Below are 57,671 nucleotides of genomic sequence, written 5' to 3'. Positions count from 1 at the left end.
GTCTTTCCCGTATAGATTAATTCCATCTGTTTCTACCTCTTTCTCATTACTCTTCTTTGCTTTAACTTTTGCATGCTTAAGTATGACATTTATATTATAGTATACCATTTTTTACCCGTCTGAGGCTGAAAAATCGTCTTATAGCTTTGGAAGTTTAGGCAAATTCAGGGTTGGAGGGAGCTGTCTTTTATGGTTACTCTGCCGGTGCATTTTCTCAACCTTCTCTTGTATTTCTTCGGGTATCTCTTCCCCAAGAAGATAGCGGTCAATCAGGTCATAGGTAATGCCCATTTCCTGCTCATCGGTTTGCCCTTCCCATAATCCGGCTGTGGGAACCCGATTCACTATCTTTTCCGGAAGGCCCAGTTGAGCAGCCCAGGCTCGCACTTCGGTCTTAGTCAGGGACGCAATCGGGAGAATATCCACTCCCCCATCACCGTATTTGGTGAAATAACCTGTATAAGCTTCGGGAGCATTGTCCGTCCCTACCACAAGATAATTAAGGGAGTTGGCTACAGCGTATAAGGCGGACATACGCAGGCGTGCCTTAAGGTTTCCTTGACTTAATCGTTCTTCGAAGGTATACCCTTGAGCAGTAAGAACTTCTTTGACCGAAGTCAGGATGCCTTGGTGGGCTTGGGTCAGATCAATTTCAACAGTCTTGAGTGATAGGGCCTCTGTCGTAAGCCATGCATCTTCTCTGTCCGCAGGATTGGACCCAGCCGGTAGTATGACTCCGATGGAGTTATAGGGGAAAGCCCGCTTACATAACCCCGCTACCACTGCTGAATCAACCCCGCCTGAGACACCGATCACTAACCCCTGGGCATGAGCCTCATGGACACACTCCCGAAGCCACTCCACAGCCCGGTTAATTCGTGTTTCTAATTCCTCAGCACTCCACATAGTTTTATCCTCCTTATGTAAGTTACTCAGATAATCCTCTTGACTGACCTTCCTCTACCTTAGTGCTGATTTCAAGAAGTAGAGACTGCCTAAGTTCGAAGAGCTTTGGTGATAAGTCCACGATGTAGCGATGAGGGTTAACCAAACGTTTCACTTCATCCCACAAGGTCTCACATTCATGTTGGGCGTAGGTCTGAATATCTTTGAGATAGGGCAACTCATAGACTCGCTTACCCCCTCGGAAAACCGGCACCAGGAGCTCCCGGGTCTTAAAATCAGTGAGAGTCTTGCGCTTCCAGGTCTCAATAGGGTCGAAGATAGTCAAAGGCTCCTCGAAATGCTCCTCCTCTAAGGCAATCAGATCCGCCATCGCCTTTCCCCCCCGATCATAAAAACGCACAATCTTCTTAACGCCGGGGTTGGTTATCTTGGAGATATTCTCTGAGACTTTGAGACGGGGCTCAAAGTCTCCATTCTGACCTTCGGCGGAGAGTTTATAGACTCCGCCTAAAGCTGGGGTGTCCTTGGAGGTAATTAAGTGAGTCCCTACCCCCCAGGAATCAATAGCCGCTCCTTGGGCGCGAATAGCTGAGATGGTATGCTCATCCAGATCATTAGAGGCCACGATGTGGGCATTTTTAAGACCTGCTTCATCCAACATTTTACGAGCCTCCCGGGAGAGATAGGTTAAGTCACCGCTGTCAATGCGGATGCCTAAGAAACGATGTCCCTCCGCCTCCAGCTCCAGCCCCACCTTGATGGCGTTGGGGACTCCGGATTTAAGTACATTATAGGTATCCACTAAAAGCAAGCATTGATCCGGGAAGGTTCTGGCATAAGCCCGGAAGGCTTCCAGTTCGCTGGGAAAGCACTGAATCCAACTATGAGCTTGAGTCCCGGATAGGGGTATACCATAGCGTTTTCCAGCCAGCACATTGGAGGTAAATTGACACCCACCGATAAAAGCTGCCCGTGAACCTAATATCCCGGCATCAGGTCCTTGAGCTCGTCTTAAACCAAATTCCATGACACTGTCTCCACCGGCAGCGGCTACCACTCGGGAGGCTTTCGTAGCAATGAGGGTCTCGAAATTCACTATATTTAGAAGTGCCGTCTCGATGAGCTGGGCTTCAAAAATCCGGGCTTTTACCCGTACCAGAGGTTCATAGGGAAAAACCACGGTCCCCTCAGGCACGGCATCTATATCGCCATTGAATCGGAAATCCTTCAATACCTTGAGAAACCCCTCATCGAACATGCCCAATCCCTTGAGATAAGCTATATCCCCAGGAGAAAACCGCAAACTTTCAATATACTCCACAACTTGCTCTAAACCCGCAGCTATGGCGTAGCCGCCGCCACTGGGGATTTTGCGAAAATAGAGATCAAAGACCGCTTCCTTATCCTCATAGCCATTTTGGTAATAGCCTTGCATCATGGTGAGTTGATATAAATCAGTTAATAATGCAATGTCCTGCACTTAAATAGCCCCCTCTTTAGTACCGAATCCCTTTTCTTCCCTCTTTCTATGTGGCCTTCCCTTAACTTTCTCTTTCCTGGTAAGATGTGTTTACACACATTTGTCCTCATTTTATCCCCACAAAAGAGGAATCTATCCCAAATTATCCCCGTGAACCTGGGACTTATTCTGCAGTTATCCACAAAGTTATCCACACTATGCACAGGCCTTCTAAGGTATTTCTATGCATACGGGCTTGTACCTGTTGATTTTCAGGATATCTTGCTTTTTATTTATACCCCGTATAGGTATCACCCCAAGTTATCCACAGGTTTTCCCACTTATCCACATTATCCACTAATAAATTGTTCCAAAATATCCTCCGTCCGGAGAATAGCTTGAACCACACTTTCGGGAGAAGGTCCGCCAGGAATATGGCGTTGACGGACGCAGTACTCTATGCCGATGCTTTCAAAAAGATCCTCTGCAAATACATGTGAATGCTCTTGAAACTCCTCTAAGGTGAGATCTTCCAAACCACAGCTTTGTTTGGAGCAGTAAAGAACCAGCTTACCGACGATTTCATGGGCTTCTCTAAAAGGTACATTTTTCTTGGCCAGATAATCCGCTAAATCCGTAGCATTGGTAAAGCCCCCCTTGGCACCTTCAGCCATAGCCTTTTTATTGACCTTCATGGTGCGGAGCATGGGTTCTACCACGAGGAGGGATTTCTGGATGGTATCCACTGCATCAAAGACCTGCTCCTTATCTTCCTGCATATCCTTATTATAAGCTAAAGGGAGTCCTTTCATTACGGTAAGCAAAGCGATAAGATCACCATAGACACGGCCTGTTTTTCCCCGGACTAATTCAGCCACGTCGGGGTTCTTCTTCTGAGGCATAATGCTGGATCCGGTGGAGTAGCCATCATCCATAATCACAAATTGAAATTCTCCTGTGGACCAAAGAACCAATTCCTCGCAGAGACGACTCAGATGCATCATCAAGATGGAGGCTGCACTGAGGAATTCCAAAGCAAAATCCCGATCACTCACTCCATCGAGAGAATTCCAGGTGATGCCGTCAAAGCCCAGCTCCTGAGCCACCATCTCCCGCTTTAAGGGGAAAGTGGTCCCTGCTAAAGCCCCGGAGCCTAAGGGGGATACATTGAGCCGTTTGCGAGTATCTTTTAGTCGGCCTAAATCCCGGAGAAACATTTGGGCGTAGGCCATCATATGGTGGGCAAAGGAGATGGGCTGGGCTTTTTGCAGGTGAGTATAGCCCGGCATATAGGTCTCCTGATGTTCCTTGGCGAGATTTAAAACAGTGCGCAGAAGGGTGACCAGCAGCTCCTGAGTATGGTCGATTTCTTCCCGAAGAAACAGACGCAGATCCAGGGCTACCTGATCATTGCGGCTACGTCCCGTATGAACCTTCTTCCCTACGGTCCCTATCCGCTCCGTGAGGAGCTTCTCTACATTCATATGTATGTCTTCGGCCCCGATTTCGAATTGGATTTTTCCCTCTTGGATGTCTGTTAGAATGCCTTTAAGGCCTTCAATGATTTGCTGTGCCTCTTCAGAGGTCAGGACCCCGATCTCACCCAGCATCCGCGCATGGGCAACACTTCCTTGAATATCCTGCTTGTACAACCGTTGATCAAAGGAAATTGAGGAATGAAAATCCTCCACTAAGGCATCCGTTGATTTTTCAAAGCGACCACCCCAAAGTTTCATCTATGCTTCATCCTTTCATGCTAAGAAAAGCGCCCTGAGGGCGCTTTATCTCTCTTATCCAATTATACATACAGTGGATAAGTCAACTAAACTCCATATGGAGTATGTGCTCCATATGAAGTAAGTTTCCTTTATCTCAACCCTGATTTCTTTTCCATTAATGCTCTTACTTTAAGGGGAAGGCCGAAGAGATTAATGAAGCCTTCTGCATCCTTTTGGTTATAGACCCCATCCCGCCCGAAAGTGGCAAATTCTTCGCTATAGAGAGAGTAGGGGGATTTCACACCGGCTAAGCTGCAATTGCCTTTGTAGAGCTTCAAACGTACCGTTCCTGTGACGTTTTTCTGGGTAACATCCACGAAAGCATCTAAGGCTTCCCGTAAAGGAGAATGCCAAACGCCATCGTAAACCAACTCAGCATATTTCAGGGCGATTTGTTCCTTATAATGAAGGGTTAAACGATCCAAGGTCAGATGTTCAAGGGCTTGATGGGCTGTGTAGAGAATGGTTCCACCGGGAGTTTCATAAACCCCCCGGGATTTCATTCCCACCAAACGGTTTTCCACCATATCTACTATGCCAATGCCATGCTTACCGCCAGCCACGTTGAGGGCTTCCAAAAGCTGAACAGGGCCTAGCTTTTCTCCATTTAAAGAGACAGGAATACCTTGTTCAAAATCCAACTCCAGATACTCGGCTTCATCGGGGGCATCCTCCGGCGAAACCCCAAGGAGATAGAGATCCTTTTGGGGCTCATTCCAAGGGTCTTCTAAATCGCCCCCTTCATGGCTAAGATGCCAGACATTACGGTCCATACTATAAGGACGATCCTTCGTTACAGGGACAGGAATTCCCCTCTCAACCGCATAGTCGATAGCATCTTCCCGGGATTTGATATCCCAGATCCGCCAGGGAGCAATAATCTCCAGATCAGGGTTCAAGGCTTTGACGGCCAGCTCAAAACGAACTTGGTCATTTCCTTTTCCTGTGGCACCGTGAGCAATGGCCACAGCTCCCTCTTTTTCCGCAATCTCCACTAAACGTTGGGCAATCAGGGGACGGGCAAAGGAAGTTCCCAGAAGATATTTACCTTCATAGACAGCTCCGGCTTTTAAGGTGGGGTAGATGAAATCCGTAACGAATTCTTCTTGCAGATCTTCGATATATAGTTTACTGGCTCCGCTCTTAATAGCTTTTTCGTGGAGGGGCTCCAGCTCTTCTCCTTGTCCCAAGTCAGCAGCCATAGCAATGACTTCATAGCCATAATTCTCTTTCAGCCAAGGGATAATGATAGAGGTATCTAATCCTCCGGAATACGCGAGAACAACCTTCTTCATAGGGATAACTTCCTTTCTTAACATGTATAACTATAGTATAGTGCATGAACCAAAATAGATCCTTCACAAAGGACTGACTGAAGTCACTTTAAACTTTAACTCTATTAATTTCTTGATAAAACACGAAATTCCTCCTCTTACATCAATAAAGCCATGATTGCTTTATGAGCGTGGAGTCGATTTTCAGCCTCATCAAAGATTACGGATTGAGGTCCTTCAAGAACCTCTTCCGTAATTTCTTCTCCCCGGTGAGCCGGAAGACAATGCATGACAATGGCATCGGATTGAGCCATCTCCATAGTCCCCCTGTCGATTCGGTAGCCTTGGAAGGCCTTCATACGGATTGCGGCCTCTTCTTCCTGCCCCATGCTGGCCCAGACATCGGTGTAGAGGACATCGGCCCCCTTGGCTGCCGCGAGGGGATCCTCCACCCATTCCACCAGGCCGCCGTGTTTTTTAGCCTGTGCCTGTGCTTGAGCAAAAACTTGAGCATCAGGCTTATAGCCAACGGGAGTGGCAATGACCACATGCATTCCCATTTTACCGGCAAACATTAGAGAGTGGGCCATATTGTTCCCATCACCGATATAGGTCAGCTTTAATCCTTCCAGACGGTGTTTGTATTCCTGGATAGTTAGTAGATCCGCCAGGACTTGGGTAGGATGAAGAAAATCGCTTAAGCCGTTGATGACGGGAATATCAGCATACTTAGCCAACTCCGTCACATCTTGATGGCTGTGGGTTCTTATCATGATTCCATCCACCATCCGGGATAAGACACGAGCAGTATCTTTTATAGGTTCCCCACGTCCGATTTGAATATCCCGGTTACTCAAAAATAAAGCATGCCCTCCCAGCTGGAGGATACCGGCTTCAAAAGCAACCCGGGTCCGTGTGGAAGACTTTGTGAAAATCATGGCCAAGGTCTTACCTTGGAGGATGGGATGGGGAGTTCCCCCTTTCCGTTCCCCTTTCAACTCTTTGGCGACCTTGAGCATATGAAGAATCTCATCAGGTGTAAAATCTTGAAGACAGATAAAATCACGACCTGTAAATTGTGCTTTATCCAAATCCAGCATTCCTATCTCTCCCTCTTTTCAAGTGAATTCTTGATAGATTGTATAGCTTTATTAACAATCCAAGGTATTTGTTCCTTATTTAATATGAATCATTATACTAATGAATGCATAATAATTCAACTATCTTTTTTCTTTTATCTTCAATGCTGAAAGTTTTAAAACCTATTCAATTTTTATCCAAGTATAAGGTAACTCCGAATCACATAAGGTAATTTAAAGTTTGCGAAATGACTATTCAAAAGGTGAGCCCCCGTGTAATATTATTATAGAACTGAAAGGTGGGATATATCGTGACTTGGACCGACCGTATGAAGAAAACCATTGAGACCTTTAAGAGAATGGCTCTCCCTCTCTTTGGCTTTTTCCTTCTTTTTGCTTTGGTGGAGGGTATTATCGCCGTTATTTCTCTTGGTGCAGCTTTTTTACCCTTTTTCAATATGAATGGCTTAGGGCCCTCCTTTTCTCCGGCACCCTATATGAATCCCAATATCCCGGTTCCTCCGGGATATGGATACGGTCCGTCCCTGGGCTATGCTTTTGGCTTGGAAGAATTGGCACCCTTTATGCACATGCTGCCGAGATTATTAGGCGGAATAGCCATACTTATGATAGTGAGCATGGTTTTAGGCAGTGTTTTTATTACAGGAGTCTTCCAGCTTACCAAAAAAGCCTACACTGAAAAAGCCCAGTTTCGGGATATTAAACTAAAAGGGTTTCCACGACTCTTAGGCTGGTATGGAATAATAACCTTTATCAGTATCATTGCGATAGGTGTTGGAATTCTGGTTGCTATGGGCTTTAGATCCCCATATTCCATGGCTTTGTTTGCTTTGATTTATATGCTCGCACTTATGGCTGCAGGTCTCTTTGTGGCTCCGTGGGTCTCCTCGGCTCCGTTCCATATGCTGAACCATAGAGAATTTACTTTTGGGCAAGCCTTTAAAGAAAGCTGGCGTTTCTACCGCCGCCATATGGGACCTTTATGGGGAGCATTTCTTACCTTATTGGGTATCCAGCTATTCATTAATTTAATTAATCGCAACTCTCCTGACATCGGGCTTATTCTCACTTTTATTATTACTCCCTTCGTTACGATTCTGCCCATCGTTTGGGTATTGACTCTTGAAGAAGAGGAGCTGCCCACTTCGGGACAGGAAACTTACAATGTGGAAAGGGATGCTCAACCTACTTCAGAACCTTATAACCATGAGGAACCGAAACTTCATGAGTCTCCAAGTCCAAAGGATGACCCTTCTGAAAAGAACAGCAGGGCAACAAGTTCATCATCCGCTCCCCCCTATATTCCACCGAAAGATCCCTATTCCGCACACGAATCTCCTTACCAGGCTCCTTATACATCTTCCTACGGAAGCACCTCTTCCGGAGAGTTCGAGAAGGAACCTATAAATTTCTGCCCCACCTGTGGTGAAAAGGTACGGGAAGGAGCCAGCTATTGCTCTAAATGTGGGACGAAGCTTTAACTCTCCCGACGAATACTCTTAACATCAAAAAGGCACGACAATGGGACCAACCATTATCGTGCCTTTTCTATTTCTCTATAGAATTTTTTAATCTTATAAAAAGCATCTCTTCCAGCGGTTTAGCGGGCGGACACATTGCTTGGACTTGCTTTCCTCGTAACCATCGCTTCAACCAAAACAAAGGCAGCCATGAGCAAGCTGGCGACCATCCCCACCAAAAAAGAATCTCTGCCGATCTGAAGTCCGAAGAGCTTGCTGACTCCGTCATAAACATAGGGCTGGATAAAGCCGCCAATATTCATAGCGCTGACACCGATGGAGATGGCTAAAGCCACCAAAGGAGGGGGAACTGTGATAGAAAGCTTAACCCAATAAGAGGGTACAAGGACTCCCATGGACAGACCGATGATCGTCGTCGCTACAAAGAACTGTGCAAGGGTATAGGAGGTATAACCTATACCAAAGCCAATTCCGAAAAGAAGGAAAAGCAGGGTGAAGGTATAATCCTTTAACACTCTCATGACTTTTCCAGCCAGGAAACCTCCGATGAGACCACCGACGGTCATAAGAGTTAAGGCTACACCAATAGAAGATGCATCTGCAATCTTTTCCCCATCAAGCATCACCGCTGCATTGTTGGTGAGAATAAATAAAATCATTTGAAAAGCGAATAAGGCTACGAAACAGGGATAAACTCTACTGGGCATTTTTAATCTTTCACCCTTGGGAGCTACTTTTCGCTGAGGTTCCGGAAGGGCCAGATGGACGGCCAGGAAGATGAGAACCCCAAGCAGGTAGGCGTAAAAGGCATAATTCCAACCAAAGGAGCCAAGGAACCCTCCAGCCATCTGGTACATAATACCGCCGATGCTGGTAAAAGCCGACTGGAATCCCATCATAGTCTCTCTTTCGTGTCCGTCAAAAAAGTCGGAGATCAAATCTGCTGCCATAGGCATGAGAAAACCAAGACCAATCCCCAGTAGACACCGCATGGCCAAAATCAAGGAGAAATGGGTCATGAAGGCCGGCAAAAACCCTCCCAGGACAAAACAGAGAGATGCAAAAGCGAAAAGGGCCTTTTTGGGAAAGTATTGAGTTAATTTTCCATAAATCGGTGCAAAAAACACAATGAACAACGAGGGCAGACCGGAAATCAACATAACTGTAGTGGGATCAATATCAGGAAAAGCTTTCATGATATCGGCTAATACCGGATTGGTGACCATAGCACCCATCCCCATAGCACTCACAGCGAGCACCCCAAATTTTAACTTACCTTTACTCATAATTGACCTCCCGCATTAGTGCTTGGAAACTATATTCTTTAAGGCAAAGAAAACCCGGCTTCGCCGTGCCTTTGACCTATACCTCCAATGAGGAGAAGTCGCTGGTTGCCCTTGTGCACCCGCAGACTTATACTTTCTGATATGTTAAACTAAGGGTAACTCTGGTTTTCGAGAGCTGCCCCTTGCGCACAAATAGCCCTTCATTAATTCTCCTTTCTACTGTCTTTGACCTGTGGGAAGTTATCTGTTTTTTTACAGATTAGACTGTGCATATTGCATAGTCTAAAAGTTTCAAAAATAGGGAGGCATGGCTATGGAAACCTGTTCTGTTCATGGACAAACGTCATTATCACTGAAGTTATTGGAGACATTGTATTCCGAATCATCTCTTCAGTCTCTTGTCGCCATCGGTTATGAACTACTCCAGAACCCCTTTTCCATTATGGATCTGCGCTCGAATGTCCTGGCCATAACGGGGGAGTCCCCCGTAGAAGATGACCCTGTATGGAATGAGACCGTCCATACGGAAAGCCATTCTCTACAGACCTTTTCCTACTATGTTGATAATAAACTGATAGAAAAAATCGCTGAAAGCGAGCACCCATTTTTCTGGTCAGATGCCTATTCCAAATATCCTCGCATCATAGGAAAAATTAAGATTGACGGAAAACACATCGCTCACATCATTGTCTGTGCTCACCAGAGAGACTTTAACGTGAGGGACTTGGATGTGGTCTCTCTTCTATGTCAAGCAGTATCTATAGAGTTACAAAAAAACAAGTACACCACCTATTCCCAAGAGCTATCCCACGAGGCCTTCCTCTACGATTTGCTGGAAGGGATACCTAAGAACCCGAAGCGTATGGATGAACAGCTGAAGCGAGTTGGCTTGACGTTAAAAAGCATTTTCTGCGTTATAACTATTGACATTAGTAATTGGGATAAGACCATCTCTACCCTTCCCTATCTAAAGGATGAATTGGAGCTGCATTTGAATCATGCTAAGGGAGTCATTCATAACCGCAAAATTGTTCTCATCGCCAGCTTTGAGAGTGAGAAGCATTTTTTCGAAACAGAGCTCAAGGGGTTAAGGCAGTTCATCTCAGCCTATAACTTGGAAGCGGGCATCAGCCGTCCTTTTTACAATCTTAAAGAGCTGCGGTACTTTTATCTGGAGTCCATAGAGGCTCTTAAAATAGGCAAACTTATCCACACCGACCGCTCTATTTTCCAATACGAGGATTATGTTATCTTCCACCTGATCATTAACTTTACAAAGGATGATGAGGATCTCTATAGTCTCTATAAGCTCATCCATCCCGGCATCATAAAACTCATGGATTACGATAAACAAAATAACAGCGAGTACGCCTACAGCCTTTATACCTATATCTACAACTTCAAAAACACTACTTCTTCTGCGGCCTCACTTAATATTCATCGGAATTCTTTTTTCAATCGTATGGAAAAAGTCGAAAAGCTAACAAATATGGATTTAAGCCATAGTTACACCCTTCATTATCTCTACTTATCTTTTAAGATTTTGGAATTATTAAACATCTCAATGCCCCGCATTTAACTTTCAGAGAAAGCCCTTCACCTAAGAATGTTGCAGAGAAATGGGCTTTACACCTGTGCCTGAGTGTTTGTATACTAGATTCAGTGCAGCGTTACATTGCATTCGTTGCAAAGAGTTATGCTATAGTAAGCAGACCTGATAAGGAGGACCTGTGATGATTAGAAAAACTATTGACGAAACAGTCCATAATGCTCGGGGTGGTGAAGGAAGTGTGGTATTCTCCCACATCCTGACTAAGGAAGAATTAATGGGGCACGCTAATGTCTATGCCAAAGTCACGGTAAAACCCCATAGCAGCATTGGTTATCACCAGCATGTCGGCAACACTGAGCCCTATTATATCCTTTCCGGAAAAGGAATCTTCACCGATAACGACGGGACACGCAGCGAAGTGGGTCCTGGAGATGTATGCGTTATCAAAGTAGGGGAAAGCCACGGCTTGGAAAATAACACCGATGAAGATCTGGTCATGATAGCCCTCATCATCAATGAAGGCTAATGATCACAAAAGCTGGCATTGCTCAATGAAGCAATGCCAGCTTTCTTTATCTTAATAGATCTTTATGGTCAAGGTCCCCCCCTCTACCAATGTCCGAAGGATAATATCTTCTTTGGTAGTGTTCTTGAATTTAAAATCCAGGACTGAATAGAATACGGTGGCATCTTGTCCCGGAGGTACATAACCAACCGGCAGGGAATGATGATGCCTTTCCACGATTTCTAAATGAGCCAGATTGGTGGCATTAAAAAGTGTGGATGAAACCTGACATATTCCTCCGCCAATGCCCGGTATGAAACTATTCCCTTCGATAACCACAGCTTCCTTATACCCGGCTGCAATGGTCCTCTCGCCTACTGTCTCGTTGAAGGAGAAGATTTCTCCCGGTGCTATGCGTGTACCGTTGATAGCCTCTGTAGCCAAGCGAATATTTTCAGTACGGTTCACTTCATTGACATTAAAGCGGGTAGAAAATTCGGCCAGGGGCAGAGGTTCACTCACCGTAAGACTCAGTTTGACGAGCTTTTCATATCCCTCCACTCTTCCTTCCAGAACCTTTAATCCCATAGTCCGGGTGTCGATGACGGTCTCATTCCACCGGACAGGCAGATTCACCCCATCGCCATTATAAAGATATGCTCGAACCGTCGCCGGTAAGGAATACTCCTTCCCTTGTACCACTGTGGCTTCGATCTCAGGTATCAAATGGATATCTATGGCTCTCACCGACCCTGAGAGCAGATCTGCAGCGCTTTTCAGGATCGCATCGGGCACTGCACCCTTGCCCCCAAAAGAAATAAGGTCCGGCTTCATTTCGTTGCGGGAAAGGGCTTCCAGGTAATGGGCCGTAGCTTTCGGCAAGGTAGGAGCCGAGGGATCGATAAAAACGATAGGATCCCCCATCTGAGCGGCAACCACACTGCCTGCTAAAGCATCCGCAAAATTATGACCAGTGGTGAGATATAAAGTTGACGGATTGGGGGCAAAGGTCTTCGCTATCACCATGTTGGTATCAAAACGGGATTGCCCTATTAGCCTCTCCACACTGACCTGGGGCAGCAATTGACGGATCTCAGAGAGAACACGATCGGAAACAGCCCCTGTTCCCCCTGTAATATACACCTTTCCCGGTCTCTTTTCCTGAAGAAATTCCTTGATCTTTTGAGGCAGCTCAGCCGGAGGAGATAGCAAAATGGGCCAGCTTTGGTTGGCAGCGAAACTGGAGATACTTAAGGCATCAGCATACTGTTCCCCAGAGGATATGACCACGGTCGAATCATCACTTTCCTTGAGTGTGCCGGCGATTTTATAGGAGGTGTCGTATCTATCCCCGCCTGAGATTCGAACCATGTTAGAAAATCCAAGGTCGATGAATTTCCTCTCAAATTCCCTGCCGATGATACTCTCTCCGCCTATGATATATAGAGTTCCTTGAGGGTCTAAGTTTTGACCGACATAGCCGAAGGCATCCTCAGAGGTTTCAATTTTAGTATCCACTAAAATTATAGGGGCCTTCATTTCATGAGCCATCACACTTGCCGATAGAGCATCGGCATAACCATTCCCGGTGGCAATCACTACATTTTTCACTTTCTCCTGAGAATCTTCCGAAGGATGGCGGTTGTTTTCAAGGTTTATTTTACGACGATAATACTCAGAGATGATCTTAGCGGTCTCATATCTGGTCTCCCCGTAGAGCCTGTATTGGCTTATCTGACGATTTGTCGCCAATTCGGAAAAATTCCCCGGCATCGTGTCTGTCGAGGCTAAAACGGGGCTATTCACTGAGATACAATAGAAAAAGAAAACAATGGCAGCAAGTTTTTTTCTCTTCTTCATGGACTCCACTCCTTCAGCATGCATCCCGAATATTATCTCATAATGGAGAAGTGAAGCCTGTCGAAGGGAGTATTCCGTGCTCAGACTTATTTTTTGGCATTCTGTCTTAAATTCGCTAATGAACCTCTTTCACAGAGATTTATCTCCTAGCCGGGAGAGCGGTCGATCTTTAGCTGCCTTTTCGAATATCTGTACCCTATATTGGATAAACTGTACTATATCATCAGACAATCTGTACTACTTATTGGGATGATTTTAATGTGTTTTTATATTTTTACTCCAAATCTGTTTACATTTCACTATAACAGTGATATCATAGTGGTATCGAAGTAATCTTAAATCATTTTTTCCTTAAAAGGAGGCTATCCGTTATGAAAGAAAAAAAGGCCTGGGTACTCAATGGTTATCTCGCTATGGTTATCGTTTTAGCTTTGCTCATCGGTGGCACAGCCCTTCTCATTCAAACACGATTTATCCTGGGGATCGTTCTTATCTGTATTGGGTTGGTTCTGTCCAGCGGCATCGTTGTGATACAGCCCAATAAATCCTATGTCATTACCTTTTTCGGCAGCTACATTGGAACGATACGCGAACCCGGACTTTGGCTCACCATCCCTTTTTCTATGCGCAAATCCGCTTCCTTGCGAGTTCGTAACTTCAACAGCAAGACTTTAAAGGTCAATGATGTGGAAGGAAATCCTATTGAGATTGCCGCGGTCATTGTTTTTCGGGTCATCGATACAGCCAAAGCCATTTTCGACGTGGATAAGTATGAGCAATTCGTCGAGATTCAAAGCGAGACCGCTCTCCGTCATGTCACCAGCCGTTACCCTTATGACAACTTCCAAAAAGAAGGCTATTCCCTGCGGGGTCATTCTGAAGAAGTAGCCGGAGAGCTCAGTCTGGAACTTCAGGAACGCCTCAAAGTGGCTGGTGTAGAAGTTATGGAAGCCCGCTTGACCCATTTAGCTTATGCTACTGAGATTGCCGGTGCAATGCTCCAGCGTCAACAAGCCAATGCTATTCTGGATGCCCGTCAGATCATTGTTGAGGGCGCCATGGGTATGGTCCGGATGGCCGTGGAACGCCTGGAAAAAGAAAATGTGGTTCAGCTTGATGAAGAGCGTAAAGCCGCGATGATTAACAATCTGCTGGTGACCATCGTCTCTGACCGCTCCGCTCAGCCTGTCATCAATACAGGTACCCTCTACTAATTTAGAATAATCCTGACAGGTGTTGATGTGTATGCCCAAGAAACAATTCGCTTTAAGGTTAGATCCCAAGCTATACACTGCCCTGGAAAAATGGGCAGCCGATGAGTTTAGAAGCGTCAACTCTCATATTGAGTTTCTGCTTCGAGAAGCTACCCGCAAGTCGGGACGCCTTAATAAGGATGGGAAAACACCTGATGAAGGAGGAGATTAATAGATGTTAACCCTCATGGAAGAAGTTCTTCTTATTGCTCTGAATGAAGAAAAGGGTAACTTCTCTTTCACTGCCAGCACCTGCATAGATTACTGTCTTACAGGTGCCATCCTTATGGAGTTAGAGCATCTCAAGCGGATCCGGGTGGATAAAAAGACTGTGGAAGTCTCCGATGCCAGGCCCCTTAATAACCGGCGACTGGAACTTGCCCTTCACCAGATGGATTCCAGCAAACGTCATCGCCCCCCTGACTATTGGATATCCAGGCTTCGCAGTACCCTCAAGGGCTTAAGGAAAGGCATTCTGGAGGAGATGGCGGATAAGGCTCTATTGCGTGAGGAAGAACAGCAAACCTTTATCTTCTTTTCCTCCACTCGTTATCCTGTCCGGGATGAACGGGCAAGAAAGGATATCTTGGATCGGATCCATCGCGTGCTTTTGCGGAGGGAAGACCCAGACCGCCAAACGGCCAAACTCATCGGCTTGCTCTATGCCGGCGGTATCCTCCCCTACCTGGTGGATAAAGGGGATCGAAAAGAAGCCAAAAAACGTGCTAAAGAAGTCACCAAAGATGATATATTGGCTAATGCCGTGAAAAAAGCCGTGCAGGCTACCTACTCCAATCCCGCCTTCTACTAAGATGGGAGCCCAAAGAAAGCAAACTCTTTCCAGCCTTTAAAAAACAGGGGGACGTTCACCGCATATGAAACGTCCCCCTGACTTATTAGACAACTAACTTTTCACCCAAGTGGCCCCAATCTCTTGAAGGGCGATCTTATCCATTTTCCCTGCCATGGCCTGGTTAAAACGCTGAATAGGTTCCTCCATGGGCTCTTGGGAGAGTTTAAAGGTTCCCCAATGCATGGGGAGAATCTTTTTCGCTCCCATTTCCTCGGCCATCTGAATGGCTTGCTCCGGAGTGGCATGACGGGCTTCAAAGGATTTGGGAGAATAAGCGGCAATACCCATAATCGCCAGCTCAATCTCTACTTCCCGCAATTGTTGCTGGAACTTTTCCGTATAACCCGTGTCAGCACCTATAAAGATATTGACACCATTTTTGGAAAGAAGGATGGAGTTAGCCTCCATCTCCTTGTTCCAAGGAAGGCGTGCTCCCCAATGCTCCCCTTCAATGGCTTTGACCTTAAGTCCCCCCGGATATTTTTTTTCGTCACCCCAATGCATCTCATCAATAGTTCTATAGTTCAACCCCTCCCAAAGGGAGCGGGTTCCCTTGGCTGTGACGACTGCGGTATCCGGTGATTGCATAGTCCTAAGGCTGGGGTAGTCAAAATGATCCGTGTGGGCATGGGAACAAATGACCAGATCCACCTTGCCTACCTGTTCAGCCGTTAAAGGGCTGGCCACATAGCGCTTCATACCGATAGTATAATTGCCTAGAGGAGTTAATCCGATTCTTTCGTAAAAAGTCGGATCGATGAGGATTTTTGTACCATAAAAGTTGATTAAAAAACCCGCATGACCAAGCCAGGCCACCGTTAGCTCCTCGTTCTTCCACTTTGCCGGCGTAGGAGTCAGGGTTGGCTTTGCTATTTTTTCCGTAGTATCATTTATATATCCCATATGAGAGGCCAAGGCTAACCCTCCTGCTGCTACAGCTCCCAAGGCGATAAACTTCCGCCGACTGATGCCGTTTTTTGGTGTTTCCATTAAGCTTTACCTCATACAACTCTTGCTATTAAAATTATACAATAGGATCTATAAAAAATACAAAGGAGAGTTGCCCTATCCTTTTCAGGTAGTGTCGCAACTCTCTTTTTATTGCATCTTTCTCTTACATCACTGGCTCTGCTTAGGCTTTTGTCGCTGCATCCAGTCCGGCCAGGTATCCGAAGATAACTCCGCCGGCTACAGGGTTGCCAGGGCCATGATAGGTAATTCCGGGGCCGCCTAATCCTGCAGCATTGCCGGCGGCATAGAGACCGGGGATAACATTGCCATGGACATCGATAACTTGTGCTTTAGCATTAATCCGTGCTCCGCCACAGGTTCCGCAATTGCCCGAGTGAATCTGAATGCCATAGTAGGGACCTTTGGCCAGAGGAGCCAAGGTGCAGGCAGGGTTCTCAGGATCTGCCTGGGCCATAGCATAGTCACCGGAGGCAAACCGATCGAAATAACTTTCTCCACGGTGGAAATGGGGATCTGTGGGAGGAGTCTGGGAAGCATATTTATTGAATTCAGCTACAGTAGCTTCTAAACCTTTGGCATCGATGCCTAGTTTCTGTGCCAGTTCCGCCAAAGTATCTCCCTTGGTGATAAAATCAGGAACATTATCCCCTTTAGCACCGGCGATACCGTACTTGCTCCATTGAACTGAGTCGGCGATGACAAAGGCCGGTAAATTGCGCCAACGATTCTCCCCAAAAGTGTCTCTCTCATAGAAAGGATAAGCGGAAGTATCATAATCACAGGCTTCGTTCATAAAACGCTTGCCCTCTTTATTAACAACGATCGTGCCAGGCTTTCCTCTCCAGAGGAACCAATCGCCAATAATCGTTTTCCAGGTGCTTTTTTTGTAATCTTTGGCGTTTTGACGATAGTTAGCCACTTCGTCTTCCCAGCCGGGGAGCAAATAAACCATTAACCCCCAGGATTCGTTCATATTGCGCAGATCGGCACCGGCCTCCATAGCCATTCTTAAGCCGTCGCCGCAGCCATAGACCCCCCCGCCACTGCCGGGATTAAAGACCACGGATGCATCCACCGGGCCTCTTTGGTAGGTTTTGAGCAGATCTTTATCCCATTCAAAACCGCCTGTAGCCAGAACGACCCCTTTGTTGGCTTTGACACGAATTTCTTTGCCATCTTGGTAAGCAGTAACGCCGATGATTTTGCCGGAATCATCCTTAATGAGCTTTTTGGCATGAGTATTTAGGGCAAATTGTACCCCTTTAGCAAGAGAGTAATCGTAAAGGGCAGCCATTAAAGCTTCTCCGGACCCTTTGCCATCGTAGGACGGACTGATACTGCGACCCAGTCTCTTTCCTCCCGGCCATTCCGGATGATAATCAGGATAGCCGAACTTGAATTCGATTTGCAATTTGTTCATAAGAAACTCAACAATTTGGGGGCCATTTTCGAGGTAAGCATTGATGAGTTCTTCATCAACCTGACCATCATTGCCTTTCATAATATACTGGCGGCCTTCCTCGATGGAATCCGGGATTCCCTCTTTTTTCTGCATAGGATTGGCAGGCACCCATAAAGCTCCGCCAGATACCCGGGTCGTTCCTCCTGGAATAGGCAAAGATTCCAAAACCAATACCGAGGCTCCGGCCTCTGCTGCGGAAACGGCAGCTCCACCGCCGGCACAACCAAATCCTATTACGACAACATCCGCTTCAGCATCCCAGTTTTCCGTAGTAGTCGGTGCTTGGGGTGCTGCGGACTGAGTACTGCACCCTGTCAAAAGGCCTGCTCCCGCTGCCACTGCAGTAGCTAACCCGCCGATCATAAATTTACGACGGCTTACATTTAAACTATCGCTCATCAAAGAGTCACTCCCTCATTACTATTGCGATTATTTTTGAAATGCCTCATCATATTTTCTTTCAATTTTTACCGGGGATTGAGCTTGAACCCAAGTCCAAAGATCATCCCAAGCTGCTGCCGGAGCGATGGTCAGATTACCCGTCAGTGTACTCTGATATTGAGTAAGAATAGGATTTTCTTCTGTTTTACCTTCTCCCTCTATTCCCTCATTATCACTTGTGCCATCGGGATGGATCTCACCGCCTTTACCATCTCCTTTACGTCCGTCTTCATGGCAGGGCGTGCAGGTAACCTGATCCTCACTCATGGAGACAAAGGCATTGGTTTCTGTCGTTGTGCTCACAATCACGACAACAGCAAATGCAAGCAGCAAAAATACCCGTTTAGCCCACTTCATACCTTTTTCCAATCTTCTCACCTCCTCCTTGAGTGCACTTTCACATCAAAAGTGGCCCCATTCCTCCTTTGTTCTATGACCATGACCATTATATATGAAGCCTGTCCGCAGATGCGCAGACAGGCTTCATATCATTCTCCTTATTATGTTTAAGGGAGCATAGCCTTTGATATGTGAGGAATCGAAGGTATTCTGAGTATGGATAGGGTAGAGTCTTGATAAGGATAGGGTAGAGTAAAAATTAACATAAGGTAGAGTTTGCTCAAAAAGATGCCGTCGCGAACCATTGCTGAATTTTTCGAGCTGTTTGGAAGTCAGGATTTCTTCGACCCAACTCCAGCTTCGAGACCGTGGTTTGATCGATACCAATGGCTTCCGCTGCCTGCATCTGGGTCAGCCTTCTTCTTAGGCGTTCCTTCCTTAATTGCTCACCAAGGTTATTTAAGGATCCTGCTAATTTAGGCGGTTTAGTGGGTTTTGTCGCTGATTTAATCTTAGCGTATTGATCGATTATAGTCTGAGGAGGTTCCACCACCAATTTTAACTCCAGCCAGTCCAGCCCATTCTTATAGATCCGATCATATTGCCAACCGGCGATAATCTCCTTATCTTTGAGAGTATCCATCATCTTTTCAAATCGCTCGATTATTTTGGCTGAGCGTGACCTTTGATATTCCAGACGTATGGCATTAAGCAAGGTAGGGATGCGAATCGGTTCCAAATAATGTCCCCGGGATTGCCGGCTTCTCCATAACCAGGAGAAATAGCGGGCTGCCCGTTTCTCGTAAGCCTGGCGGTAAGGGTCCAGTTCAAAAACTCTTTTGGAAAGGATGGAGGTTTGCCTCTTCCCTTTCCGCAAATCGCGAACTAAAGGATTACCTGGCCGCACCTCCCATTTAAAATCCCCTTTGCTTCCTGTGTCCTGTAAATCCTTGCTTTTAGAAATAATAAAGGCTTTTTCTTCTAAGGTAAAGGAGCTGATCCCAGTGGGATTAATCCAGAGTTGATCTAATAAATCCATGTGGGCGGCAATACGTTCCCGCCACTCAGCTTTATATCCTCCTCTTTGTCCATGACCATTTTTCTGCCTGCGCAACCCTCGGAGATCGAGAATATCATCTGCATGAATCACGATTTTTTCTTGAAGGGATGTGGATTTCTTGAGCCAGAGGTGGCAGATTGAATCCATGACATCAGCTGTCTCGTCATTCATTCCTTTTATCAAGTCTTGACAAGGTTTAATGAGTGAATCATTCTCCCTTTTGAGAATCGCCCTCCCGCTGGAGCTGCCGCTGGGAGTTTCCAGATTTGCACTAAACCAGATCCTATTGTCTTGTATGGCAAATTCCTGTGCTGCTACCACTTTGCGCAGTTGATGGTACATGGCCATACTAAACGTGGTAAGATACGAGGCTTTTTCTTGTATCATTCTCGGTCGGAGGATACTCTGCACCCCCATAACCGGTGCATTTAACCCTAAAAATTCTTCATAAAAAACCAAACTATACCGGGAAGGCTCGAGATACTCTTTTTGCAGGGATTGCATGTAGATATCCACAAAATTTTTGGCATAAATATTAAAGAGACTGTTAAACCGCTCGGCATTTGCATAGCAAAGGGTTTTGGAATAGACCTTTGACCAGGTTCGCTCCGACATACAGGACAGCGTTCTCAACTCAAATTCTTGAGACATGGCCTCCAGTGTCCAGATTACAGAGTGATTCCAATACCATCTCACCGCATCTTCCCACACATTCCCTTGATCAAGAAGATCCATGACAAATCTGCATACATGATTATCCACCCGTTCACTGACATCCGGGCTGAGGCTCAGGTCGCGAATATTCCCGCGATCATCAGTACAATAAATAACATGGGCCTTATGGAGCAAATCCCTATCCATTTCTCCCAGGCGTTGGGTTATGCTGTTCAAATAAGAATTTAAGAGAGCGGACTTAAGGTAGGAGGTGATCATGTCCGGGACTTGAGAAAAGCGTATCCCTGCTGTCCAACTCTTTAAATTACTTGAGTTCAAGGCATATTGAGCCTTCTCCAGCCACTCCTGATTCAATCCTTGTGACCCCAAATAGATCCTGCTAGCATTCGCGAACTCTTTCATAATCTTCCTCCTTATATTGCCCTATTCCAGGGAGGCACGGGGACGATCCTAGGATACCCTTTCAATCACAGAAACCATGTTATGTACAGTGTCGGTCATTTCTTCGATCTTTTCTTCCCTATCGTTAATAATCCATACGATCAATATTTCTACACACAATCCCACACTAGCCTTTTGCAGGAAAGAAGATATTCCTTTATTCGTCATCATGGCTGTAAAGACTTCGAGAATGTGACTGGATATGGTTTCTCTGAGAAACTCCGTCTTACTAGACTGAATCAAAGCATAGATAAGCTCACTATGGCTTGTATAATACTGATAAAATCTACGCAAATAAACCTTTTTATCATCTTCGTCATCCAAGTGGGCATTGTCATCATTAAAAGGTTGGAGGTAATCCCGAAGGACATCCATAGGCTGTGTATAATACCGGTAAAAGGTTGAACGGGACACTCCAGCTTTTAGCACTAATTCTTTTACAGTGATGTCCTCTAAATCTTTCTCTTTCATCAGTCGCATTACAGCAGTATATAGACAATCTTGGGCAAAGCTCTTTCTCAGCACGGGACATTTTCCCCCTTTATGTCTCATTTAACTGATAACATATTGAATGACTAGAGTCAGAATGTTAAGGTAATATCAGAAACCTGTGATAATAATAACAAATTACTCTATTTATGGAAAGGGGGATTATTCAACAATTGTATATACTCTGATCTATCAGCACTATACTTTTACAACTAGAGGATCGCTAAGAGGAAGGGTCAGTTGATTAGTCTTTTTCCGCTTGTGTTAGTGAAGGAAATTACAAGAAGATAAATAAGGAGTGGATAATTTCATGACGACTTCAAATAGTTCGAAGGGGATCTCTCGTAAAGATTTTATCAAGGGCGCGGCTTTTAGTATTGCTGGTATAGCAACCATAGGCTTAGCCGGTTGTTCCACCGACACTTCCAAGAGTAACCCACCGGCACCGGCAGAGGGTATGGCTTGGGACCACGAGACGGATGTAGTGGTGGTGGGCTTTGGTGGTGCGGGAGGAGCGGCAGCTTGGGAAGCAGGTACAGCAGGATCCGAAGTCATCGTTCTCGAATTGGCTAAAGCGGCCGGCGGAAGTACTAATATCTGCGGCGGCCTCGTCACCATCGGTGGAGGTAATGCTCTGCAGAAAGCAGCCGGCTTTGAAGACAGCCCAGAGAACTTCTACAACTATTTAATAGCGGCATTGGGTACGGGGGCCGATGAGGACCAGTGCCGTATCTTTGCTGAACAAAGCCCGGATATGTACACCTGGCTTACGGAAAAGATTGGCGTAAAGTTCAATCCCGGTGTCAACCCCCTCTGGCCCGAAACTCCTAATCCTACAGCCGGTTTAACCTGTACGGGGGACGAGTACCATATGGATTATGCTGCCGTGAGCAAAGCCGTACACCGTACAGGCTGGGTAGACAGCGAAACCCGGCCGGGGGGAAGAGACGGATCCGGTTTCTTCCAGCCTTTACTACGTGCTGTGGAAGCTCTTCCCAAGGTTAAGATTATGTACGAAACAGCGGGAGAGCAATTGGTCTATGATCATGATAAAAAACGGGTTCTTGGTATCAAGGCTAAGCAAGGGGATAAGACCCTCTCCATCAAAGCTCGCAAAGCAGTCGTTCTTACCGCCGGCGGCTTTGCCAAGAACGAAGATATGGTGAGAACCCACTGCCCAGCATTCAATGGGGTGTATGCTCTGGGAACCGCCGGGGATAACGGTGTAGGTATCAAAATGGGGCAGACCTTGGGGGCAGCTTTACAAAACATGCACATGGCCTTTTCCACCAGTACGGCCTATGCCTACACCACCCAGGAAGGCTGTGCAGGCGGCCCCCTCTCTCAGGGCATCATTGTCAATCAATTTGGCTCACGTTTCGTCGCGGAAGATCATTACCATTCTTGGGTAGCAGAATATATGCTCCAAAATCACAGACCGCAGAAGCATCTTCCCAGCTATCTCATCTTCGATGCCAAAATGCACGATACCTTGTCGGAGAAATCCAAAGAAAGCCTGGAAAAGGCCAAGGTCACTAAAGCCAATAGTATCGAAGAGCTGGCCAAAGCCCTGGGTACTTCTGAAGGCGTGTTGGAAAATACCGTGCAATTCTACAATTCTAAAGCAGCTGAGGGAAAGGATCCTTTACTTAATAAACAGAGCAAATTCATCAAGCCGATTGCCACCGCTCCCTTCTATGCTCTGGAAATCGTCCCCACGAGCATGTTCACCGTAGGCGGATTACGGATCAACACCAAGGCCCAAGTTCTCTCCACTGAGACCGGTGCACCTATAGCCGGACTCTACTCAGCCGGGCGGAATGCCGCCAATGTTATCGCTCAGCAATACGGCGGAAGCGGCACCAGTGTGGCCACTTGCTTTGTCTTTGGCAGGATTGCCGGGCAAAATGCTGCGGCTGAAGCTGCTGTTTAAACTCAAAAGGAGAGTCCATTCATGGGGCCACGGGGACAGGTCAACTGGTACTATACTATCAAACACTAGACACTAAATGATTGATGGGACTGATTCCTATTTTGCATAGGTTCAGTCCCAATTTTCATCTTCCGATACATATTGACTATGAAGCAAAAAAATGTACTAATAAGATTAGTCATTAAACATATAGCCAATTTTACGCACAGTCTTAATGTATTTGGGCTTTAAGGGATCCTCTTCAATCTTTTTTCGTAGGTTACTAACATGGACACATACTGTTCGCACATCCCCGTAACTGGGACGCTGCCATATGAAGTAATAGATTTCTTCCAGCTCTAAGACAATCCCTTTGTTTCTCATCAAGAAGTAAAGAATTTGAAATTCCGTTGGGGATAGATACACCCTATCGTTTCCCTTTTGAACGGTATGGGTATTGGTATTAAGAGCCAGCTCCCCACTATAGAGCATGTCCTCAACGCGAGGATTACTCCGTTGCATACGCCTTAAATTCGCTTCAATACGAGCCAGCAAAACCGGGCACTTAAATGGCTTAACCAAATAATCATCGCCACCCAGACGCAAGGCCTTAACAATGGTTTCCTCATCATCAAGACAGCTAATGAATATGATTGGACAATAGAGTCTTCGCCGGAGTTGAGCACAGATTTCCATGCCATCCATTCCCGGTAAACGAATATCAAGCAAAATTGCACCGACCTGCTCATTGGCTGCGCTCAACGCCTCCTGGGCATTTTTCACCCATTGAACGTGATATTCTTGGTTTTTCGCAAGATAAAACTGAATGATCTCGGCAATCGTAGGATCATCTTCAACTAGCAAAATGCGATGCATGGATATCACCTTCTTATAGTATTCCGTCCTGATAGTCTTTCCAAGACGATTGTGAAACTTTATATTTGTACTTCAGCCTTATTTTAATGGAGGTTTCTCCTATGCGCAAGTTCACCCTTCCTTTGGTCATGTTCGTCATGATTTTTATGCTATCCTTTCTGGTCCCAGGCTATCTAACCAGCCAAACTCCAATATTCTACTCGGGTTCAGTTATTCCTGAGGATATAGCAGAACGCAGTTACATCGTTTCTAGCCCGAAGAATCAACCGATCGAGGAAAGCCAACTTTCCCTTCATCTTCACATACCCAAAGAAGTACCTGAACTCGTTCTGGTGTTCTCCGATTTTAAATCCGTGCAAGTACATATGGATGGTGCCCTTACCTATTCTTATGATAGCCATACTTTCTACCAAAGAGTGCACCAAATCCCTCTACCCAGGGACAACGTGGATGAAGATAAAACTTTAAACATAGACCTTGATCTTCAACTCCCTCGCCATTCCTTTGCAACCAAGATTATGCTGGCCACGCATGAAAACGCCGAGAAAGATATGTTATTGGCTTATGGGTTGAGCATGCTCACCTTAGGTATCTATCTACTCATCGTTATCTACAGTCTATCCCTCTATATCAAAAAGCCCAGCGAAAAATATCTGCTCCTGCTTATGGCACTGGCATTGACTGCTCTAATCTCCGCTTTATCCAATTCGAATTTTATTCTTTTAGAATTTCGTTCTCTGACGGATTTGGTACGAATATTTCGCATCGTCTTTTCTGTTGCACTCTGCTTTGTGCTAATGGATATTCACCTTCCTGGGAAGTGGAATCTGCTGGTACGAGGGCCGGGAATCACTGCCCTTACTTTTATGCTGATTCTCCTCAATTCCTTGGGGCTAAACAATTTGTTTGAGCATATAGCCTATTCCCTCGCTCTGCCCTCCGCTTATGCGGTTATAGCCGGCTGTGCGAAGAAGAGACCGGATGCCTACATCCTACTCATCGGGACTGCCATACGCGAAGGCTTACGTGTCTTTTTCCGCTTTGTGGAGCTTGGTTACTTTCTTCCTGCCATATCCATGTTTTATTACTATATCCCCCAATTCAGCGGCATGATCTTTGCCTTTTCATGTATGTTTGTGATTAATAGCCGATTCGCTCGAAAATTTGACGAGGTAGATAAACTGGTGGTTAAACTCGAAGAAGCAAATGCCCACTTGGACGCCAAAGTCTTGCTTCGTACTCAGGAACTCGAAAAGGCTAACCAAAAAATACTGGAAGAGCAAAGAAAAAAGCACAGTATGACTGCTAACATTTTTCATGATCTGCGCACTCCCATCTTTAATGCCCAAGGTTCAGCAGAAATGATAGAGCTCTCTGACGAAAGAAATGCAGCCACACTCACTGTTCTCAAAAATCAACTGGATTATCTCGGTCGCCTAACAGAAGACTTACTCCTCATTTCCAAGTTGGAGGAAGGAGGCATTACCTTTAATCAATTTCGTGTGCGATTGGATTCTCTTTGCGCTACCGTCCTCGAAGGTTCCCAGACTATGGCTCAGCGGAAAGGCATTGCATTATCCAGCCAAATCGAAAAGGATGTCTGCGTTACAGGAGATGCCTTTCGTCTCAAGCAAGTGCTGGAAAACCTTATGTCAAATGCTTTAAAATTTACTTCCGAAAACGGATCAATAACCCTTATCCTTCGTAGTGAAGGGCCAAATGCCGTCATTGAAATCTGCGACACAGGCCTTGGCATCGATTCAGAGGATTTGCCCAAAATCTTTGGTCGCTATTATTACAGCAAACAAGGGAGCAACATTGAATCCTCAGGTCTGGGCCTTTCCATCGCTTTCGAAATCGTGAAAGCCCACCAGGGTGAGATCCGTGTGGAGAGTGAGGCGGACAAAGGCTCGACTTTCATCGTGATACTACCCCTGGAACAAGTCGAAGGACATTAGTGAAACAAAACCTCTAAAACTATTTACGATAGTTTTAGAGGTTTCATCGTCTATAGAGATTGTTTATGTGCATTTTATCTTAGTTAGTTAAAGTGATTCCTATTTTCCCTTGCAAAGATTACTTAATATCTGTTGCAGCCTGTTCCCCTACTACATCACCGAATACAACAGCAACAATGAGTGCGTATCCAACTTCTCCAGCAGCGGCACCATGACCGGAAGTTGCTCCTGCGGCATAGAGGCCCGGAATGACTTTACCTTCTGTACTGATGACATGTCCAGTCTCATCCACTTTAATCCCACCGTAAGTGCTTTGCATAGAAGGTGTGACTAAAGCAGCATAGTATTTGGGCTTATCAATGGGATCAGAAATTTTCCGGCCAAATTCCTTATCCTCACCATTAATTGTATAAGATTGGTAATCCTTCATCGTCTTAAGGAAGTTTTCTTTATTGACATCGATCTTATCAGCTAATCCTTCAAGAGTATCAGCAGAGATGAAATAACCGGAATCGTTGTATCCCTTCATTAGCTTGAGATCTTCAATGACAGTTTGGTCGAAGATAGCGTAGGCTTCATGACCCTTCTGCATCATCATTTGCTCAGACTTGTAGTTAATGGAGCCATGGTCTTCATTGACAAAGCGTTTGCCATCATGATTAACCAGCACGGTATGGTTGTTAATTGCCGTGAGAGATACCGCTGACCCATCCTCTAAAACATGAGCAAGATAATTGGCTTTGACTTGATCCATATTATAAAGGGCTGCACCGACCTTTTCGGCCATGATGATTCCATCACCGGTCAAAGAAGCAGAGCCCGTGGTGGGTCGATTAAGCCAGGTGGGATTATACTTGGCGAGGAGTTCCGGATTATTGGAGAAACCACCGGTCGTTACGATGACAGCCTTCGCCTTAATCTTATAATTGCCATCGGGAGTCTCTATTTCGATTCCCGTTGCCTTACCATCTTCCATGATGATTGAGGTAGCCTTAGTGTTTAAGCGATAATCGACTTTCTTTGCGTCCAATTCCTTAGATAAGGCGGCGACAATATGGGTACCCGGTGCACTGCCATCTTTAATTTTGTGTTGGAAGGTATTGGTGATTCTACCGAAGGGTACACCCAAATCGACGAGCCAATCAACCATCGCTCCGCTGCGATCGGCATAGGTCTTCAGGGTGGTCCGATCCGCAGGCATGTTCTTTTGGGTGGCAATACCATCCAATTGTTTGTAGAAATCTTCGGCTGAGCTGTTGGGGATGCTTAATTCCTTTTGAACGCTTGAACCTGCTGCATTAAGCAAAGTAGAAGCCATCATAGTATCGCCACCACCCAGCATACCCATCTTTTCCACGAGGATAACATCTTTACCTAAAGCGGATGCTTTAATGGCGGCAATCATCCCCGCTGCACCGGCACCGACAACCACGATATCTGTCTCAGCATCCTGTACTTGGATCTTTTCCTTTTCGACTCCTTGCATCAACTTGTTAATATCTCCACCCGCTTTGGTCAGCGCTTCTTTAGCAGCTGCCAAAATCGCACCACTGGTCAAGGAAGCTCCGGCAATTGTATCAACCTTTAAGGTTTGCCCTTCCACAATCTTTTGTGGAATCTGTTGAATCGGAGCATCACTTAACATTGCCGTTTCACTATGTTCTAAAACCTTCACAGAAAGAATTCTACTTTCATCTACCGTTACTTCTAATTTTAAGATTCCATTACGTCCAGGAGCTTCAGCCGCATAGGTTCCTGGAGTAAAGCTTAACCCATCGCTTGTTCTTTTTGGAGTTTCCTTTGGTGTATTCGTTGAGCTCGAGCATGCTGTCAGTGTAAATAGCATCGCTAAGCAGATTAACAAAGAAATTATTTTCTTAAATCTCTTGTTCATACAGTTTCCCCCAACCTAATTTGGTTTTCGATTGAGCTCTAATCGAAAATTAATATAAGCACTTGATCACTGTGCTTTAATCATATTGTACATTATTTATCAAAGTAAGTGTTTAAAGATTCGCTAAAGGTTTATGGCTCTCATCATATTTCAAAGCGGGAAATACTCTCGTTAAGGGACTTAGAGTTATCTTTTGCAGACTGGGCCAGTTGGATGACTTCATTGGTCATTTGAGTAATATCCATTGCTTCACCGGCAATATTAGACGCCCCATGTGCCGCATCATTTGAAGCCTGGGAAATCCCCTGAATGGCCTGAACCATATTCTGTACTGATGCCAAAAGTTCTTCTGAGGTTACACTAATCTCATTCATCATAGCATCAATACTGGAAGAACTCTGGCTATACTGTTCGCTGGATTCAACAAGATAGCTATAATCAGCCAGCACTTTCTTATCTACGAATTCTAAGATTTCCCCCGAGCTGACGGTTAAGTCTTTTACAGCCTCTACAATGACTTTCGTGACATCCTGAATTCTCGCGACTGCATTATTGGAGCTCTCAGCCAGTTTACGGATTTCCTCTGCTACCACTGAGAACCCTTTTCCCGCTTCACCGGCTCTGGCGGCTTCTATGGCAGCATTAAGGGCTAATAAATTTGTCTGGGACGTTATGGCCAGGATTGATTCGGACAGTTCATTGATTTGGGATACTATCCCGGATTTTTCGATAGCCTCTTGCAGGTCACCTTTTGTTTTCGTGTAAATTTCCATTGCACTGCTGCTTGAAGACATGGCTTTCTTTTTCATTTCCTCTGCCATAGCTTTTACGGTTCCCACCGTTATCAAGGTTTCCTGAGATTTGGAAGCCACTGTTTCCGCAGCCCCTTCCATTTGCGTCGATGTCGCATTCATCTCTTCTGTTGCCGCTGCCGTTTCCTCTGACCCCGCTGATAATTCCTCCGTAGTGGCCGAGACATTTTCTATGGAATGATTTAGACGCTCCATACTGGCATTGATCGATGAAAGCACTTCATTCATATGAACAGACTTTTCCTTAACTTCTCCCACAATAGTTATGATCGATTCACGCATCGTTTTCATAGCATTGCCAAGGAGTCCTGTTTCATCTTTCATCTTAAGTAGCTTTTCCGAAACCTCTTGGGTAAAATCGCCAGTGGCTACAGTATTCAAATATTCCGAAACCGCTTTCAATGGACTGGAAATTTTAGAAGCAATCCAATAGGTTAAAACTATACCCAGGACAAGAAATACAACGGAGATAAGCAATATGTTCTTTGCCAGTTCATCGACTTTTGCCATTACTTCTGATTTTGGAGCTGTAATGGCAAGAGCCCAGTCCGTCCCCTCTATCGGCATAAATCCCATATATCGGGTAATATTCTGATAAGTATATTCGCCGACTCCCTTTTCTCCCTGGATCATCTTTTCGTGGAGGGCAGCCAAACCTCTCAGAGACTCATCGGCTTTAGCCAGATCGGAGAAATTGGTCATATTCATTACCAAATCCTTGTCCTTATGGGCGACAACGATTCCGCTATTATTAATCATATAAGCTTGTCCGCTTTCCCCAAACTTGATATCATCGGTCATAGCACTTAATTCATTTCCGTCGCGAGTCGCAATCACGACACCCTTTACTTTTCCAGCCTCATCCTTTATCGGCACCGCATATGTAACAATTAAGGCTTTACTCGCTTTCCCTACTACTGGGTCGGAAACAGCGCCCTCCCCTGCCAAAGCCTTTTTAAAATAATTGCGGTCTGCCACTTCTATCACTGATCCGTCGCTTAGAGTTACTTGGCCTTTCAAGTTGCCAATCCCTATTTTCTGATAGCCGCTTCGCTTAATTTCTCGACTTAACTGATTTAACTTTTGTTCTACTGTTAATTGATCATTAATAACAAGATCACTTTCGGCCACTGCCGCCATAGCATTGAGTTGTACGTCTACCCGAGCTTTGATCGTTTTTGCTCCTTCATCTGCTAGTTGCAGCAAGGATTGATCAATGTTATCCGACACTGAATGAGAGGCTGCCGAATAGGATATCATTCCGATACCGGCACAAATAAATAGAATAATAACACCAAAGAATAAAGAAAGTCTCGTTTTGATACTCTTCAAGATATTTCCCCCTATAATATGATTTATTATCAGACGAGGTATGGAATATAAAATTCCATATTTATACCAATTGTACATCTAATTACAAGACAGAAGTTTAAAGATTCGCTAAATATTGAAGGAATGGCAAAAGGAGATGAAACCCAAAAGGAGAGTCCTCTCTTACTACCCTACAGGGGTAGTAAGAGAGGACTCTCCTTTTACTATAATCTTATTCGAGTTAATCTTTTGGATTTAGAAGGAAGTAAAAGAACCATCCCCTTGCCTCACTTTACCAACACTCAGCAAAAACCTGATCGAGAATGGTGATGGCCCCATCTATTTCTTGATAAGAAACATTGAGAGGGGGTAAAAATCTTAGGGCTTTTCCTCCCACAAAATTAATCAGCAGGCCTTTTTCTCTGGCTCCTTCCACAATCTCCGCTCCTGAGCGGTCAAGAGGCCAGCCAAGGATAAAGCCCTGTCCTCGGATCTCTGTGCCGGTTTGGTATTTGTCTGCCAGCTTTTGCAGCTTCAGCTTAAAATACTGTGCCCGTTTTAGAACATCTTCCAGGAATCCTTCCTCGGTGATCACATCCATTACAGCACAGCCTACGGCTGTAGCCAGGGGGTTCCCCCCGAAGGTTGAGGCATGATCTCCGGGCTTAAAGGTGGAGGCAACTTCTTCCTTAGTCAGCATGGCCCCGATGGGCACCCCGCCCCCCAAGGCTTTAGCTAAGGTCATAATATCCGGGGCCACATTGCTCCATTCATAGGCAAAAAGCTTGCCGGTTCTCCCTAAGCCCACTTGAACTTCATCAAAGATAAGAAGTGCCCCGTAATCATCGCAAAGCTTGCGGGCTTTTGCTAAGAATTCCACCTCTAAGGGAAATACCCCGCCTTCCCCCTGAATAGGCTCCAGCATTACGGCTGCCACCTTAGGGCTCATTTTCTCTTCCAGCTGCGCCAGGTCATTGATGGGCACATAAGTGAATCCTTCCGGCAAAGGTGCATACCCTTCTTGGTATTTGGTCTGCCCGGTAGCCGTCAATGTGGCTAAAGTCCGACCATGGAAGGAGTTGACCAGAGTCAGGATTTCATATTTATCCTCGCTATAATGCTCTTTGGCGTATTTTCGAGCTAATTTTATGGCTGCTTCATTGGCTTCGGCGCCGCTGTTGCAGAAAAAAATCTTGTCGGCAAAGGAGTGTTCCACTAATTTTTCCGCCAGGGCGATTTGATTAGGAATCCAATAGAGGTTGGAGGTATGCACTATCTCCTCAGCCTGCTTTTGAATGGCCTCCACCACCGCCGGATGGCTATGACCCAGCGAGCTGACCGCTAAGCCTGTGACAAAGTCCAAATACTGCTTACCTTCAATATCCCAAACGATAGAGCCCTTCCCCTTGACAATGGCCATGGGCAGACGGCCATAGGTATTCATCACTACCTCTTGACCCCGTTGAATCATGGCATGGGTCTTTTCGAACATATTTTACCTCCCCCTTCTAAAAAGTCCTTTGATCTCAAGAATTAAACATCGTTCCAATTCCGCCATCCGTAAAGAGTTCTAAAAGAATAGCGTGAGGGATTCGTCCATCGAGGATATGAACACTTCCCACCCCCCCTTGCAGGGCTGCCCGGGCACATTCTACTTTGGGAATCATTCCTCCGCTAATCACACCCAAATCAATCAGCCCCGAGATCTCATCTTTCTTGATCACGGAAAGCAGGGAATCTTTATTCTCCATATCCCTAAGAACCCCTGGCACATCGGTGAGTAGAAGAAATCTATCGGCTTTCAAGGCTTTGGCAATTTCCCCGGCGGCTGTATCGGCGTTGATATTATAGGATTCCCCATCCTCACCGCCGGCCACCGGTGAGATAACAGGAATATAGCCTTGTTCCACGAGAGAGGTAACTATTTCCGGACGAACCTGCTCGATCTCTCCTACAAAGCCCAAATCCACATCCTCCAATTCCCCTTGGAAATTCTGAAACTTCATGGGCTTCTTAACTGCTTGGAGTAACTGAGCATCTTTTCCTGATAATCCTACAGCTTTGCCGCCGAAACGGTTGAGCAAGGAAATGATTTCTGTGTTGAGCTTTCCCACCAAGACCATGGAGGCGATTTCCATAGTTTCTTTATCGGTGACCCTCAGCCCTCGCACAAAATGGCTTTCTTTTCCGACTCTGGTCAACATTGAATTGATCTCAGGACCCCCCCCATGGACTACTACCGGACGAATCCCGACGGAGTGCAGAAGCAGAATATCCAGCATGACTTTTTCCTTGAGGTCCTGCTCAAGCATAGCATGACCGCCATATTTAATGACCATTGTTTTGCCGGCAAATTTCTGAATATAAGGCAGTGCCTCAATGAGCACTCTGGCTTTATCCAGGCCTTTATCTAGAGGAGTCATCTCCATATCCCCTTTCTTGAGGTCGGAAGGTAGAGGCCGGAGAGCAAAAACCCCCTCTTTGAAACCCCGGCCCCGGCCTTCATTCAAGTCCGATAATCTCCATTAATGGTGACATAATCATGGGTCAGGTCACACCCCCAGGCCGTGGCCTGGGCTTGCCCTTCTTGAAGCAGAAGCTTGATGGTCACATCCTTCTTGATGAGGACCTTCTTGGCTTCCTCTTCGGAGAAATTAACTCCCTGACCTTCCTTGGCTACTAAGACATGACCCATATAGATCTCTACTTGATCGGGATCGAACTCCGCTCCGGAATACCCTGCGGCGGCAAGGATTCTTCCCCAGTTGGCATCCTCGCCATAGAGAGCTGTCTTGACCAAACTGGAGCCGCAAATGCTTTTAGCGATCTTACGGGCATCCTCCACTGTAGCTGCCCCAAAAGCCTGGACTTCCAGAAATTTGGTCGCTCCTTCCCCATCCCGGGCGATGTCCTGAGCCAGCTTCTTGCATACGGCCAAAAACATCCGGCGAAACTCCGCCCACTCTCCGGAATTTAAGGTGATCCCCGACTTTCCGTTGGCAAGAACCAATACCATATCGTTGGTGCTGGTATCCCCATCCACTGTCACCATATTAAAACTTTCTTCTACCGCTTCACTTAAGAGTTCCTGCAGATCGGGGGCAGGAATTGTGGCATCCGTGGTGATAAAGCCCAGCATAGTACCCATATTGGGATGGATCATTCCGGAGCCTTTAGCCATAGCTCCCAGGCGGACTTTTCCATTCTCTGTGAGCAATTCACAAGCTGCCTCTTTAACTACGGTGTCGGTGGTCATAATGGCCAACGCTGCCTGATGGGAATTCTGCAGCACTTCCTCTAGGGAGATTTTCTTTGAGATCTCCAGAGAAGCCGCCCCGATCCCTTTGGTAACACGCTCTACAGGCAATTCCACACCGATGACCCCGGTGGAAGCCACAAGCACATCTTCGGCGGCAATTCCCAGTACTTCTGCAGTCTTCACAGCCATAGCCCAGGCGGCCTCATCTCCCGGTTTTCCCACACAGGCATTGGCGTTACCGCTGTTAGCCACCATAGCCTGAGCCACGCCATTCTCCAAATGTTTCTTGGTCAGAAGCAAGGGATGAGCTTTCACCTTATTGCGGGTAAACACTCCCGCAGCTTGAGCCGGCACCTCGGAATAAACCAAGGCCACATCGTATTTATCCGGATATTTAACCCCCGCCTTGACTCCCGCTGCCCGGAATCCCTGAGGAGCGGCAATCCCTCCCTGAATCCAGGACCACTTGGGTTGGGATTCGCATATGCTTTCTGTACTTTGAGTTGTTTTATCCATTTAACTCACTACCTTTATTATTTAATAGGTCCAAACTGAATGAATGAACTTATTTATGGCCAAAGTCCTCTCATTTTAAGCCCCATATCCTCCGGCAGTCCACAGATCAGATTCATATTTTGAATGGCCTGCCCAGAGGCTCCTTTGACCAAATTATCCAGTGCGGAGATCAGGATAGCCCGCCCGGTCCGTGAATCCACTTTAAGCTGGAGAAAACTGTGATTGCTTCCTGAAGCGAATTTTGTTTGTGGCCAGATTCCCTCCGGAAGAATATGCACAAACTCCTCTCCCTCATACTGCTCCTGCCAGCAGGCTTTAAGGTCGGCCTCTGTGACGCCGGGTGTAACCTGGGCATAGATGGTGGCAAGGATTCCCCGAATCATAGGCACAAGATGAGGGGTAAAATTAACCAGGAGTTCTGACCCTGCTGCCTCCGTTAATTGCTGCTCAATCTCCGGTGTGTGGCGATGGCTGGCTACTCCGTAGGCTTTAAAATTCTCATTGACTTCACTGAAATGGTTTCCCAAAGTAACACCACGTCCCGCTCCGGAAACTCCGGATTTGGCATCGATAATCAGCCCATCTTTCTGCAGCAGCCCTTTTTGGAGTAGTGGAGCCAAAGCTAAGAGGGTGGCTGTGGGATAGCAGCCGGGGTTGGCTATGAGGGCTTTTCCCACAATTTTATCCCGATACAATTCCGGAAGACCATAGACTGCTCCAGGAATCAGCTCTTTAGCAGGATGCTTTGCTTTATACCAATTTTCATAAACTGTTGCATCCTTGAGGCGAAAATCTGCTCCCAAATCGATGACTTTAATGCCTCGGTTCAGCCATTGGGCAGTTCGGTCTGCTGTAAGTCCATGAGGAAGGGCGCAGAACAAAACGTCCAAGTCCGGCACCTGCTCATTATCCAGCTTCCCTGTTCCTAACCCTGACCCCATACCTTGACTAGACCTTAACCCTGAAAACTGTGGGAACATTTCCTCATAGACTGCTCCGCTATTACTGGAGGAGCCTAAGTATGCTAATTCTATTTCAGGGTGATTTTGGAGTAAACGCGCCAGCTCTTGACCTGTATACCCTGTGGCTCCGATAATTCCTACTTTCACACCGATACCTCCTCATTATCATTTTAATAATTATACATTTATATGTATAATGATTCAATTACTTTTTTAAATATTTTATTTTCTTTTTAGGCACTCTTTTACCACTTACGCTCACCTTCACTAAGTTGTTCATTTTTATACTTACTGATTAATCACTATTCTATTTTGTAGGTTCTCCTGAATTTGTGCTATCATTGTATGGAATAAATTCCTTAATCCAAAGTGTATGGAATTCATAGAGCAGCTAATCCATGGTTCAACATGAATTCGCCGCTTCTACATAGGAGGAAATCAAGTGAACTCAACCATTGGGGAAATCATGGAGGTCTGCCTTCTGGCCGGTAAAATCATGCTGCAAAGCGGGGCGGAGATCTATCGGATCGAAGATACGATGAACCGTATTGCCCGCACTTGTGCGGTTCCTGAAGCTCATAGCTATGTTACACCCACAGGAATTTTCTTATCCCTTCAGGGCCAGGAGAGGGATCAGGAGCAGACTAAGTTTCTGAGAATCTATGAGCGTCAAATTGATTTGAATAAAATCGTCAGTGTCAATGAAATCTCCCGCAAATTAAGCGAGAAGGAGCTTACCATTCAGCAGGCCTATGACGCTCTTTTAACTATCGAAAAATCCGGCTTTCTTTACCCCTTCTGGCTGCAGCTCATCGCGGCGGCTCTGGCCAGCGGCTTTTTCAGTCTGGCCTTCGGAGGAACCATGATTGACTTCTTGCCCTCGGTGGCGGCTGGTGGATTGGGGTTTTTACTCTATGCCAAATCCAATCGCCGCATTGCAGTAAAGTTCTTCTCCGAAATCTTTGCTGCCTTTACCATCGGCTTTATTGCTTATTTTTTCTATTATCTCGGTATTGATATTCAGATCGACAAAGTCATTATTGGATCGGTCATGCCTTTAGTGCCCGGTGTGATCATCACGAATGCTGTCCGTGATCTGATGGCCGGGGACCTTGTCGCAGGACTTGCCCGTGGAACTGAAGCTTTCTTAACAGCCTTTGCCATCGGTACTGGAGTAGCGGTGGTTTTAGCTGTGCTAATGTAGGAAAATGGGGGACAATAAGCCTGTCCCTTTTACCTTGTTATAGGAAGGAGTCGCATTGATGAATTGGACCGCACTTTATGCAAGTTTTTTTGCCACCATGGCTTTTGGAGTATTGTTTAATGTTCCTCGTAAAAGTCTCCTCACCGGCGGCCTCGTGGGGATGCTGGGCTGGGCTATCTTTGTAACCCTTACGGTGAATATGAAAATAAATATCATCACCGCCACTTTGTTTGCCGCCTTCAGTGTCGCTACCGTCAGTCAAATCCTTGCGCGACGGTACAAAATGCCGGTTACGGTCTTTAGCATCTCCGGCATCATTCCTCTGGTTCCCGGAGGGATGGCCTATGATACCATCCGGCAATTTATTGAAAACAATTATACGGAAGGAGTCCGTTTAGGCACCATCACCCTTCTCATCGCCGGCTCCATTGCCTTTGGGTTGATTTTCTCCGGTGTTATTACGGAAACCTTCAGTCGAAAAAGGGTATATCCTAAGCCGAATCTGCCTGGCCGGTGACCAGGAGCATCAGCCTATAATAAAAAAGGCATAATTCCCCTTTAGGAGAAATTATGCCTTTTCTTGTTGCCGGAGAGGGCAGGATTCAAACCTGCATGAGTGATTTCGAATCATCCTTTGGTATAACCTGACTTAAGTCGGCTGAGCTCCTTCTGTATTATGGGGAATATTCCCCCGTTTGGTTAGTTTGCTCACCAGCTTTACCAGCTCGTACCACAGCACCGACACAGCGGCCAGACCCAAAGCAGTCAGCAGCGAGGGCATGGGCAGCGCAACAAGCTTTAAAATACCGGAGAGCGGCGTGTACAGGATAAGGCCCAGCAACACCAGTGTGCCGATGTTGACCGCCCACATCACTCCGTCTTTGGCAAGGCGGCGGAGAGACTGGAATGCGAAGTCGTGGTCAGAGCTGTTAACCTGTACCAAGAACAAATTCGCCAGCATGACAATGGCAAGCCCCATGGAGCGGGCCGCGGGAGCATTGTCGGGGTTGCCCGCCAGCACCGTGAGATATGCACCAAATGAGGCTGCGAACACGGCCAAGCCTTGCAGTACGCTTTTGCCCAGCAAACCGCCGGTGAGCAGCTTGGCTTTCGGGTCGCGGGGGCGGCGTTCCATGATATCGGTTTCGGCAGGCTGGCGCTCCAGTACGATGGAGCAGGTGGGATCAATGAGAACTTCCAGCAGTACCACATGGAACGGCAGGAGTAATAGCGCAGCAGGGGCGATACCGAGGAATGGGGCCAGTAGGGATGCGAGGGCAATCGGAATATGGATGGTAAAGACGTAACCCACCGCTTTGCGGATATTGTCATAGATGCGGCGCCCGTCCTTCACGGTCTCTACAATAGTGGTGAAGTTATCGTCAAGCAGGATAAGGTCGGCGGCCTCGCGGCTCACTTGGCTGCCCCGCTTGCCCATGGCGATACCAATATCGGCGTGCTTGAGGGCGGGCGCATCGTTGACGCCGTCGCCGGTCATGGCCACGATTTCACCGTTTTCCTTGAATGCCTTGACGATACGCATTTTGTGTTCTGGCACAACGCGGGAGAAGATGGAAGAAGTCTTGACGGCCTCCCGCAGCTCCTCGTCGCTCATGGCGTTAAGCCTATCGCCGGTGATGATGTCGTCGCCGTGAGGCCAACCGATTTTTTAGCGATAGCCGAGGCGGTGATACCGTTGTCCCCAGTAATCATTACTACACGGATGCCTGCCCGGTTACAGACGGCGATGTCCTCCTTCACTCCCTCACGCGGCGGATCAGCAAGGCCCACCAGCCCCAGCAGGGTCAGGCGGCAGTCGGTAATGGAAGCCGGAATCGCTGCTTCGCCAGCCAGCTTGGCCGTAGCGATGGCGATAACTCTCAGGCCCTGGCCGGAAAGCTCCAGATTTCTGCGTTCCGCCTCCCCACGCTGTTCATCGGTCAGATCGCAAACAGTAAAGATGCGCTCAGGACTGCCCTTGGCGGCAATCAGGATTTCGCCGTCATGTCGCCAGACATGACCCATCATTTTCAGTTCGTTGGTAAAGGCATACTCTGTAAGAAAGCCGCTTTCTTCAAAGAGGTGCTCCCGGGATATACCGTGAGCCTCGCAATAGGCAAGCATCGCCTTCTCCATGGGATCATAGGTATCGGTCTCGCAGCCCAGTCCCATGATCTCCACCAGATTCTGTTCGTCTCCGAAAGCGACCCAAATATCCTGAACGGTCATCTGGTTCATAGTAATGGTACCGGTCTTATCCACACATAGTACCGATACCACGCCCAGCGTCTCCACGCTGGGGAGCTTGCGCACAAGGGAATGCTTTTTTGCCAATTTTACCGTATTCCGTGGATGCGCCAATCTTTTCCACCCGCACAATGGCCGTGCCCTGGATGACCAGAGTGCCGGCGTAGCAGTAGTCTTTCCTCCAGTAATCGACTGAAGGTTCCGCATTTTCCCCCGTCACTTTCCACACACCCTCGGCCTCGCCGGTGAGGGAAGATTCATCCACGCACAGGTCGGCACATTTGACCACCACGCCGTCTGCAGGAATCTTCACCCCTTCGCAAATCATCATGAGATCCCCGGGAACGAGGTCGGCGCTGACAACGGTCTGTTCCTTTCCGTCCCGGATGACCGTAACATGCGGTGCGGATAGTTCTTTCATGGCGTTCAGTGTTTTGTCAGTTTTCCATTCCTGAATCACGTTGATGCTGATCATGCCCACCACGAAGATAAGCATGATCATGCCGTCCCTTGGCTCGCCCAGCACAAAGTAGATGGCTGCCGCCACCAGCAGCAGCAAAAACATCGATATGAAGCGTCTTTCTGAGAAAGCTCTCCTTCCTTGGTGGGGTAAACTCGTTTTTACCGAATTGCTCCTGAAGCTCCTTGGCTTTGTCGGCGGTGAGTCCCGCCATACTTATGAGCCTGTTTGTCATAAAAGAATCCTCCATTTCGCCTTTCGACGTGTAAGATTTCTCTTATGGCACTCCATCTTCAAAAGTTGGTTGTTCCATCAGGGTATAAAAAAACACCTGCGGAACAACTACTGTCCCACAGATGTATCGATAATCCATCTGCTGCCGCTCGTTAAAGCAGCCCGGCCCCACGCCAAAAAGGCATCGCCTGCTCAGTTTGTACTGTTGATTTCTCATTCCATCCCGGAATGTAATGCAGTGCAAAGAGATTGTATTTCATTATATGGAACCATAGATTTTTTGTCAATAAGTACTTTGTTAACTGTCAAGAATCTATGAGTTTCACACTAACTGGTCTGTGAAGTAAAACGAGATACTACTGTAGCCGTACCGATTCGATCAGGAGGGAGCCTGCGGGGGTATCTTCAAACAATAGATCTAAGGATTTAACTTCAGCGAGATTTACACCCTCAAAAGAGGATAGGGGGAGTATCAGGCTTGCCAGCGGTGTCTTAACCGACCAAAAGTAAATTTTCTCTTCAAAAACCGGTGTGAAATCAAGCTCCCCTTGTGCTCTCATAAGTGTCTGTAATTGATCGGGTAGATTTACTCTGGCCTTATTGCCCTGAGCGTCGGTGATGCGTACGGCAAAGCGCTGATATTCCTGATGTCTATTCTTTTCATCCGCGGCATCAACCACAAGATCGAGAGCCAATGCGGCATATTCCTTCCAGTCCGTCACTGATGGGGCTAGTTGAAAAACCCCGGGAGCGTCCGCCCAACCCAGCTTCAAAAGCTGTCGGGATTGCTGCGCTCCCTCTCCGAAGGTGATGGTGTCCACCAATAGCTCGTCTTGCTTAAAATACCAGGCATCTTTCTTTGTTTCTGCCTGAAGGTTTTCTGTGGTATAGCCGGCTGTATCCCCAGCCGCCAACAACACCCTGCTCTGAGCGTTTCTGTAGAGCACCGAGGCCTTCCTGCCGAACATTGTCTCGGGCTGAGCTTTATCAGGAGGTAAAAGTGATGCCTCCTTTTTCAGGGTGAGGTAAAAGAAATCTGCCGCAAATGCTTGTAAGAACGCTTCCTGCTCCTCTCGAGCCAGCTGATCCGAGAGATCCATGGTTGAAGCCAGCATCCCCCCATCATTACGCTGAATGTTGCTGTTAAAATAATTATGATTGGCTCCCTTGAGATAGACCGCCAGGTGCTCTCCTTGTGTCTTCTCACCCAGTACGTCGTACAGAGCAAAACCGTCCAGTCCAATCACATCTCCATCGTACTCGGGAATAATCAGAGCGACTTGGGCGTCCGGCCAGGTACGGTCGGCAAACAGGAAGGTCGGTGCAATGCAGAGCAGTGCGCGGGCCGGCGTTCCTTCGTTTTGCATATCCTCGGCAATGTCAAAAATAGTTTCTCCACCTCGGGAGTGTCCGATTAAGCCAATCTTGCCAAAGTCAATTTTTCCAGCAAGCTCCACAGGATAGCCCTTTGGCTCACCCTTTTCTGCCTGCATCAAACTCTTTAAATGCTCCGCCGCCAGATATTGGGATTTTTCGCGATCATCATTATCACCATATTTCCAGGTATAAGCTTTGCTCATATCCATGGATACCACTACAAAACCCTGTTCGGCCAGGGCCTCAACCAAATAGCGATAACCTGTGTCAAAGCGAAGGTTTTCGTTATCATTTGAATGAGAGCCGTGGGTAATGAGCACCAGAGGGAAGGGTCCCGAGCCCTCAGGAACACCGATTATACCATTGAGGTGATAAGGCATCTTTTTGCCTGCAGGGGATACATAGGTGCCTGTGCCAACATCAAACTCCTGTACAGTATAGGGGTATTGCGATGTCGCAAGGCTATTCATATGAACCCTTTCCAGATTGACTACTGTTTGCGTAGGATTAACCTTATGGTCGGGTTGGGCATTGCCGCCGGAAGCCGTCGTGCTGATGCCGCATCCGCTCATTAAAAGGGCTGCGCAGAGAGCAAAAATACTCAGCTTATTTTTCATGCTATCCCCCATTTCATTAATACAAGAGTACCCCCTTTCTTTAGACGTGTCAAAGTAAGCATTCCTTTCGCTACTCAGGCTTTTTCTTGTTGTTCCGCCTTTTCACGTCCATGTTTTTTACTGTTTACCTCTCATTGGGGGCCTATGGCCGCATGATATTATTCTATTCAACTGACTTCGATGGCAACCTTGCTCCCTCCCATCCCGGCTTGGGCCGGGGTAACCATGAGCTTAACCGGCACTCTGTTCTTAATCGATTCCACATGGCTGATGATGCCCACGGATAACCGGTCATGATGGAGCCTTTCCAAAGAATCCATCACCACCTCCAGGAGGTTGTCATCCAGGGTTCCGAAGCCCTCATCCAGGAAGAATAACTCCAGGGGTGCCGTTCCCTTGAGCTGGATTTGTGCGGATAGGGCCAGGGCCAGGGATAAGGAGGCCAGAAAGGTCTCCCCTCCGGATAAGGTACTGGCATCCCGTTGAGCTCCGCCGTTCTTATAATCCCGGATCAGGAATTTTCCGTTTGGATCCACTTCCAGGCCATAGTTTCCTCCGGTAATATCCTTGAGTCGCTTACCGGCTTCAATGGAGACGTATTTCAGCTGGTGGGCCGCTACAAATTCAACGAATCGCTTCCCTCTGAATAATTTCTCCAGATCCCGCAAAAGGCCCAGTTGACGTTCCAGCTCTGCTTGAGTCTTGAGGAGGTCTTTTTTCTTGACCAAATTCTCCTTCATGGTTTTTACATGGGTTTCGATCGTAATCTTACTTTCCTCCAGTGCTTTGAAGAGGGTATCTTTTTCTTCCCTGGCCCTTTGAATCTGCTCCCATTGTTCGGCGCTCAAGCTTCTGACCCCAAGTTTCGTCTGCAAGTTCCCGATAGCCCCAAGGAGCTGTATTAAGGAATCCTGGTAGTCCTTGACCTTCCTTTTGAGTTTCTCGATCTCAGTTTTATCCAACAGATGGCTCTTCGCTTCCTCACTATCCTTGATCTGCTCCTCCTGCAAAACCTTATCCAGGGACTCCTTATCTTTTTGGCCTCTTTCCATCAAGCCTTGCCGGCTGTTGTGAGCCGATTGCAGGCGGATATAACACTCATTGTACTGCTTTTCCATCTCGTTTTTCCTTGTTTCCGCCTGGGTGTAGGCTTGTTCAATCCGGGTTATTTTTTCTGTGATCTCCTTTTGATAGGCCTCTAAATTCTCGATCTCACCCACTTTGGCTTTTATGGCAGTCTGCTTATCCTGGATAAAGCTCTCTTTCTCTTTGAGTGTCCCCAGGCTTTCCTTCAAGGATTCTTTGAGGGCGGACAGTTCTGTGCTGAGACATTCTTTCCTGGCTTGAGCTTTTTTTAAAGTTTCTCTTAATACTTTAAGCTCACTCTCCAGTCCGGCCTTCTCCTTTTCCTTTACGGTGATCTCCTGATGCTCATGCTTAACGTCCTGAATACCCAGCTCAGCCTTAAGGGCGGCCAGTTCCTGCTCATAAGCTTCAACTTTAGATTTTGCCAGCTCAAGGTTCTTCTCCCGGCTCTCCAATTGGGCTGTCTTTTCTGTTTTAAGGGTGTTTTGTTCATTAAGTTTCATAGCCAACTGGTTTTTCTCTTGGGTCAGCCGGTTGATTTCTGCTTCCAGCTGGCCTTTTTGAGCCGTATATCCGGATATTCCTTCCCTTAATGCCTCAAATTCCTTCTGCATAGCATCAGGATCATAGGCCTTGTACTCTTCTCCCATGGCTGCAGCCTTTTCTCTCACATCTTTCAGGGTGTTCTCCAGGGTCTTGATCTGCTCCTGGGTCTTGATGATCTCCTGATACAAGGTTTGATCCTGATCTTTGCTTTCCCTTAAGGCAGCTTGGATCTCCTCGGTATTTAAAGTATCAAAAGTATTTATCGCCTCAAGCTGATGGTGGGTTGACCCGCACACCGGGCAAGCTTCTCCCTCAATCAAGGCAGAACGCAATGTATGGGCCAGGTTTTCCCTTTCCACTTTCTTAAGAGCGTTCTCCAGCTCGGTGATTTCCTGTACCAACTGAGCTTTTTTCTCTTGGGCGGTGCTCAGCTTGGGCAAGAGGTCCTGGATATCCTTTTCACCCTGACTGATCGCGGCAGAATACTCATGATGTTTAGCCCATTGGTCCTTAACCTGATTGAGCTTTTCCTGCAGGGCAACCAGGGTCTCCGAGTCTCCCGGGCAAGCTTCTATTAAATTCTGAAGGGTTAAAGTAACTCCTTGGAGTATCTCTGTCTTGGCATCCAGCTCTTGCGAACATTCCAGTCCCTTGTCCTGGGCCTCCTGAAGCTGTTCTTTGATGGTTTTGACCTCTTCCCCTAAGCTAATGACCTGTTGTCCGGCCTCTTCCCAGCGGCTGAGGGTGAGAAGGGCTTCATTGATCTTCCGCTTAAACTCCTGGCCGATCGTTAATGTTTCCGCCCTTTGCTCTTGATCCTGAATATCGGCATTGACCTTGGCAATAAACTCTTCACCTTTATTGATCCGGCCCTGTTTTTCTTCCCGCTCTTTTTCAAGCCGGCCAATATTCTCTTGAAGAGAGCCCTTTTCCTGGATGAGGTTCTCCAGTTTCTTTTTTTCCTCGATGGCGTCGGCTGCATTCTGTTCACGCAGCCTTAAAGCAGGGAGCTCTTTGTCTTTTTGAGTTCCCGCTTGTTCCAACTGGGTCTCAGCTTCTTTTTTCTTCAAGGCTAAAGCTGCAGTGTCCTTTTCCAATTGGGCCACTTGTTCCTGGGTTGTTGCGATTTTCCCCAAAGTATCTTCATATTGATCCAGATAAGGCTTAACCCGCAGGGACCGTTCACCAAGTGTTGCTTTGACTTCGCTTTCCTTCATCTCGGCTTCCGCTTTTTTAAGGTCAGCCTTTTGAGCTTCCTGCCGGTTCAATTCCCCTTGCAGCTCCCACACTTCTTTCCCATGGTTAAAGTCCTCTTCCGCCTTTTTTAATTCTTCCCGGGATTGGGCCAGTTGTTCCTTAAGGGAAGCTAATTCCTTGTTCTTCTCTTCAAGAAGCTCTTCACTGCACTCTTCATAGGATTTGAGCTGACCTTCCAGGATATTGGCTTTGTCCAGCTCTTGCCGGATTCTTGTAGCTAAGCGGGAGGACAGTTCATCGCCGTATTTTTGCAGATTAAACAGCCTCTCCAGCATCTCTCTCCGGTCTCTTCCCTCAAGCCTTAGAAATTCGCTGAACTTTCCCTGAGGCAGAACCACGGTCCGGGTGAAATCCTCCAGGGTCAAGCCGATGATTTCTTCGCTTCTTTTGGTAACTTCCCTGACCTGTTCCTCTAAAACTATCTCCCCTTCATCGGTTAAATGAAGGACTTTCGCTGAATGGGTACGCACATTGCCTGTCTTTTTATCTCTGCGGAACTCCCGATCCACCCGGTACTTTTGGGTATCCTTCTCGACAATCTGAAACTCATAGCTGACCTGCAAGGATTCGCAGTTGGTGTTCATATAATTGGTACTTCCCCGGGCTACTGCGCCATAAAGTGCCAGGGTGATCCCGTCCAGGATGGTGGATTTGCCGCTACCGGTGGGTCCGAAGATACCAAATAAGCCTTTGCTGGTGAGCCTTGAGAAATCAATTTCCTGGGTATCGATAAAGCTATTCAGCCCTTTGATCTTCAGCTTAATGGGTCTCATGGGTTTCTTCTCCTTCCTGTTCCTGGATAATGGATAACAGCAAATCCACAATCTCCTGTTGAGGTTCTACAGCCCTCTCTTTAAGATAAAATTCCTTGAAGATATCCTCAATTTTCTTATCAGCAAAGCTATCCAGAACAAATTCCTCATTTTCCCTTTCGGAAAGAATCGGTAAAATCTCCAGGATATCTTTCTTGGTGCTTCTCATGAGCTTGATCTCATCTTCCCTTATATAGCGGTCCGTATTGACTTCCAGGTACACCCAGCACTCCCTGTCTTTATTCTTTTCACATTCCTCCAGAGCCCACTCAATGCTTTCACACTTCCAGATTTCAATCGGCTTGTACACTTTAAAGTCGACCTCTTCGAGAGTGTACTCCTTTTGAGGCTTCAAATCCACAATGAAGCATTTCTTAGCAAAATGGATCTCTTTTTTATTGTAATGAATGGGAGAACCGGCATAGCGTGCTCTTTTGTCCGTTCCCTGGACGATTTGAGGCTTATGTATATGACCCAGGGCAATATATTGGGCTGCCTTGGGAAAGCAGCTGCCGTCAACAATAAAGCTTCCCCCCAATTGGATGCTTCGTTCTGAGCCTGACTCTTCGCTTCCCGTAGCAAAGAGATGGGACACCACAATATTAATCGTGTCTTCTCGAAATTTTTCACTAAGATTATCGAAGAGCAATTTAATTTTATCCCCATAGATTTTTAATCGTTCCTCTTCTTCATCCATGGCATCATAGAGGACTTCGTTGAGCCTTTTTTCACTGGGATAAGGTACAGTAAGTATTACGGCTTTTTCCCCGTTGATATCAACCTCTACAAAGCCTTCTCCCGAATCGATCACCTGATGTCTGCCATAGTCACCTTGGGCAACAATGGTCTTGGGTGTTCCCACCATAATAATCCCATGATCCCTGGCCAAAGGCCCTGCTGCCACCAAGCGTTCCGGGTTGTCATGATTACCGGCTATAACTAAAGTAAGCCGCTCACCATGAGCCGATAATTTTTTTAATGTGTCATAAAACATTTTCTCCGCTTTGGCCGGGGGGTTGGGACTATCATAAACATCTCCGGCGATGATAACTAAATCCACCTGTTTTTCCTCGACAATATCTATGAAATCCTTCAGGAAAAGCTCCTGCTCCTCCATCCGGCTCAAGCCCTCTAAATTCTTGCCTAAATGCCAATCTGAAGTATGTAGAATTCTCACGCTTCCCCATCCTTTCTCTTTGCTGAAACATCCGACTCTTAAAACCATTATAACGTATAGGCCGGACAAAATACTGACTAAAATCATGGTAAAAGAAAAAGCCGCTGCTTCAACCCAAAAGCAACGACTTTTTTCGCGGAGTGTTACTATTTCGCAGGGACCCGGGATTTCAATTCCCGCTTGGCACGACTTAACAGCTTGGGGACACTTAAGATATCCCAGCCGGTAAGGGCTAAGGCTTGAATAGCCAGTAAAAGCAGACGCTCTCCCGAAGCGGAAAGACAGGTCTGGGCAAAATCACGGGTATGAGGTATGTTCATGCCTCCCCCAAGAGTTAAGTAAGGATGGATAGCCGGGATAAGCCGGCTGACATTTCCCATATCCACAGAACCCATAGCGTATTGGGGAGGAGAGATATTGCGAACTCCCAATTCCCGCAGGTTATCTTCAAAAATTCCGGCTAAGGTGCGATTGGTCTGCATTTCATCGTAGGAGTTCTCAAACATGCTCCAGGTGACTTTGGCCGAGACCTGGGCTGCCGCATCCTGGGCACAGCGTATGACCTGTTTTCGAATGGTATTCAATACCTTCCTCTGGCGTGCCCGCAGATAAAATCTTGCTACCGCCCGTTCCGGTATCACATTAGGTGAGGTACCGCCTTCTGTGATAATTCCATTAATATAAGCATCGTGGGGGAGATTATCCTTTAACTGGTTTATCTTATTATAAAAATCAATCAGGGCGTCTAAGGCATTCACACCATAATAAGCAGCGGCTACGGCATGGGCAGGTCTTCCTATAAAAACAAATTCCAGAGCATCCAAGGCTAAAGAGGAGATGCTTGTAACATTCTGGCTGCCAGGATGAAACATAAGAGCTGCATCCACCCCTTGAAAGGCCCCTTTATTCACTAATATAACCTTTCCGCCGCTGGTTTCCTCGGCAGGACTTCCCACGACCCAGATCTCACCGGGCAATTCAAGACTTTTGCTTAAAGTGATGGCTGCTCCCACGCTGGCCGCCCCGATCAAATTATGCCCGCAGCCATGACCGATTCCCGGCAAAGCATCGTACTCGGCAAGAAAAGCAAGCCGTGGACCAGGCTTATAGCCCGAGAAGCGGGCGATAAATGCCGTCTCTAAACCGGCTGCCGGCTGTTCAACCTCAAATCCATGGCTTTTAAGCAGCTGGGTTAAGGTCTCCACCGCAAAATATTCTTGATACCCAAGCTCCGGATTCTCGCCAATTAGGCGTGCTGCTTCCCAAGCTTCTTTCCAGACGATACGGGCTTGATCTCTAAAGAACATCTTAAGGGCGTCCATTGATACAACTCCATCTCTTTAGGAATTCCCATTAAATACTTTTCTCTTCAGTTTATTATCTCGTATTCCTTCAAAGAGGACCCATGAAAACAAGATACCCATCACAGCTAAACCATACTGCTGCCATAGGAACTGATATCCTAGTTTTAGATTCGAGAGAATGGTGAGGGTATCGAAAAGCCAAACCCACCTATCCTGGAACCAGGCCAGAATGGGAATATTGGCGGTAAGCCACAGAACAAGCGTATTTAACCCGCCACCCAGCCAAGATCCCAAAAACCAATTGATGAGGAAGAGGCTTAAGGAAAGGACAAAAAACGCGCTTAAGAAAATAATCCCCCATTTTCTGCGTTGCATAGCTAAGCGCTTTTCCCGAAAATCCACCGGAGCAGCAAGAATCTGGTCCATAATCCTCATCCGCATTCCTTGTAAGGGCTCTTGAGCTATCGGCTTATCATGAAATACCGACTTGAGGATATCATCCATTTCCTTCATAGCCATTCCTCCTTTCCATGATTTGGCGAAGTTTCTCTTTGCCGCGATGGAGGTGAGTCTTTACTGAGCTGATCGGAATATTTAACACTGTGCTTATCTCTTCATAACTTAGCTCTTGTTGATAGCGCAGATAGAGAGCTTGCCGGTAATGCTCGGGCAATTCTTCCAGGATGGCTTGAACATCCAAGGCCTGCTCTTTGGCTAAATAAGCTTCCTCCGGTCCTACGTGATGATCCACCAGGTTTTCATCGATACTTAAAGGGATTTCCCGCTTTTTCTTGCGCATGAGATCGATGGCCTTATTTCTGGCAATAGCATAGAGCCATGCCCGAAAAGTGTAGGAGGATGAATAACGCCAAAGATTCCGATAAGCCGCTAAAAAAGCTTCTTGGGCACAGTCAAAAACTTCATCCTCAGTGCCCAGTATCCCACGCAAAAAATGAATTAAGGGTTCTTGATAACGCTGGACCAGCAATCCGTATTGCTCATGCCTTCCCTTGAGAACCTGCTGAATTAATTCAGCATCTTCCATAATGACGAGCAGCTCCTGTCTCTTCTTTCTACCTCTCATTATGTTTTACGTTTCAATACATAAAAAAGTTTCATTATTATCATTTTAAGCCGTATTCGCGGATTGTGCAATTGAACTTTCTTTAGATGGAATTTTGGTTGGTCATGGATAAATCTTCTGTCCAAAAGCTGAGCCGATGAGGCCCACGGCTAATTCCGCTGTCTTATTTTGTACATCCAGAATGGGGTTGACCTCCACTACATCCATACTCAGCAGGCATTGGCAATCGGCAACCATCTCCATGGCCAAATGAGCTTCCCGATAGGTTATGCCCCCCTGCACTGGGGTTCCAACACCAGGAGCTTCACTGGGATCCAGCACATCCAGATCAAAGCTGATATGGACTCCGTCAGTGCCTTGATTGGCAATCTCCAGCCCTTGACGAACCACTACTTCCATCCCCAAACGGTCAATATCGCTCATGGAAAACACCGTAATTTTGGATTGGCGGATCATATCCCGCTCTTCATCATCAAAGTCCCTGGCCCCGATGATCACAGTGTTCTCTTCCTTGATCTTCCGGTCAGCCCCACCAATGCGGACTAACTCCTCAACCCCAATACCATTGGCTACAGCTAAAGGCATTCCATGAATATTGCCGCTGGAAGTGGTATCCACGGAGTTATAATCGCCATGGGTGTCGAACCAAATAACCCCAAACTGCTTGCCGCTGGCAGCACACCCCGCTAAAGAACCTATTCCTAAGCTGTGATCTCCCCCGATGACTAAGGGAATCACTCCCTCCTTAATGGCTTGAGCCACCAGGGGATAGAGCTTTTCGTTGACTTCTGAAATCTCCGGGAGATATTTGAGCAGAGGATCTTTAATTTCCCGGGTCTCGGCGATAGGGACATCAATATTGCCCACATCCTCCACTTCCCAGCCCAACTTTTTTAAACGTTCATGGAGCCCTGCATAGCGAATGGCACTGGGTCCCATATCCACTCCTCTCCGATCCGCTCCTAAGTCGATAGGTACTCCAATGATGCGTACCTTTCTTCTTTCCATCGACAACCCCTTCTTTCATTTTAATTCTTCTATTAACTTTTCAAAGAAGAAGGTTTTATATACAGAAAAGCAGCAAGAGCAATTCCTTCTCTTACTGCTTAGGGATTAACTTTTTCAAAATCTCTTCTGTATCCATACCTTCAGAGAGCTCAAAACTTCCTGCTCGAAAACGGCCGGCGAGATTTTTCTGCTTAACTAAATTCAAAAATTCTTCTTTCGAGGATATCCATCCTTCGGCAAGCAGAAGGTCAGAAATTTTATCTGCCGTAGACCCTGAGGGAATGACAAAGGTTTGGGTGGGCTTATCGTTCTCAGCATCGGCACTTGAAGGGTTTCTTGAATTCGTATCCGGATTCTGTACAGGGTTTTCTCCCGTCTCATCAGGCTTTACTGGATTTTCAGGGAGGCCTTGATTATTACCATCCTTGTTTTCACCTTCACCCTGACTCGGAACCTCACCCTGATTCTCATTGCCCGGTGTGTTACGGCCGGGGCCGGTTTGCTCCGGCGGTGAACTCCCGGCAAAGTTAATGCTTACAGGAGGGATCACCATGGCCAGAAGAGCGCTGAGTATCAGCCCTGAACCCAGTCCTAATAGATAGGAACGGGATAGTTTCATAATTTCAGCCCCTTTCCTTTAGGGGCTGTACGCAGAACCATAGTGACAGCGTCCCGGCTTATGGCTAAATGGCCGGCAATTTCCGCTACAGACCAGCCTTGTTGATGGAGCTCCAAAACCCATTGATACTTTTCCGGAAGCATCTGAGGGGGAGAATCGGTCAAGGAATTACTGTTATCATAGTGAGAATGATATGGACTTGCAGCTTGACTTGGGCTTAGAGGATCGGTTGAGAGGTGGGGCAGGGGTTTAGTCTGAGGTTGAGATTGAGGTTGAGCCTGAGCAAAAGCGTCTGTAGCTGAAGAGGTTAACCGATTAATACTAACCTTCTGGGCATTAACCTCCGTACGAAGATCTTCTTGAACATTTTCGTTGCGAAACAGCCTCAATTCATGGTCTCCTAATTGAGTTTCAACTTCCCGAAGACCTTTTTGAACTTTACTGATCTCCTTTTTTACTCCGGCTAAACCTTGAAGGATGGTGAGTATTTCCGGGCTGGTTTTGCCGGAGGAATTCCCCATTCTCACAGCCCAAATAAGACAAAGCACTCCTAATATAAACAAAAGGACGGGTAAAAGAGTCATGCGGTATTCCCTCCTAATTTTTCGCAGACAAGCATAGAGTAAATATTATTCGGGACAATACCTAACATTTCCTTCTTTTTCGGCAAATCCGGTTCATTAGCGTTAATTCATAGCAACATTAGTCAAGGCTAAGTTGCTATAGAACATTATACAAATATGTAATATAATGTTATTGATATTAAAAATAAGGAGAGTTGGAGATATGTTCCTTAAACGAATTCGAGGATCTTTTATCCTTACTTTAATATTTCTATTAATTTGCTCTACTTATGTTTCTGCCGTACCATTAGTCCCCGGGTGGCAAGAGCCTGTGGTTTACTCTACTAAAATTATTGAAGACCGATTAGAGATGACCAGCCTAACCACAGGCATTTTCCACTACAAACTCTTTGATATCAATGGCAAGGACATAACCAGTGAATTTCCGGTTTCTGATTTATTTGTAGACGTGAATCTTTCAGAAAGCGGTTGGGGCTCTTCGGGGAGAATCCCACAGGTAAGCCTAGATCCTCAAACAGGAACCTGTACATTAACCTATAATTTTTCCCAATCGGACAAATATGTTAAGGTTCATTTAATGCCTAGATATAGCTACAGTGATACAAAAACTTTAATTGTCGGCAATTCCGATGAAGAATCCCTGAAAAGAGTTGATGAACTTCATATTCTTACCGATAGCCTAACGAGTTCCGGAGCAAATTCCGCCACATTTCGCTACAATGTCATCAATTTCATCGATGATATTACTTCTAAAATTCCTGCTTCTCAGATCGAAGCCTTTTCGGCCCCGGGTTCCGAGATCACCCTCGACCCTGCCACAGGTACCGGCACCATTGCTTTTGATACCTTAGATACAGACCAGTTTATCAAAACTACTCTAAGAGATAAACTCACAGGAGTTACCGCCGTTTTAAACACTCTTGGACTAGATCCGGTTCCAGCTTCGCAAGTGACAACCCCTTCGGCAATATCCAGAGTTGATTTCGTTTCAAGTGATCTGGTAAAAACCGAGACAGGTACAGCAACTTTCCAGTATAAACTGTTGGATCATTATTATACAAATATCACCAAGACCATTCCCTCGGAAGATCTGAAGGCAACAGCTATCATTAATTCTACCCATGCTGACGTAAGCCTGGAGCCGGAAACCGGTACCGGCACCATAACTTATGATTTCTCTGATAATGATGAGCAAGTCCTGGTTACTTTGGCTCACCAAAAAGGAATGGAAATCTCAGCGCTGTTAAATCTTCATTCGCCATCAGGGTATGAAGCAAACAATACTGAAAACAACACTGATGAGGATCTTGAAATCGCTCAAATATCTTTTTTACCCACTGGTAAATTATCCCCTAATATCACTACTTACTTGCATTACCGAATACTTAATAAAGAAGGTAAAGATATAACGCCAAAAATTCCCGCTTCTGAGTTAAGCGCAAGCTCATCTGTCAATTCAATGATCACCTTAAAGCCATCGGACAGAGAGTTTAGGATAACCTATAATTTTCATGACTCAGATAAAACGATTCTTGTTTCTTTGGAAGACAAAGCCACCGGTGTCAAGACATCAATCAATATCGGCAATATGCCCCCAGAGCCTGGATCAGAAGAGAATATAGTAGATAACACAGCCATAACTTTTAAGGACCCCGTTTTAGAGCAAGCAGTTCGGAAGCTTATTTATAAACCGACAGCAGAGATTTATAAAAATGACGTTAAAAACATTCCAGATCTATACATCGACAAAGGCTGTAAAGATTTATCCGGAATAGAAAACTTAACCGGCCTGGTCTCCCTTGCAATCCATTCTGATCATATCGATGATCTATCACCTTTAACGGAGTTGCCAAAACTAAGAAACCTAAACTATCAAGGCACTCTCAATGATTGAAACACGCTGTCACACCTGACAAATTTGAAACTTCTTGAGATTGGCTCTGCCGCAATCAGTCAATATGATTTCTCTTCGATACAGAAAGCTTTACCCAATTGCTACATTATTCATTAAAGAAAAATCCTCGGGGCGAACCCGAGGATTTTTTTATTCATTAGCATTAATTCATATCCACTGTAGGGATTCCGTCCTTTTGCAATCTACGGCAATACTCAGAAAGACCTTGATAAATGGCTACACTCAGTTGATGCTGATAGTCTGTTTCGTTTAATTTTTGTTCTTCCAGAAGATTGGACAGAAAGCCCACTTCCACAGTCACTGCGGCTTGTTCAGCCCTCTTTAGAATAAACAAATCCTGGTCGGCTTTGGCCACTCGTTTGGTACCGGCCAGCTTATTTAACTCCGCTTGTATGGTCTCAGCGAGCAGCTTTCCTTCTGGTGAACCCTCATGGTAAAAGACTTGGGGTCCGGTTAAGGAGTGGTTGGGGGAGCTGTTCACATGAATGCTTAAGTAAACATCGGCCTCGTAATCCTTAGCCAGTTGGATTCTTTGGGCCAGGTCTTCCCTTTTTCTTTTGGCCAGGCCCTCAGAAGTTCCCAGATCCACATCGGTCTTCCGAACCATGACAGGCTTTCCTCCAGCCTGTTGAATAAAGATCTGCAGGTGCTTGGCAATATTTAAGGTGATATCCTTTTCCAAGCTGACTTTCCCTACGGCCCCCGGGTCAACACCGCCATGTCCGGCGTCGATGAGGACAACCTGATTGCCAATGGTCCAACTCCAGATCGTTTCATCCTTTTGATTATACTTCCATACTAAGCCGCCTGTCACAATAAGCGCCAGCAAGAGCACCGATACAGCCATCCAACCCTTATTCCACCGTCTATGATGTTTAAACCTTCTCATTCTCCTCATGGCTCTTCTCCCTTCCCATACCTTGGGCCGGATGTCATCCCACCCTTAAAAAAACTTATGGAGAAGGTGCTTGGCATTATTCCTTAATAGTGGTATTCCTAAGGAATTTTAGGGATAGTCTTTACATTGGGCCCTGACTATGCCTAAACAGTAGGTCTCAGGAGCATTTTGGCGAAAAGACAACTTTCCCTTACCTTTCGAGTTGTAAGTTGCTTTTCCCTTAGATTGCGGGAACTCCTGGGCTTTGACTTTCCAATAGTAAAGTTATAAAGTAAATATTATTAGGACTCAAAAGACTTCTGCAGCTGGAAGAGGATTTCATGAGGTATAACGCAAAAGAGGAATAGTATACCAAAACCTGTTGAGTCCTATGATTGTGAAATGAGAAACAACTCTATCCGCTCCTTCTAAGTAAAAATCCAGGACATCGAAGCCGGCGGCGTAGAGGCGTAGAGTACAAGAATGGAGGGTCAAACAGATGAGCGAAACTGCAATTCAGGCTATCGAAAGGAAAGAAAAGCCCAAGGAAGTCCGAAGTAAAGGTTTTGTACCGGGGGTAATCTACGGTAAAAGTATGGACTCCATCAGTGTGAAATTTGATGAGAAGAAGCTTAATAAGGCACTGCAGGGACGTTCCCAAAAAGCCAAAATCTCTGTGCAAGTCGGAGATGAGATCAAGCAGTGTTTCGTCCAAGAGATTCAAAAAGACATTACTATAGGCAAAACCATTCATATTGCTATGCAAGTGGTGGAAGATGATCAGGTTGTGAAGATGAAGGTTCCGATTATATTCAACGGGACTGAAAGCCTCAATGAAAAAAGGCTCATCCTACAGCCCTATGTTTCTGAAATCGAGCTTTCCGGCCCTAGTGTCGATATGCCTGAGTATATTGCTATAGATGTTGCCGACAAGCCCTTGGGAGAGAAATTCACTGTGGGAGATCTTATGGTTAAGCCTTCAATAACACTATTTGATGATCCGGAAAAAATCATTGCTGCCATTATCGGCTCAAGAGTTCATCTGCCTGCAGAGGATACTTCCGATGCCGTTGAAAGTTAATCTTCCGAATCCGACCTGTTAAAGAAACCATACAAAAAACAGGCCTCACAAAGTGGGGCCTGTTTTTTGTATAGGTTATTCACCTTCCCCGGAAGCGGCTTAAAAAGTTCTGCAAGCGGGTGCTCTGAGGATTATGGAAGATTTCCCGGGGCGGTCCTTGTTCAATTATGTGCCCTTCATCAAAGAAGACCACCCGGTCCGCCACATCCCTGGCAAAATCCATCTCGTGGGTGATAAGGAGCATAGCCATCTCCCCTTCATGGGCAATCTCTTTGATTACTTCCAGCACTTCACCCACCAGCTCCGGATCCAAAGCGGAGGTCGGCTCATCAAACAACATAATTTTGGGACGCATGACTAAGGCCCTGGCGATAGCCACCCGTTGTTTCTGCCCGCCGGACAGTTGGGCGGGATAGGCATCGAGCTTATCACCCAGGCCCACTTTCTCAAGCATCGTGACGGCCTGCTTCTCAGCATCATCCCGGGTCATCCCCAGTACATGGATAGGAGCGGCTGTCACATTCCTCAAAATGGTCATATGAGGAAAAAGATTAAAATGCTGAAAGACCATACCGATCTTATTGCGAATTTTATGCAGGTGTTTTTCATTGGCTTTAACCAATTTTCCATTGACCATTTGATGCCATAACAACTCCCCATCTACTTGGATGGTTCCGGAAGTGGGCTCTTCCAAAGTCATTAGCAATCTGGCCAGGGTGGTTTTTCCCGAGCCGCTGGGTCCAATCAAGGCTACTTTCTCCCCTGGCGCAATATCCAAATCAATTTCTTTTAGAACCTGCAAATCTCCATAAGTTTTGGAGATTTTTTCGTAGTGCACTACAGGTTGTTTAACTTTTTTCCCGGCCTTGGACCGATGATTTACAGTGTCCTCCGGTGTATTCTCTAACAATTTTAATTGGGCACTCATCCTATTCCCCCTTAGCGAACGCTTTTAGTCATTCTCATCTCCAAACGATGAATCATTAGTGAACAGGGATAACTTAGCAATAAGAACAAAAATCCTACAATTGTAAACCCCTCCAGATACCGAAAGGAATGGGAACCGATAATTTTGGCTGTCTGCAAAATTTCCACCAAGGTAATGGCCGAAAGAAGGGGTGTCTCTTTAAACATGGTGATCAAATAATTTCCCATCACCGGGATGACCAGCGGCACCGCCTGAGGAATGATAATCTTGGACCATACTTGCCAGGGGCTGAAGTTGAGAGCTTTGGCCGCCTCCCATTGCCCCTGAGGTACCGCTTCAATTCCCGAGCGGTAGACTTCGGAAAGATAGGTGCTGTAGTGAATCCCTAAGCCAATGATCCCGGCAGTGAGGGGACTCAGGGACAGCCCGGCTTGGGGCAGCACATAGAAAATAAAATAGAGTTGAACCAACAAAGGGGTGCTGCGGATAAACTCGACAAAACCTTTTGAGCCGTAAGCAACGGGTTTCAAGGAAGATCGCCCGCCAATGGTGAGAAACATCCCTAAAAACAAGGCTAGAAAAAATCCGGCAAAGGTGGCGATCACGGTAATCTTGAGTGCCGCAAATATCTCCGGGAAAATTTTGAGGGCAAAATCCCAATTCCACATTTTAATACCTCCCTACGGTCAGCCTGGTTTCTATCCAGCGAATCCCCCGTGTCAAAGGCCAGGCAATCAGGAAGTAGATTACAAGCAGCAAGCTGTAAATTAAAGTCGTCTCCATGGTGGAAGCATTGAGCACGGATGCCTGATAGGTCAAGTCGGCTAAGGTAATTAAGGAGACCAGGGAAGTACTTTTCAGCAGCTCAATCTGCAGATTGCCAAACCCCGGCAGCATCATGACAAAAGCCTGAGGCAGGATAACGCACCGCAGGCGTTGCCAGGGACTAAAGTTTAAGGCGATTCCTGCCTCCGTCTGCCCTTTGGGAACCGCCAAAATAGCACTGCGCACCACTTCGGAACCATAGGCCCCACAGTTTAACCCTAAGGTCAGGACACCGGCCGCCAAGGGAGGCAAGCTGATACCTAAAATAGGTAAAGCAAAGTAGATCCAGAAAAGCTGAACAAGGAGAGAAGTGCCCCGGAAGGCTTCTACATAGACCGCCGTCAGAAATCGGATCAGCGGATAGTTGGACAATCGGCCGAACCCTGCCAGGAAAGCCAGTACAAAAGCAAGGAGCGTTGCCAAAAGAGTGATGGTGAGGGTTATTTCCAGCCCTTTTAACAGTGCCGGTAAGAGGTCTAAGATGGCCAAGGTCATCACTTCCTACTTAATAATGTCTTCTACAGTCGCGTCCCCTGGAAGCTCTTGCTCTGTAAAGCCAAAGGATTCAAGGATCTTCTGCAGTTCACCGGATTCTTTCAGCTTTTGCAATTCGGCATTGAAAGCCTTCCGAAAATCACTGTCTTCATGACGGAATGCGGTTGCTCCATAACCCTTGACATTTTTACCATTGATAACCGGCTGAGTGAAGTCCATAACCCGCTCCAGATTGGGATCAGCGGCTGTATCCAAGGTAGCCTGAACGGAGGGGCCGGTGGCGGTAATCACATCTGCCCGCCCGGCTTGCAATGCCGCCAAAGCAGCCGGCATATCCGGAACAGTCACAATTCTATCCTTGGGGACACCACTGGCCACCAGGTAATCATACTCAATGGCCCCTCCAGGTAAAGCGACTTTAGCTGTTCCATGCTTGGCGATATCTTCATAGCTATGTAAGTTGAGAGGATTTCCCTTTTTGACGGCGATGGCTTCCCCAATACTGTATTCGGGATTGGCAAAGGACACCTGTTCAGCCCGTTCAGGAGTAATAAACATTCCGGCGGTAACCATGTCGAAACGTTTGGCCTGGAGACCGGGAATCAAAGAAGCAAATTCCGTAAGCTCCCCCTGCATTTCATTAATCCCCAGCTCTTTTAAGATGGCCCGGGCGATTTCAACCGCTTCACCGGTGAGTTTTCCGTCGGCAGTTTTGTAGGCGTAAGGTTTTTCATTAGCAAAGCCAACGGTGACGGCCCCTTTCTCCTTAGCCTTCTCCAGGGTACTCATCCCGCCATCGTTTGTCTTGGTGGAGCCACACCCTCCCAAGGCAAAGACACTAAAGGCCAGCATCCCCACCAGCAGAGTCTTGAGCAGTGGTAACTTTTTCATTCAACTTCCTCCTTTTTTACCGGCTGAAATCCGCAAAAAGGCATAGAAAAAGGGCCTGAACAGGCCCAAGAAGAAGCAGCGCATAACATTGGCTATTGATTTAGCATAAAAAACACTAAAACGGTTCACACGCTTACGAGGTTAGCTGCCGGGTTCGGAATGATACCTTTCCGTCACTTCAAGAAGTTTAACTCCTAAAAAGTGATTCACCCCCATTATGGTTCCCCCGTTTTCCTTTTTGGGAAATTCAGCCTTGACTACAAACATTCAGTTCGCAATCTGACAACTTTTTATTTTATTATAAGTTGTTACAACTCAATGTTAACACCTGAATTGGCAGATTGCAATAAAAAATTT

Annotated in this window: 46 protein-coding genes, 1 pseudogene and 2 riboswitches (1 of these 49 cut by a window edge); of the genes and pseudogenes, 12 read left to right on the top strand and 35 right to left on the bottom strand. The window is 46.4% G+C overall.

The features are described 5' to 3' along the window. The 6 genes from DESPCE1_RS0103245 to argF form a co-directional block, all read right to left on the bottom strand. A protein-coding gene (locus DESPCE1_RS0103245) for a phosphoribosylaminoimidazolesuccinocarboxamide synthase (RefSeq protein WP_019849459.1) crosses the window boundary here: on the bottom strand, nt 1-26 show its start. Its footprint begins 655 nt before the window's first position; the window shows 26 of its 681 coding nt (coding positions 1-26); the start codon lies at nt 24-26; its stop codon lies off the left edge, out of view. Nucleotides 27-138: 112 nt separating this feature from the next. Next, a complete protein-coding gene (gene nadE / locus DESPCE1_RS0103240) occupies nt 139-906 on the bottom strand; it encodes an NAD(+) synthase (RefSeq protein ID WP_019849458.1) in 768 nt (255 codons plus the stop codon). A 22-nt stretch (nt 907-928) separates the two neighbouring features. Continuing rightward, a complete protein-coding gene (locus DESPCE1_RS0103235) occupies nt 929-2,386 on the bottom strand; it encodes a nicotinate phosphoribosyltransferase (RefSeq protein WP_014792607.1) in 1,458 nt (485 codons plus the stop codon). A gap of 329 nt (nt 2,387-2,715) precedes the next feature. Next, entirely contained in the window at nt 2,716-4,101 is a 1,386-nt protein-coding gene (gene argH, locus DESPCE1_RS0103230; protein ID WP_019849457.1) for an argininosuccinate lyase, read from the bottom strand. A 131-nt stretch (nt 4,102-4,232) separates the two neighbouring features. After that, complete coding sequence (locus DESPCE1_RS0103225; protein ID WP_172637579.1) at nt 4,233-5,462, bottom strand: argininosuccinate synthase; 1,230 nt, start codon at nt 5,460-5,462, stop codon at nt 4,233-4,235. A gap of 113 nt (nt 5,463-5,575) precedes the next feature. Continuing rightward, nucleotides 5,576-6,517, bottom strand: a complete 942-nt coding sequence (gene argF / locus DESPCE1_RS0103220; protein WP_019849456.1) for an ornithine carbamoyltransferase — start codon at nt 6,515-6,517, stop codon at nt 5,576-5,578. A gap of 290 nt (nt 6,518-6,807) precedes the next feature. On the opposite strand from argF, the gene DESPCE1_RS0103215 reads away from it, so the two are divergent. After that, a complete protein-coding gene (locus tag DESPCE1_RS0103215) occupies nt 6,808-7,998 on the top strand; it encodes a zinc ribbon domain-containing protein (RefSeq protein WP_019849455.1) in 1,191 nt (396 codons plus the stop codon). A 119-nt stretch (nt 7,999-8,117) separates the two neighbouring features. Here the strand turns inward: DESPCE1_RS0103215 and DESPCE1_RS0103210 are convergent, their stop codons facing one another. Continuing rightward, nucleotides 8,118-9,284, bottom strand: a complete 1,167-nt coding sequence (locus tag DESPCE1_RS0103210) for an MFS transporter (protein ID WP_019849454.1) — start codon at nt 9,282-9,284, stop codon at nt 8,118-8,120. Between the two features lie 307 nt (nt 9,285-9,591). On the opposite strand from DESPCE1_RS0103210, the gene DESPCE1_RS0103205 reads away from it, so the two are divergent. Together DESPCE1_RS0103205 and DESPCE1_RS0103200 are read left to right on the top strand one after the other, a co-directional pair. Continuing rightward, nucleotides 9,592-10,863 carry a helix-turn-helix domain-containing protein gene (locus DESPCE1_RS0103205; protein WP_172637578.1) on the top strand — a complete coding sequence of 424 codons (1,272 nt, stop codon included), beginning with the start codon at nt 9,592-9,594 and terminating at the stop codon, nt 10,861-10,863. A gap of 154 nt (nt 10,864-11,017) precedes the next feature. Further along, nucleotides 11,018-11,362 carry a cupin domain-containing protein gene (locus DESPCE1_RS0103200; protein ID WP_014792600.1) on the top strand — a complete coding sequence of 115 codons (345 nt, stop codon included), beginning with the start codon at nt 11,018-11,020 and terminating at the stop codon, nt 11,360-11,362. A gap of 51 nt (nt 11,363-11,413) precedes the next feature. Here the strand turns inward: DESPCE1_RS0103200 and DESPCE1_RS0103195 are convergent, their stop codons facing one another. Further along, a complete protein-coding gene (locus DESPCE1_RS0103195; protein WP_019849452.1) occupies nt 11,414-13,201 on the bottom strand; it encodes a cell wall-binding repeat-containing protein in 1,788 nt (595 codons plus the stop codon). Nucleotides 13,202-13,572: 371 nt separating this feature from the next. On the opposite strand from DESPCE1_RS0103195, the gene DESPCE1_RS0103190 reads away from it, so the two are divergent. Genes DESPCE1_RS0103190 through DESPCE1_RS0103180 form a run of 3 tightly spaced genes read left to right on the top strand, consistent with a single transcriptional unit; the run spans nt 13,573 to nt 15,265 of the window. Beyond that, nucleotides 13,573-14,415 carry an SPFH domain-containing protein gene (locus DESPCE1_RS0103190; RefSeq protein WP_019849451.1) on the top strand — a complete coding sequence of 281 codons (843 nt, stop codon included), beginning with the start codon at nt 13,573-13,575 and terminating at the stop codon, nt 14,413-14,415. Nucleotides 14,416-14,440: 25 nt separating this feature from the next. Then, complete coding sequence (locus tag DESPCE1_RS0103185) at nt 14,441-14,626, top strand: hypothetical protein (RefSeq protein ID WP_014792597.1); 186 nt, start codon at nt 14,441-14,443, stop codon at nt 14,624-14,626. Nucleotides 14,627-14,629: 3 nt separating this feature from the next. After that, a complete protein-coding gene (locus DESPCE1_RS0103180; RefSeq protein ID WP_019849449.1) occupies nt 14,630-15,265 on the top strand; it encodes a GPP34 family phosphoprotein in 636 nt (211 codons plus the stop codon). Between the two features lie 93 nt (nt 15,266-15,358). Here the strand turns inward: DESPCE1_RS0103180 and DESPCE1_RS0103175 are convergent, their stop codons facing one another. The 5 genes from DESPCE1_RS0103175 to DESPCE1_RS0103155 all read right to left on the bottom strand — a co-directional run bounded on the left by DESPCE1_RS0103175 (nt 15,359) and on the right by DESPCE1_RS0103155 (nt 21,222). Continuing rightward, entirely contained in the window at nt 15,359-16,297 is a 939-nt protein-coding gene (locus DESPCE1_RS0103175; protein ID WP_014792595.1) for an MBL fold metallo-hydrolase, read from the bottom strand. A gap of 142 nt (nt 16,298-16,439) precedes the next feature. Next, nucleotides 16,440-18,140, bottom strand: a complete 1,701-nt coding sequence (locus tag DESPCE1_RS0103170) for an FAD-dependent oxidoreductase (protein WP_019849448.1) — start codon at nt 18,138-18,140, stop codon at nt 16,440-16,442. A 30-nt stretch (nt 18,141-18,170) separates the two neighbouring features. Further along, nucleotides 18,171-18,551: a hypothetical protein gene (locus DESPCE1_RS0103165; protein ID WP_019849447.1), complete on the bottom strand. Its 381-nt coding sequence runs from the start codon at nt 18,549-18,551 to the stop codon at nt 18,171-18,173. A 250-nt stretch (nt 18,552-18,801) separates the two neighbouring features. Continuing rightward, on the bottom strand, nt 18,802-20,658 hold the full coding sequence (locus tag DESPCE1_RS0103160) for a helix-turn-helix transcriptional regulator (protein WP_019849446.1): 1,857 nt from the start codon (nt 20,656-20,658) through the stop codon (nt 18,802-18,804). 48 nt (nt 20,659-20,706) lie between these two features. Beyond that, a complete protein-coding gene (locus DESPCE1_RS0103155) occupies nt 20,707-21,222 on the bottom strand; it encodes a TetR/AcrR family transcriptional regulator (protein WP_014792591.1) in 516 nt (171 codons plus the stop codon). Nucleotides 21,223-21,496: 274 nt separating this feature from the next. Between DESPCE1_RS0103155 and DESPCE1_RS0103150 the strand changes: the two genes are divergently transcribed. Continuing rightward, nucleotides 21,497-23,119, top strand: a complete 1,623-nt coding sequence (locus DESPCE1_RS0103150; protein WP_019849445.1) for an FAD-dependent oxidoreductase — start codon at nt 21,497-21,499, stop codon at nt 23,117-23,119. Between the two features lie 174 nt (nt 23,120-23,293). On the opposite strand, the gene DESPCE1_RS0103145 is transcribed toward DESPCE1_RS0103150, so the two are convergent. Next, the gene (locus DESPCE1_RS0103145; RefSeq protein WP_014792589.1) at nt 23,294-23,974 is read right to left on the bottom strand and encodes a response regulator transcription factor; all 681 of its coding nucleotides are present in this window, start codon (nt 23,972-23,974) and stop codon (nt 23,294-23,296) included. Nucleotides 23,975-24,075: 101 nt separating this feature from the next. On the opposite strand from DESPCE1_RS0103145, the gene DESPCE1_RS0103140 reads away from it, so the two are divergent. Continuing rightward, entirely contained in the window at nt 24,076-25,932 is a 1,857-nt protein-coding gene (locus DESPCE1_RS0103140; RefSeq protein ID WP_019849444.1) for a sensor histidine kinase KdpD, read from the top strand. A 118-nt stretch (nt 25,933-26,050) separates the two neighbouring features. On the opposite strand, the gene DESPCE1_RS0103135 is transcribed toward DESPCE1_RS0103140, so the two are convergent. The 6 genes from DESPCE1_RS0103135 to argC form a co-directional block, all read right to left on the bottom strand. Beyond that, a complete protein-coding gene (locus DESPCE1_RS0103135; RefSeq protein WP_019849443.1) occupies nt 26,051-27,826 on the bottom strand; it encodes an FAD-binding protein in 1,776 nt (591 codons plus the stop codon). A gap of 143 nt (nt 27,827-27,969) precedes the next feature. After that, complete coding sequence (locus DESPCE1_RS0103130; RefSeq protein WP_014792586.1) at nt 27,970-29,970, bottom strand: methyl-accepting chemotaxis protein; 2,001 nt, start codon at nt 29,968-29,970, stop codon at nt 27,970-27,972. Between the two features lie 271 nt (nt 29,971-30,241). Beyond that, nucleotides 30,242-31,441, bottom strand: a complete 1,200-nt coding sequence (locus DESPCE1_RS0103125) for an aspartate aminotransferase family protein (RefSeq protein WP_014792585.1) — start codon at nt 31,439-31,441, stop codon at nt 30,242-30,244. A 34-nt stretch (nt 31,442-31,475) separates the two neighbouring features. Beyond that, on the bottom strand, nt 31,476-32,372 hold the full coding sequence (argB, locus tag DESPCE1_RS0103120) for an acetylglutamate kinase (RefSeq protein ID WP_028305439.1): 897 nt from the start codon (nt 32,370-32,372) through the stop codon (nt 31,476-31,478). Between the two features lie 83 nt (nt 32,373-32,455). Continuing rightward, nucleotides 32,456-33,724, bottom strand: coding sequence for a bifunctional glutamate N-acetyltransferase/amino-acid acetyltransferase ArgJ (gene argJ, locus DESPCE1_RS0103115; protein WP_019849442.1), 1,269 nt, complete (start codon nt 33,722-33,724; stop codon nt 32,456-32,458). 53 nt (nt 33,725-33,777) lie between these two features. Continuing rightward, nucleotides 33,778-34,833, bottom strand: coding sequence for an N-acetyl-gamma-glutamyl-phosphate reductase (gene argC, locus DESPCE1_RS0103110; RefSeq protein ID WP_019849441.1), 1,056 nt, complete (start codon nt 34,831-34,833; stop codon nt 33,778-33,780). A gap of 295 nt (nt 34,834-35,128) precedes the next feature. On the opposite strand from argC, the gene DESPCE1_RS0103105 reads away from it, so the two are divergent. Together DESPCE1_RS0103105 and DESPCE1_RS0103100 are read left to right on the top strand one after the other, a co-directional pair. Then, on the top strand, nt 35,129-35,890 hold the full coding sequence (locus tag DESPCE1_RS0103105; protein ID WP_019849440.1) for a threonine/serine exporter family protein: 762 nt from the start codon (nt 35,129-35,131) through the stop codon (nt 35,888-35,890). A 58-nt stretch (nt 35,891-35,948) separates the two neighbouring features. Beyond that, nucleotides 35,949-36,407 (top strand): threonine/serine exporter family protein, encoded by a 459-nt coding sequence (locus DESPCE1_RS0103100; protein WP_014792580.1) that lies wholly within the window; start codon nt 35,949-35,951, stop codon nt 36,405-36,407. A 132-nt stretch (nt 36,408-36,539) separates the two neighbouring features. Here the strand turns inward: DESPCE1_RS0103100 and DESPCE1_RS21700 are convergent. The 10 genes and pseudogenes from DESPCE1_RS21700 to DESPCE1_RS0103050 all read right to left on the bottom strand — a co-directional run bounded on the left by DESPCE1_RS21700 (nt 36,540) and on the right by DESPCE1_RS0103050 (nt 50,302). Continuing rightward, nucleotides 36,540-38,832 (bottom strand): annotated as a pseudogene (locus DESPCE1_RS21700) (cation-translocating P-type ATPase). Between the two features lie 108 nt (nt 38,833-38,940). Further along, a riboswitch (NiCo riboswitch) is annotated at nt 38,941-39,037 on the bottom strand. A 150-nt stretch (nt 39,038-39,187) separates the two neighbouring features. Continuing rightward, nucleotides 39,188-40,825 (bottom strand): hypothetical protein, encoded by a 1,638-nt coding sequence (locus DESPCE1_RS0103090; RefSeq protein WP_019849439.1) that lies wholly within the window; start codon nt 40,823-40,825, stop codon nt 39,188-39,190. Nucleotides 40,826-40,992: 167 nt separating this feature from the next. Continuing rightward, nucleotides 40,993-44,487 (bottom strand): SbcC/MukB-like Walker B domain-containing protein, encoded by a 3,495-nt coding sequence (locus DESPCE1_RS0103085; protein ID WP_019849438.1) that lies wholly within the window; start codon nt 44,485-44,487, stop codon nt 40,993-40,995. Next, nucleotides 44,474-45,703 (bottom strand): exonuclease SbcCD subunit D, encoded by a 1,230-nt coding sequence (locus tag DESPCE1_RS0103080; RefSeq protein ID WP_019849437.1) that lies wholly within the window; start codon nt 45,701-45,703, stop codon nt 44,474-44,476. The genes DESPCE1_RS0103085 and DESPCE1_RS0103080 overlap by 14 nt, the downstream gene beginning before the upstream one ends. A gap of 146 nt (nt 45,704-45,849) precedes the next feature. Continuing rightward, nucleotides 45,850-47,025, bottom strand: a complete 1,176-nt coding sequence (locus tag DESPCE1_RS0103075) for a M20 family metallopeptidase (RefSeq protein ID WP_019849436.1) — start codon at nt 47,023-47,025, stop codon at nt 45,850-45,852. 18 nt (nt 47,026-47,043) lie between these two features. Continuing rightward, nucleotides 47,044-47,520, bottom strand: coding sequence for a hypothetical protein (locus DESPCE1_RS0103070; protein ID WP_019849435.1), 477 nt, complete (start codon nt 47,518-47,520; stop codon nt 47,044-47,046). Beyond that, nucleotides 47,504-48,052, bottom strand: coding sequence for an RNA polymerase sigma factor (locus DESPCE1_RS0103065; protein ID WP_014792574.1), 549 nt, complete (start codon nt 48,050-48,052; stop codon nt 47,504-47,506). The genes DESPCE1_RS0103070 and DESPCE1_RS0103065 overlap by 17 nt, the downstream gene beginning before the upstream one ends. A 141-nt stretch (nt 48,053-48,193) precedes the next feature. Beyond that, complete coding sequence (rocF, locus tag DESPCE1_RS0103060) at nt 48,194-49,099, bottom strand: arginase (protein ID WP_014792573.1); 906 nt, start codon at nt 49,097-49,099, stop codon at nt 48,194-48,196. Between the two features lie 91 nt (nt 49,100-49,190). After that, on the bottom strand, nt 49,191-49,718 hold the full coding sequence (locus DESPCE1_RS0103055) for an endolytic transglycosylase MltG (RefSeq protein ID WP_019849434.1): 528 nt from the start codon (nt 49,716-49,718) through the stop codon (nt 49,191-49,193). Continuing rightward, nucleotides 49,715-50,302, bottom strand: a complete 588-nt coding sequence (locus DESPCE1_RS0103050; RefSeq protein WP_019849433.1) for a sigma-70 region 4 domain-containing protein — start codon at nt 50,300-50,302, stop codon at nt 49,715-49,717. The genes DESPCE1_RS0103055 and DESPCE1_RS0103050 overlap by 4 nt, the downstream gene beginning before the upstream one ends. 202 nt (nt 50,303-50,504) lie before the next feature. Between DESPCE1_RS0103050 and DESPCE1_RS21695 the strand changes: the two genes are divergently transcribed. Beyond that, a complete protein-coding gene (locus tag DESPCE1_RS21695) occupies nt 50,505-52,196 on the top strand; it encodes a hypothetical protein (RefSeq protein ID WP_019849432.1) in 1,692 nt (563 codons plus the stop codon). Nucleotides 52,197-52,359: 163 nt separating this feature from the next. On the opposite strand, the gene DESPCE1_RS0103040 is transcribed toward DESPCE1_RS21695, so the two are convergent. Continuing rightward, nucleotides 52,360-53,115 (bottom strand): N-acetylmuramoyl-L-alanine amidase, encoded by a 756-nt coding sequence (locus DESPCE1_RS0103040; protein ID WP_014792569.1) that lies wholly within the window; start codon nt 53,113-53,115, stop codon nt 52,360-52,362. 478 nt (nt 53,116-53,593) lie between these two features. Between DESPCE1_RS0103040 and DESPCE1_RS0103035 the strand changes: the two genes are divergently transcribed. Next, nucleotides 53,594-54,175 (top strand): 50S ribosomal protein L25, encoded by a 582-nt coding sequence (locus tag DESPCE1_RS0103035; RefSeq protein WP_019849430.1) that lies wholly within the window; start codon nt 53,594-53,596, stop codon nt 54,173-54,175. 79 nt (nt 54,176-54,254) lie between these two features. Here DESPCE1_RS0103035 and ehuA read toward each other — a convergent pair whose 3' ends face one another. From ehuA to ehuB, 4 genes are read right to left on the bottom strand one after another with little or no spacing between them, the layout of a single operon-like run. Beyond that, nucleotides 54,255-55,103, bottom strand: a complete 849-nt coding sequence (gene ehuA / locus DESPCE1_RS0103030) for an ectoine/hydroxyectoine ABC transporter ATP-binding protein EhuA (protein ID WP_019849429.1) — start codon at nt 55,101-55,103, stop codon at nt 54,255-54,257. A gap of 11 nt (nt 55,104-55,114) precedes the next feature. Further along, entirely contained in the window at nt 55,115-55,771 is a 657-nt protein-coding gene (ehuD, locus tag DESPCE1_RS0103025) for an ectoine/hydroxyectoine ABC transporter permease subunit EhuD (RefSeq protein ID WP_019849428.1), read from the bottom strand. A 1-nt stretch (nt 55,772) separates the two neighbouring features. Then, nucleotides 55,773-56,423 (bottom strand): ectoine/hydroxyectoine ABC transporter permease subunit EhuC, encoded by a 651-nt coding sequence (gene ehuC, locus DESPCE1_RS0103020; RefSeq protein WP_033422377.1) that lies wholly within the window; start codon nt 56,421-56,423, stop codon nt 55,773-55,775. Nucleotides 56,424-56,429: 6 nt separating this feature from the next. Next, nucleotides 56,430-57,314 (bottom strand): ectoine/hydroxyectoine ABC transporter substrate-binding protein EhuB, encoded by an 885-nt coding sequence (gene ehuB, locus DESPCE1_RS0103015; RefSeq protein WP_019849426.1) that lies wholly within the window; start codon nt 57,312-57,314, stop codon nt 56,430-56,432. Between the two features lie 116 nt (nt 57,315-57,430). Further along, a riboswitch (cyclic di-AMP (ydaO/yuaA leader) is annotated at nt 57,431-57,577 on the bottom strand. Between the last annotated feature and the right edge of the window lie 94 nt (nt 57,578-57,671).

This window comes from Desulfitobacterium sp. PCE1 (assembly GCF_000384015.1).
In the GTDB taxonomy this organism is placed as follows: domain Bacteria; phylum Bacillota; class Desulfitobacteriia; order Desulfitobacteriales; family Desulfitobacteriaceae; genus Desulfitobacterium; species Desulfitobacterium dehalogenans.
The sequence above is the reverse complement of the archived record's forward strand: the minus strand, read 5'-3'. Positions and strand labels throughout refer to the sequence as shown.

Excerpts from the sequence above, each read along its gene's own strand:
- nadE (WP_019849458.1), bottom strand. The coding sequence starts at position 906 with ATGTGGAGTGCTGAGGAATTAGAAACACGAATTAACCGGGCTGTGGAG.
- argH (WP_019849457.1), bottom strand. The coding sequence starts at position 4,101 with ATGAAACTTTGGGGTGGTCGCTTTGAAAAATCAACGGATGCCTTAGTG.
- DESPCE1_RS0103225 (WP_172637579.1), bottom strand. The coding sequence starts at position 5,462 with ATGTTAAGAAAGGAAGTTATCCCTATGAAGAAGGTTGTTCTCGCGTAT.
- argF (WP_019849456.1), bottom strand. The coding sequence starts at position 6,517 with ATGCTGGATTTGGATAAAGCACAATTTACAGGTCGTGATTTTATCTGT.
- DESPCE1_RS0103210 (WP_019849454.1), bottom strand. The coding sequence starts at position 9,284 with ATGAGTAAAGGTAAGTTAAAATTTGGGGTGCTCGCTGTGAGTGCTATG.
- DESPCE1_RS0103205 (WP_172637578.1), top strand. The coding sequence starts at position 9,592 with ATGGCTATGGAAACCTGTTCTGTTCATGGACAAACGTCATTATCACTG.
- DESPCE1_RS0103200 (WP_014792600.1), top strand. The coding sequence starts at position 11,018 with ATGATTAGAAAAACTATTGACGAAACAGTCCATAATGCTCGGGGTGGT.
- DESPCE1_RS0103195 (WP_019849452.1), bottom strand. The coding sequence starts at position 13,201 with ATGAAGAAGAGAAAAAAACTTGCTGCCATTGTTTTCTTTTTCTATTGT.
- DESPCE1_RS0103190 (WP_019849451.1), top strand. The coding sequence starts at position 13,573 with ATGAAAGAAAAAAAGGCCTGGGTACTCAATGGTTATCTCGCTATGGTT.
- DESPCE1_RS0103185 (WP_014792597.1), top strand. The coding sequence starts at position 14,441 with ATGTGTATGCCCAAGAAACAATTCGCTTTAAGGTTAGATCCCAAGCTA.
- DESPCE1_RS0103180 (WP_019849449.1), top strand. The coding sequence starts at position 14,630 with ATGTTAACCCTCATGGAAGAAGTTCTTCTTATTGCTCTGAATGAAGAA.
- DESPCE1_RS0103175 (WP_014792595.1), bottom strand. The coding sequence starts at position 16,297 with ATGGAAACACCAAAAAACGGCATCAGTCGGCGGAAGTTTATCGCCTTG.
- DESPCE1_RS0103170 (WP_019849448.1), bottom strand. The coding sequence starts at position 18,140 with ATGAGCGATAGTTTAAATGTAAGCCGTCGTAAATTTATGATCGGCGGG.
- DESPCE1_RS0103160 (WP_019849446.1), bottom strand. The coding sequence starts at position 20,658 with ATGAAAGAGTTCGCGAATGCTAGCAGGATCTATTTGGGGTCACAAGGA.
- DESPCE1_RS0103150 (WP_019849445.1), top strand. The coding sequence starts at position 21,497 with ATGACGACTTCAAATAGTTCGAAGGGGATCTCTCGTAAAGATTTTATC.
- DESPCE1_RS0103145 (WP_014792589.1), bottom strand. The coding sequence starts at position 23,974 with ATGCATCGCATTTTGCTAGTTGAAGATGATCCTACGATTGCCGAGATC.
- DESPCE1_RS0103140 (WP_019849444.1), top strand. The coding sequence starts at position 24,076 with ATGCGCAAGTTCACCCTTCCTTTGGTCATGTTCGTCATGATTTTTATG.
- DESPCE1_RS0103135 (WP_019849443.1), bottom strand. The coding sequence starts at position 27,826 with ATGAACAAGAGATTTAAGAAAATAATTTCTTTGTTAATCTGCTTAGCG.
- DESPCE1_RS0103125 (WP_014792585.1), bottom strand. The coding sequence starts at position 31,441 with ATGTTCGAAAAGACCCATGCCATGATTCAACGGGGTCAAGAGGTAGTG.
- argB (WP_028305439.1), bottom strand. The coding sequence starts at position 32,372 with ATGACTCCTCTAGATAAAGGCCTGGATAAAGCCAGAGTGCTCATTGAG.
- argJ (WP_019849442.1), bottom strand. The coding sequence starts at position 33,724 with ATGGATAAAACAACTCAAAGTACAGAAAGCATATGCGAATCCCAACCC.
- DESPCE1_RS0103100 (WP_014792580.1), top strand. The coding sequence starts at position 35,949 with ATGAATTGGACCGCACTTTATGCAAGTTTTTTTGCCACCATGGCTTTT.
- DESPCE1_RS0103090 (WP_019849439.1), bottom strand. The coding sequence starts at position 40,825 with ATGAAAAATAAGCTGAGTATTTTTGCTCTCTGCGCAGCCCTTTTAATG.
- DESPCE1_RS0103085 (WP_019849438.1), bottom strand. The coding sequence starts at position 44,487 with ATGAGACCCATTAAGCTGAAGATCAAAGGGCTGAATAGCTTTATCGAT.
- DESPCE1_RS0103075 (WP_019849436.1), bottom strand. The coding sequence starts at position 47,025 with ATGGACGCCCTTAAGATGTTCTTTAGAGATCAAGCCCGTATCGTCTGG.
- DESPCE1_RS0103070 (WP_019849435.1), bottom strand. The coding sequence starts at position 47,520 with ATGAAGGAAATGGATGATATCCTCAAGTCGGTATTTCATGATAAGCCG.
- DESPCE1_RS0103065 (WP_014792574.1), bottom strand. The coding sequence starts at position 48,052 with ATGGAAGATGCTGAATTAATTCAGCAGGTTCTCAAGGGAAGGCATGAG.
- rocF (WP_014792573.1), bottom strand. The coding sequence starts at position 49,099 with ATGGAAAGAAGAAAGGTACGCATCATTGGAGTACCTATCGACTTAGGA.
- DESPCE1_RS0103055 (WP_019849434.1), bottom strand. The coding sequence starts at position 49,718 with ATGAAACTATCCCGTTCCTATCTATTAGGACTGGGTTCAGGGCTGATA.
- DESPCE1_RS0103050 (WP_019849433.1), bottom strand. The coding sequence starts at position 50,302 with ATGACTCTTTTACCCGTCCTTTTGTTTATATTAGGAGTGCTTTGTCTT.
- DESPCE1_RS21695 (WP_019849432.1), top strand. The coding sequence starts at position 50,505 with ATGTTCCTTAAACGAATTCGAGGATCTTTTATCCTTACTTTAATATTT.
- DESPCE1_RS0103040 (WP_014792569.1), bottom strand. The coding sequence starts at position 53,115 with ATGAGGAGAATGAGAAGGTTTAAACATCATAGACGGTGGAATAAGGGT.
- DESPCE1_RS0103035 (WP_019849430.1), top strand. The coding sequence starts at position 53,594 with ATGAGCGAAACTGCAATTCAGGCTATCGAAAGGAAAGAAAAGCCCAAG.
- ehuA (WP_019849429.1), bottom strand. The coding sequence starts at position 55,103 with ATGAGTGCCCAATTAAAATTGTTAGAGAATACACCGGAGGACACTGTA.
- ehuD (WP_019849428.1), bottom strand. The coding sequence starts at position 55,771 with ATGTGGAATTGGGATTTTGCCCTCAAAATTTTCCCGGAGATATTTGCG.
- ehuC (WP_033422377.1), bottom strand. The coding sequence starts at position 56,423 with ATGACCTTGGCCATCTTAGACCTCTTACCGGCACTGTTAAAAGGGCTG.
- ehuB (WP_019849426.1), bottom strand. The coding sequence starts at position 57,314 with ATGAAAAAGTTACCACTGCTCAAGACTCTGCTGGTGGGGATGCTGGCC.